We start from the raw sequence: 55,019 nt of genomic DNA, 5'->3' as shown, positions 1-55,019 counted from the left end.
AGCTTCCAGCTCTTGGCAAGCTGGCCCTTGTACTCGTTGGTGTTCGGGTCGCGGTAGACCAGCGTATCCCAGACATTCGCGCCGATGATCACGCCGATGCGGACATTGTTGAAGAACGGGTCGACGTTCTCGGGCGCCTGGTCATAGGCGAAGCGGACCGTGTTGGCGGCCTTCTGGGCGGAGGCCGGCATGCTGGTCAGGGCCGCCATTGCGGTACCCGCCAGCGCGACGGCCAGCGTCTTCATCGAGATTCGCATTCTTATCCCCTCACGGCTTCATCGAGCGTGCTGACAAAGCTCCGCCACGGCTGGACTGCCGCAGTTTTGCTTTATTCGAAATCTGCCCAAGGATTGAGCTTGCCGCCATAAGAATGAATCGAAGGGATCGTTGCCGAACCGGCAAAGCTTCTCTAAAGCCGCGCGATGCAGACAGCGGCCCTCCGATATTTCCTGGCGGTGGCGCGGACCGGCTCGGTCAGCGCCGCGGCGCAGCGCCTGCGGGTGGCGGCCTCCGCCGTCAGCCGCCAGATCGCCAATCTCGAAAAGGAACTCGACGCGGACCTGTTCGAGCGGCGCTCGCACGGCATGATCGTGACCCAGGCCGGCCAGACGCTGGCGGCCTATGCGCAGCGGCTCGAGCTCGAGGCCGAGCAGGTCGTCAACGAGATCCGCGAACTGCACGGCGCCGGGCGCGGGCTGATCCGCATGGGCGTCACCGAGGGTTTCGCCGTCTCCTTCATTCCCGAGACGATCCATGCCTTCCGCCAGCGACATCCCGATGTCTCCTTCGACATGAAGGTGATGTCGCCGCAGGTCGTGACCGAGCAGGTCCGCACCGGCGCGATCGATCTCGGGCTGACCTTCGTGCTGCAGCAGGAGCGCGGCGTCACCATCAACTGGCAATGCGCGACACGGACCTACGCGTTCGTTGCGCCGCATCATCCGCTGGCGCAGCAGGAAACCGTGCGCATCGAGGACATCTTCGCCCATCCGGTCGCGGTGCTCGACAGCGAGGCGACCGTGCGCAAGATCGTCGACATCTATTTCTCGGCGCGCGGACTGACCGTCGATCCCGTGCTGACCTCGACCAATGTCGCGAGCCTGCGCCATTTCTGCAAACTCGGCGGCGCCGTGATGTTCGCCAGCTCGATTTCCTTCGGGGCCTCGATCCGCGACGGCTCGGTGGTTGCGCTGCCGCTGAAGGACGGCGAATTGCCGCCGCGCAGCCTGCAGATTCAGACCATGTCCGGTCGCGCGTTGCCCAAGGTGGTGACGAATTTCATCAGCACGCTGATCGAGGAGTTGCAGCAGGCAGACGTGCTCGCGGCGATGGCAACCGAGCCACCCGCGAAAGCCGAGGGCTACCGCGCATGACGGCTGCGGGGCAGGGCGCTGCGTCCGACATCATGGTGCCGCACCCGCACCAGCTCGTGGCGTGCGACGCCATCCTTGCCGCGCGGGCGGCAGGCAAGCCGGGCTTCCTGCTCGGTGACCTGACGGGTCTTGGCAAGACGCTCTCGGCCTGGCTCGCCATCTCCGCGATGCCGGAGCAGGAGGTGCTGGTGATCTGCCCGAAGGGCGCGATCCCGCAATGGCGGCGCACCATCGCCCGTTCCGGCCTGCCGGCGAAGAAGCTCACCCTGATGAATTTCGAGCGGACGAAGTCGCTGCTCGCGCCGCCGCCGGCCTCGAACAAGCGCTCGACCCGGGCGAAAAACAATGAGCTCGCCAAGCACGGCACGCCGAAGCGGACCTGGCCGCTGGTCGTGATCGACGAGGCGCACCGCATCCGCAATCCGAACTCGCAGCAGGGGCTGGTTTGCCGGCAGATGGCGGCAGCCGCTGAGTTCGCGATCTATATGAGTGCGACGGCCGGGCAGGCACCGCACGAGCTCTCCTATCTGGCGCGGCTTCTGAGCGGGGCGGCCGGCATGGCTGATGCCGATCTCGACGGCTTCAGGCAATTGATGAAGAAGCTGAAGATCGGCCGGGCCAAGGGGCGCTGGAAGAACTGGAGCTGGGAGCCGAACGAGGCCGACCGCAAGGTGATGGCCGAGCTGCTCTATCGCGGCCGGAACGCCATCGGCCTGCGACGCCGGCCCGAGGAGATCGCCGGCTGGCCCGAAGTGCAGCGCGAGCTTGCCCCCGTCGCGCTCGATGCCGCCGAGCGCAAGCTCTACGACGCGACCTGGCGGGAATTCCGGCGCGAGCTCGGCCTTGCCGGTGGCTCGACCCGCAAGCCCGCCGGTTGGGCCGCCGATCTGCGCTTCCGCCAGAAGGCGAGCCTGCTCAGGACCGCCGGCACGGCGGACTTCTGCCAGGACCTGCTGGAAAACGACGAGCAGGTCGCGATCTCCGTCGCCTTCCTCGAAACCGGCGCCATGCTGGCGGAGAAGCTCGCGGGACGGGGCTGGCGCGTCGGCTCGATCACCGGCGAGCATTCGGGCGAGGCGAATGAGGCGACGCGGATCGCCTTCCAGACCGGCAAGCTCGACGCGGTCGTCTTCACCGTGACCGAGTCGATCTCGCTGCATCGGGCCGAGATGCCGGGCGGGGAGCGCGAGCGGGCGCTGGTCGTCCATGATCTGCGCCACAGCGCGATCCAGCTCCAGCAGATCGAGGGGCGCTGCCATCGCGACGGCCAGCACGCGACGATCTTCTATGCCTACGCCGAGGACACGGTGGAGGAGAAGGTCGCCGCGACCGTGCTTCAGCGCATGGCGGCGATGGAGGGGCTTGCCGGCGACGAGACGGCGCTGATCGAAGCGATCGCCGGCGCGATCGAGCAGGCGGCGCTGGCGCGGGAGGCGGCTTAGACGCTGCCTCCACCTTTAACGAGTCATCCCGGGCGACCGTAGGGAGACCCGGGATCCATTCCGGAACCTCATTCGGAAATGCTCCGGAATGGATCCCGGATCTCCGCTTCGCTGCGTCCGGGATGACAATGGAAGGCTAGGCGCTAGTTCATCTGCGCGCGCGGCGGCTCGTCCGGCGCGCGCTCGCCGACACGCTTGGCTTCGTCGACGGCCCGCTCGGTCACGCCGACGGCCTTGTACCAGAGGTCGCGGGTATAGGCGCCCTGATGGACCACGGCGTCATAGCCGATCGCGATGACCGCGATCACCAGCAGAATGCGAAACATGGGTTCCCCCGTCCAAATCTATCCTCGCAAGGGAACGCGGTGGCCCAAGCCCGGTTCCGATCCGTCGAGCCGTGTCCGGTGCGACGATCATGCAGGCTGGAACCTCTGGCGGGTGGCGGGCGTTTGATTCAATATAGAACATACAGTGAACATGGAGGCGCGCTTGGCGCAGCTCACCACGCTTCAGAAGCTCGAAATTCTCAGCGACGCCGCGAAATACGACGCCTCCTGCGCCTCATCGGGCACGGTCGAGCGCAATTCGGTCGGCGGCAAGGGCGTCGGCTCGACCACGGGCTCGGGCATCTGCCATTCCTATGCGCCCGACGGGCGCTGCATCTCGCTGCTTAAGATCCTGCTGACCAATTTCTGCTCTTACGACTGCGTCTTCTGCATCAACCGCAGTTCGAGCAATGTCCGGCGGGCCCGCTTCTCGGTCGAGGAGGTCGTGGCGCTGACCCTGAATTTCTACAAGCGCAACTATATCGAGGGCCTGTTCCTCTCCTCCGGCATCATCCGCTCGCCGGACTACACCATGGGCGAGCTGGTGCGCGTCGCCGAGAGCCTGCGGCTGGAGCACGATTTTCGCGGCTATATCCATCTCAAGTTGATCCCGAGCGCGAGCCAGGAGTTGATCGACCGCGCTGCATTGTTCGCCGACCGGGTCTCGATCAATGTCGAATTGCCGAGCGAGACCTCGCTCAAGCGCTTCGCGCCGGAAAAGCAGCCGCTCGACATCCGCAGCGCCATGGGTGGTCTCAAGCTCAGGATCGACGAGGCCGCGGCCGAGCGCGAGCGCTCGAAGCGGGCGCCCGCTTTCTCGCCGGCGGGGCAGAGCACGCAGATGATTGTCGGCGCCGATGATGCCAGCGATGCCACGATCCTGCAGCGCAGCGCCCAGCTCTACGGTTCTTACGGCCTGCGCCGGGTCTATTATTCCGCCTTCAGCCCGATCCCCGACTCATCCAAGCAATTGCCTCTGTCGGAGCCGCCGCTGATGCGCGAGCACCGGCTCTACCAGGCCGACTGGCTGACGCGCTTCTACGGTTTCGAGGTCGACGAGATCATGGATGCGGCGCCGGGTGGCATGCTCGACCTTACCGTCGATCCCAAGCTCGCCTGGGCTTTGCGTCATCGCGGCCGCTTTCCGGTCGACGTCAACCTCGCCGATCGCGAATTGCTGCTGCGCATTCCCGGGCTCGGCACGCGCAGCGTCGATCGCATCCTCGCCATGCGCCGCTTCCGGGGGCTGCGGCTGGAGGATGTCGGGCGGCTGGTGCGCTCCTTGCGCGTGCTTCGCCAGTTCATCGTCACGGCCGACTGGCGACCGGGGGCGATGCTCGACGGCGAGAGGCTGAAGGCGCAGCTGGCGCCGAAGCCGCAACAACTGGCGCTGCTCTAATGTTCGTCGCGCGTCTTGCTCATTTCACTGATTTCGAGGGCTGGCGCAGCTTCGCCCGGCGCTTCGCGCAAGCGCTGATAGCGCCATCGGCGATCGACTGGCGCGTCGGCGAACACGATACCGGCCTGTTCGGCGAGGACGTGGTCGAAGGCGACGAGGGCAGGGGCTTGAGCGTACCGCGGGCCTTCATCACGCTGGCGCAGGAGGTGATCTGCCACTGCGATCCCGCGCGCTTTGACCTGCTCTATCGCCTGCTTTGGCGCCTGCAGGAGGAGCGCGAGCTGCTCCAGATCGCTTCCGACCATGACGTCCATCGCACCGAAGCGCTGGCCCGCTCGGTCCGGCGCGACATGCACAAGATGACCGCCTTCGTGCGCTTCCGGGAAGTGGATGACGGGGAGGGCGGCGAGGCTTTCGTCGCCTGGTTCGAACCCGAGCACCACATTCTTCAGAAGGTCGCGCCCTTCTTCGTCGAACGCTTCACCACCATGCGCTGGACGATCCTGACGCCGCGCGGGACGCTGCTCTGGGACGGGCGCGAGCTCAAGCTCGGCGAGGCGGCGACGCGGGCGCAAGCCCCGGCCAGCGACGTGATGGAGGATTGGTGGCGGACCTATTACGCCAGCATCTTCAACCCGGCCCGGCTGAAGCCGAAGGCGATGAGGGCGGAGATGCCGGTGAAGTACTGGCGGAACCTGCCGGAGGCCGAACTGATTTCTCCTTTGATCGCCGACGCTGCCCGGCGAACGCAGGAGATGATCATGAGCGCTCCGACCTCACCGCAGAAGCGGCGGCCCGCCACTACCCCCGAGGCGACCGCTTCCGACCTTTCGGCCCTGGAAAGCTGGGAGCACGCCGCGGCCGCCGCGCGCTCCTGCCGGCGCTGCGATCTCTGGTGCGATGCGACCCAAACGGTGTTCGGCGAAGGCCCGCGCAACGCGCCGGTGATCTTCGTCGGCGAACAGCCCGGCGACCAGGAGGACCTTGCCGGCAAGCCTTTCGTCGGCCCCGCCGGCAAGGTCTTCGACCGCGCCATGGCCGATGCCGGGCTCGACCGCACCCAAGCCTATGTCACCAATGCGGTGAAGCATTTCAAATTCCAGCTGCGCGGCAAGCGGCGCATCCACGAGAAGCCGAATGCCGGCGAGATGAAGGCCTGCCGCTTCTGGCTCGACCTCGAGCTCGGCTTCGTCAGGCCGCAGCTGGTGGTGGCGCTGGGCGCAACCGCGCTCAAGGCGCTGACCGGCGAGACGGGCTCGCTTGCCGAGGCGCGGGGGCGCAAGCTGGCCTTGCCTGACGGAACGCCGCTGCTGGTCACCGTCCATCCCTCCTATCTGCTGCGGCTGCCGGACGAGGCGGTGAGGGCGCGCGAGACCGCCCGCTTCGTTGCCGATCTCGCGAGCATCCTCGAAAGGGTTCCTGCGCTCGGCCAGCCGCGGGCTGCCTGAACCGGGCTTGACCGGCATGGCGCGGCATTGTCCCCTCCGGCGGCTTGTTGCGACGGGGGGTGGCGGTGTTCGAGGATCTCAAGGGAAAGCGCGTGTTGGTGACCGGCGCCTCGTCCGGACTGGGAGCGCATTTCGCCCGGCTGCTGGCGGAACGCGGCGCCCATGTCGCTGCCGCGGCGCGGCGCACCGACCGGCTCGCGGCACTGGCGCAGGCTGCGGCCGGCCTGCCCGGCAAGATCGTGCCGGTTTCGCTCGATGTCGGCTCGGTCGCGGCGATCGAGAGCGGTATTGCTGAGGCTGCCGGCCTGCTCGGCGGGCTCGATGTGCTCGTCAACAATGCCGGCGTCGGCGAGACCGAGCAGGCGCTTTCGGTGAGCGAGGCGCAATGGGACGCCCAGCTCGACGTCAACCTGAAAGGCTGCTTCTTCGCGGCGCAGGCGGCGGCGAAGATCATGGTGGATCAGGGGGTTGGCGGCGCCATAGTCAATATAGCCTCGATCCTCGGTGAGCGTGTCGCCGGCAGGGTCGCGCCCTATGCGATTTCGAAGGCCGGGCTGATCCAGATGACCAAGGCGCTGGCGCTGGAATGGGCGCGCCATGCGATCAGGGTCAATGCGCTGGCGCCCGGCTACATCGTCACCGACATCAACCGTGAGTTTTTCTCAAGCGAGGCCGGCGAGGCGCTGAAGAAGCGCATCCCGATGCGCCGGGCGGGCGAGCTGGAGGATCTGGACGGGCCGTTCCTGCTGCTCTGCTCGGATGCCGCCCGCTACATGACCGGGGCGGTCGCCGCCGCCGATGGCGGGCATCTGGTCAGCGGGCTGTAGCGGTTTCGCCTCGCCGTCATTCCGGCTGCAGCGAAGCGGAGTGCCGGAAGCCATGCCACGACGCTGCTCCAGCTCGTCATGATCGCCCTTGCGGCGAGCATTCACGCCTTGAACACTGGTCTCGACCAGCGAAGGCGTGGATGGTCGGGACAAGCCCGACCATGACGGAAAGGGCGGTGTTCATGGGGGCCGGGCTCAGACCTGTGACCTGCCCCGGAAAGACCGCAGCGCGTTCTAGCTGGCCGGCAGCAGCTCCTTCAGCCTGAGCAAGGCGATCTTCTCGACCTGGGCGAGGGCCGTCTCGAACTCATGCTCCGGCGTGCTCTTCAGGCGCGCCTCGAAGGCGGCGAGGATGTCCGCCTTGGTCAGGCCCTTCACGGCGAGGATGAAGGGGATACCGAAGCGTGCCTTGTAGGCTTCGTTCAGCGCGGTGAAGCGGGCGCGCTCATCCGAGGTCAGCCGGTCGAGCCCGGCCGAGCCCTGTTCCCCGGCCGATTCCGGCGTCAGCTCGCCCGCTGCCGCGATCTTGCCGGCGAGGTCGGGATGAGCGAGCAGCAGCGCCTTCTGCCGCTCGCGCGGGGCAGCGCGCATCACCGCGACCATCGCCCGGTGCAGCGCCTCGGCGCCGTCATGTTGCTGCCCGAGCCCGGCATCATGGGTTGCCTCGGCGATCCAGGGCGAATGCTCCCAGATGCGGCCGAAGACCTCGACGAACAGCGCCTTGGGCACCGCGGAAGGCCGGTAGCCGCCCGCGGGCGGATGCTGCCTCACCCAATGGCGCGCGATGTCGAGCCTCGTCGCGACCCAGACCCTGTCATGGCTCTGGACATAATCGAGGAAGCGGGCGAGCGCGGCAGCGCGGCCGGGCCGGCCGACGAGGCGGCAATGCAGGCCGACCGACATCATCTTCGGAGCGGTCTCGCCCTCGGCATAGAGCGTGTCGAACGAATCCTTGAGATAGGCGAAAAACTGGTCGCCGCTGTTGAAGCCCTGCGGCGTCGCAAAGCGCATGTCGTTGGCGTCGAGCGTGTAGGGCACGGCGAGCTGCGGGCCATGCGGGCCTTGCAGCCAGTAGGGCAGCTCGTCGGCATAGACGTCGGCGGTGTAGAGGAAGCCGCCTTCCTCCATCGTCAGGGGAATGGTGTTGACCGAGGTGCGGCCCTGATAGCAGCCGAGCGGGCGTGTCCCGGCGAGCTCGGTCTGGATACGGATCGCTTCCTCGATATGGGCGCGCTCGGTCTCGGCGGGCGCATCGCGATAGTCGATCCATTTCAAGCCATGCGTCGCGATCTCCCAGCCGGCCTCCTGCATCGAGGCGACGATCTCGGGATAGCGCTGCAGCGCCGAGGCGACGGCGAAGACGGTGACCGGCATCTTCCGCTCAGTGAACATCCGCCAGAGCCGCCAGTAGCCGGCGCGCGAGCCGTATTCGTAGATCGACTCCATGTTCATGTGGCGCTGGCCGGGCCAGGGCGCCGCGCCGACGATCTCGGAGAGGAAGGCCTCGGAAGCGGCATCGCCGTGCAGTGTGCAGTTCTCGCCGCCCTCCTCGTAGTTGATCACGAACTGTACCGCGATCCGCGCCTCGCCCGGCCAATGCGGATGCGGCGGGGTGCGGCCATAGCCGACAAGGTCGCGCGGATAGAGGGAAGGGCTCATAGGATGATTCAAGTCCGTGCGGCGGTGATTCAGGAGCGGCGCGTAAGGCTTTGAAAACCGGTTGGTTTCGCTTCAGCTGCCGCGATAGGTCGAGTAGCTCCAGGGCGAGGCGAGAAGCGGCACATGGTAGTGCCCCTCGGGCTCGGCGATGGAAAAGCGGATCGGCACATGGTCGAGGAAAGCCGGCTCGGGGAGCGTCGTGCCGAGGCCTCGGAAATAGTCGCCGATGCGGAAGGTCAGCTCGTAGCTGCCGGCGGTCAGCGTGCCGGTCAGCAGCGGCGCGTCGGTGCGGCCGTCGGCATTGGTCTGCGTTTCCAGGACGCGGTTGCGCGAGCCGTCCGGCGCGATCCAGTCCAGCGTGATGCGCACCCCTGCCGCCGGCCTGCCATTGACCGTGTCGAGCACATGCGTCGACAGCCGCCCCATGCCTTGTCCTTTCGCCGGTGGAGCCGCGCTGGCGCGGCCGGAATGATGCTTGCGTTCCGGAAAAGGCCGAACCTAGTCTGGAAGCCGCATGCAAGTTCCATCCCCGAATCTGCCCTGTCAATTCGCGCGCCGAGGCGCCTTCGCGGAGACGCCGCATGCTTGAGGCCTATCTCATGGAATGGGGCGGCATGCTGCTGCGCTGGCTGCATGCCATCGCGGCCATCGCCTGGATCGGCTCGTCCTTCTTCTTCATCCATCTCGATGCTTCGCTCAGGGCGGCGCCCGATGCGCCGGTGAACGCGGCCGGCCAGCCGACGCAGTTCCTGGCCTGGCAGGTGCATGGCGGCGGCTTCTACGCGATGCGCAAATATCTGGTCGCGCCGGAGGTGCTGCCGAAGGAGCTCACCTGGCACAAATGGCAGGCCTACTGGACCTGGATCTCCGGCTTCTTCCTGCTGGTCTGGGTCTATTACGCCCAGTCGGAACTCTATCTGATCGACCCGGCGGTGATGGCGCTCTCCCCCTTCGCGGCGGGTGCGATCGGCATCGCGGCCCTGGCCGGCGGCTGGCTGTTCTACGACCTGCTCTGCAGGTCGCCGCTGGGCAGGAACGACGTCGTGCTCGGGCTGCTGGGGTTCGGCTATGTCATCGCTGCGAGCTGGGCCTTCTCCAGTGTCTTCTCAGGGAGGGGGGCGCTGATCCACACCGGCGCGCTGATGGCGACGATCATGTCGGCCAACGTCTTCTTCGTGATCATGCCGAACCAGCGCAAGACCATCGCCGCGATGGTGGCCGGCGAGACCCCCGATCCGAAATACGGCAAGCAGGCCAAGCAGCGCTCGCTGCACAACAACTACATCACTTTGCCGGTGCTGTTCCTGATGCTGGCGAACCACTACCCGGTGACCTACGCCAATTCGGCGGTGATCCCGGTCCTGGTTGCGCTGGTGATCGTCGCCGGCGCGCTGATCCGGCACTTCTACAATGTCCGCCATGCCGACCACGCGAAATCGCCCTGGTGGACCTGGGCGGTGGCGGCACTGGCGCTCTGGCTCGCCTTCTGGGTGGCGATGGCCTCCTCGCCCGGCGGGCGCGAGCGGCTCGGCCTGAAGCCGTTGCCGGCAGCCAAGCCGATCATGCTGGCGGGGCTGGCGCCGCCGCCGGCCGAGGTCGCCAACATCGTCACCGGGCGCTGCGCCATGTGCCATGCGCCGGAGCCGTCCTGGCCCGGCATCCAGATCGCTCCGAAGGGCGTCTATCTGCACGAGCCGGAGCTGATCGCTCGCCAGCGCCATGCGATCGGCGTGCAGGCGGTGATGACCCACGCCATGCCGCCGAACAATCTCTCGGGCATGACGGTGGACGAGCGGCGCCAACTCGCCGGCTGGGTAGCGCAGAAGCGCTGAGCGCCGTCCCGGTTGTCGCGCGAGTAGGCACGGGTCGTCCCGGGCGACCGAAGGGAGACCCGGGACCCATGCCTGAACCTCTAGCGGCAAGGCTCCGGAATGGATCCCGGATCTCCGCTTCGCTGCGTCCGGGATGACCAAGCTCGAATGTCCTGAAGCCCTCATCCTGAGGAGCGCCGCTGGCGCGTCTCGAAGGATGGTCCGACGGTCTCCGGAGCCTCCTGGACCATCCTTCGAGACGCCATTCCTCACGGAATGGCTCCTCAGGATGAGGGCTTTGGGACTTTTCGGTCGGACACGCCTGGCAAGGTCGCAGGCGAGATTCCGCGGCCTCGGTAGCGGCGCGTTGACGCTGCCGTACGAATCTGAACGGCGCACCGGTTTCATTCAGTTTCGGTTCACGTCGCGGGCCGCATTTTGGCTGCCTGATCAAATCGGCGTGAACAACCCCCGGCAAACGGGAGGTGGGCACGCCCTGGGACCGGGGGGTCCGCTTGGACCACGCATCGACGAAGGGCGTCAGCTACAGGCTGGCGGCCGTGCTGTTCCTTTGCGCCTGGGCGCTGCTGTGCTGGCCCTGGCTGTCGGGGGCGGTGACGATTCCGTTCGACGCCAAGGCGCATTTCCAGGCGCAGATCCAGTTCCTCGCCCAGGCCCTGCATTCCGGCCAGTCACCGTTCTGGACGCATAACGTCTTCGGCGGTTCGCCGCAGATCGCCGATCCGCAATCGCTGATCTTCTCACCGGCGATCCTGCTGGCGCTGATCAACCCTTCGCCGAGCTTCCGCGCGGTCGACGCCTATGTGCTGGCGCATCTTCTGGTCGGCGGGCTCGCCCTGCTGATGTTCTTCCGCGATCGCGGCTGGCATCCGGCGGCTGGCGTGCTCGCGGCGCTGGTCTTCGCCTTCGGCGCCTCGGCGGCCTGGCGCGTCCAGCATGTCGGGCAGATCTCGAGCCTCGCCTTCTTCGCGCTCGCCTTCTGGCTGACGGCGCGCATGCTGCAGCGTTCCTCGCTGCTCTACGGTTTCCTCGCGGGGCTGGCTTCCGGGATGATGGTGCTCGACCCCGACCAGGTCGCACTGCTCGGCGCCTATGTCCTCGTCGGCATGGTGGTTTCCTACTGGATCGCCGAGGGTAAGGCCGGTTTCCGCGCCAGCCTCGGGCCGATCGCCGCGGCTTCCGTGGCAGGCGTCGCGACCATTGCCGTGCCGCTGCTCTGGACCTGGCTGTTCGCCGAGGCGACGACGCGCCCGGCCGTCGATTTCGTCGAGGCGGGCAGGGGCTCGCTGCACCCGGCCTCGCTGCTGACCGCCTTCATCGGCGACCTGTTCGGCGCCAGCGACCCGGCCGTCGACTTCTGGGGACCCTACAGCCCGCAATGGGACGCCAAGGAGCTGTTCCTGTCGCAGAACATGGGGCAGGTCTATGCGGGGGCGCTGCCCTTCCTGCTGCTGATCGCGCCCGGAATCAGCCGCGGCTGGCTCTGGGACAGGGCGATCCGGCCTTTCACCATCCTGTTCGTGATGATGGTGCTGTTCTCGCTCGGGCGCTACACGCCGTTCTTCCACCTCGCCTATGAGTATCTGCCCGGCGTCAAGGCGTTCCGGCGGCCGGCGGATGCGACCTTCCTGATCGGTGCTCTCGGCGCCGTGCTCTCGGGCTACCTCCTGCATCGCCTGCTGACCGAGGAGAAGGCGACGGCCCCCTGGCGCGATCTCGGCATCGCGGCGCTGGTGCTTGCCGGCCTGATCGGCGGCGCGCTGCTGGTCGCGCAGCGCGAGGGGCATCTCGGCGATGCCTGGTGGCCGAGCGCCGTCGCTGGCCTCTGGTTCGCGCTCGCGGCGGCGATCGTCTTTTCGCTGACGAGATGGCGCGCGGCGATCGGCCCGCTGGCAGCGTGCCTGATCGTCACGGCTGCGGTGGGCGCCGATCTTGCCTTCAACAACGGCCCGAACGAGTCGACGGCGCTGGCGCCCGAACTCTACGACGTGCTGCGGCCGGACACGAAGAACGAGACGGTCGCCGTGCTCAAGCGGCTGACCGCGCAGCCCGCCGACTCGCCGCGGCGCGACCGGGTCGAGCTGCTCGGCCTCGGCTTCGAATGGCCCAATGCCGGAATGATCCACGGCTTCGACCATACGCTGGGCTACAACCCGCTGCGGCTGGCCGATTTCTCGGACGCGGTCGGGACGCGCGATTCGATCGCCGGGCCGGACCAGCGCGTGTTCACGCCGCTGTTTCCGTCCTATCGCTGCCGCCTCGCCGATTTCCTCGGCCTGCGCTACATCGCCACGCGCGTGCCGATCGGCCAGGTCGACCGGACGCTGCTGCCGGGCGATCTCAAGCTCGTCGCCTATACCAAGGACGGCTTCATCTACGAGAACCCGCGCGCCTTGCCGCGCGTGCAGTTCGTCGGCGGCTGGCAGCTTGCCGATTTCGAGGGGATGAAGACCGCCGGCAAATGGCCGGAGGCCGATCCGCAGCGGGTCGTCCTGCTCGACAGCGAGCCCGGCGAGGGCGTGACGGAGGGGCCGAGCCGCGCCCAGGGCGAGGTCAAGCTCAAGCGCTATGGCAATACCGAGGTCGAGATCGAGGTCGAGAGCGCGCAGGCAGGCTTCGTCGTCCTCAACGATATCTGGCACCCGTGGTGGCGGGCCGAGCTCGACGGTACCGAAGTCGAGATCCTCAAGGCCAATGTCCTGTTCCGAGCGGTCAAGGTTCCGGCCGGCAAGCACAAGGTCCGCTTCGTCTTCAGGCCGCTGGAGGGCGCGATCGCCGAATTGCGCGACCGTGTCAGCGAGCCGGAGGAAGAGAGTGCGGTGGCCGAGCAGGCGCCGGAAACCGTGCCCGTGACGCCCGCGAGCGTGCCGACGCCGCCGCGCAAGCCGGTTCGTCCGTCGCCCGATCTCACCGCCTCGTCATCGGCGCACTAGGCGCACCATCCGGCCGCCCGCGCGGCAGCGGCCGGAAACTGGCCTTCCTCCTCGCCTGCCGCTAAGAACCGCCATGCGACAGGCGCTCCTGATCATCGACGTGCAGCCTGGTTTCGACCCGCCGCAATGGCTGGTCGAGGGGATCGGCAGGCTGATCGGGACCATGCCTTCGGTCGCCACGGTCGAACGCCATGACGAGTCCGTCACGCCGTTCCGGCGCCAGCTCGGCTGGGTCCCGGCGCCTGACGATGACAGCCTGATCGCGGCCGACCAGGTTCATGTGAAGCACGGCTATGGACCGCCGCCCGAGACGCTCGCTTATCTGAAGGGAGTAAAGCCGGAGCGCGTCTTGGTCTGCGGCATCCAGACCGATACCTGCGTGCTCGCCGCAGGCTTCGCGCTGTTCGATGCCGGGCTTATGCCGACGCTGATCAGCGATCTGACCGTCGGCTCCTCGCTTGATCGCTCGGGCGAACTCGGCGTCCGGCTCTGGCGCCACCATTTCAGGCACGTGGTCACCAGCCGCGAACTCGGGCTGGCCGGTCCTCGGACGGCGTGAAGCCGGCGCTGCCGGCTCCGCCGCCAAGCGGTCCTCAGGCGACGCCGAGCTTCTTCTGCAGCGAGCTCGACGAGGTCGTGTACTGGAAGGTCAGCCGCTTCTCCGGATAGACGTAGCGGTGGACCTTCTGGGCGGCGAGCGCCGCCTCGTGGAAGCCGGACAGGATCAGCTTCAGCTTGCCCGGATAGCTGTTGATGTCGCCGACGGCGAAGATGCCGGGGACGTTGGTCTCGAACTTCTCGGTGTCGACCGGGATCAGGTTCTCGTGGAGGTTCAGGCCCCAATCGGCGATCGGCCCGAGCTTCATGGTCAGGCCGAAGAAGGGCAGGAGCGTATCGCAGGAAACCTCGAAGCTGGCATTGGCATTGTCGCGGCAGATCGCGGCCTCGAGGTTCGCGCCTTCGCCGCGCAGGCCGGTGATCTGGCCGATCTTCAGGTCCATGGCACCCGACGCGACGAGGGAGCGCATCTGCTCGACCGAATGCGGCGCGGCGCGGAAATCGTCGCGGCGGTGCATCAGCGTGACGCGCTTGGCGAGCGGCTGCAGGTTCAGCGTCCAGTCGAGGGCCGAATCGCCGCCGCCGACGATCAGGATCTCGCGGTCGCGGAACATCTCCATCTTGCGCACCGCGTAGTACACGCCGCTGCCGTCGCTGCGGTTCTCATAGGCCTCGATGCCGGGGATCGGCGGCTTCTTCGGCAGGAAGGAGCCGCCGCCGGCGGCGATCAGCACGGTCCTGGCGTCGAAGACCGTGCCGGCGTCGGTGCGCAGCCGGAAGCGCGGGGCTTCCGGCGTGCCCAGCACCTCGACCGCCTCGATCATCTGGTTGAGATGGAAGGTCGGCCCGAACGGCCGGATCTGCTCCATCAGATTGTCGACCAGCTGCTGGCCGGTGACGAGCGGGAAGCCGGGAATGTCGTAGATCGGCTTCTCGGGGTAGAGCTCCGCGCACTGCCCGCCGACCTTCGGCAGGATGTCGACGAGATGTGCCTTGATGTCGAGCAGGCCGAGCTCGAACACGGTGAACAGGCCGCAGGGGCCGGCGCCGATGATCAGCGCATCGGTCTCGATGATCTCGCTGGCGGGCAGGTTCTCGTTGGCGGTCGCGGCGGTCATGATGCAATCCTGTAGAGGCTGAGGAGGCGCGCCCTCGCCTCGGGCGCCTTCCGTTGCCGCAAAATCCGCCGCAACGCAATGCGACACGCCGTAGCCGGGCCGCCGCATTGCTGCATGGCTCACCGCCGCGGGGGCGGCGCGGCTCAGGCCCCGGTGTCGCCGAGCAGCCCGGCTGCTGCGATGCCGGCCAGCGCCGCGGCCTCGTCATTATCGGAGGTGTCGCCGGAGATGCCGATGACGCCGAGCAGGATGCCGTCCGTATCGCGGATCAGGGCGCCGCCGGGGACCGGGACGAGCGAGCCGCCGATGGCGAGCGAGGCACCGTTGATGAAGTGCGGACGCTCCAGCGCCATCTTGTTGAGGGTGCGCGGCCCGACGCCGAGCGCTATCGCGCCATTGGCCTTGCCGAGCGCGATCTCGCCGCGCTTCAGGCTGGTGCCATCCTGGGCGACGAAGAGCTTCTGGGCGCCGCGGGCGTCGAGCACGGCGATGGCGAGCGGCTTGAAGCCTTGCTCGCGCGCATGCTTCAGCGCGCCGTCGACGATCGTGCGGGCCTGATCGAGAGTGAGCATGGTCATAACGATATCCCCATTGGACGGAGAGCCCGCAACGGCGAGCGCGCTCCGCGGCCGGTCTGTCGGCCCTGATGCTTCTGCCAGTCTTCGGCGCCGTGCGGAAGCGCTTGCCCGGCCGGATCGGGGTGTCGCGAGTTCCGTCTTGAACTTGTGACGCTGAGGAGGCTTGATGGGCATCCAGCCACAGGAGGACGCCCCATGGGTCTGTTCAGTTTCATCAAGGAAGCCGGATCGAAGATTTTTGGGTCTAGCCCTGCCAAGGCGGCGACCTCCGAGGAGCTGCAGAAGGAGCTCGCGAGCCATGGCCTGCCGGCCGGCGTCGAGGTCAAGGTCGAGGGCGACAAGGTCAAGGTCAGCGGCAACGCCGTCTCGACCGAGGAGGCCGAGAAGATCATCCTGGCGCTCGGCAACACGACAGGCGTCGCCTCGGTCGAATCCGAGCTGATCGTCAACAAGGAGGCGCCCGCCGCCGTGTTCTACACGGTCAAGAAGGGCGACACGCTCTGGAAAATCGCCGAGGTGCACTACGGCAAGGGCCAGGGCGCGAAGTACACCGAGATCGTCAAGGCCAATACGCCGCCGGTCAAGGATCCCGACCTGATCATGCCGGGTTGGGTGCTGCGCATCCCGCCGCAGGCTTGAGCAGCGGTATAGCCAATTCGTCGGGCAAGCCCGGTTCCTGGTGGAACCGGGCTTGCTTCGTCTTGGCTTTGGCCGTCATGTGACAGGACGAGACGGGGCACGCGGCCGGCATGGGCGCGGAAAAGCCCCGCGAGGGGCAGACGAAACGAGCGCGATCCCGGGGAGGGGACCGATGAATTTTGACCGTCGCAAGTTCTTGACGCTGGCCGGTTCGGCCGTGGCCGCGCCGGCCGTGCTGCGCGCCACCAGGGCGAACGCCCAGGAAGTGACGCTGCGCATGCACCACTTCCTGCCACCGGTTTCGAACGGGCATGCCAAATTCCTCAAGCCCTGGGCCGACAAGGTCGGGGCCGATTCGAACGGCCGCATCAAGATCGACATCTTTCCGTCCATGCAGCTTGGCGGCACGCCGCCGCAGCTCTTCGACCAGGCGCGCGACGGCGTCGTCGACATCGTCTGGACCCTGCCCGGCAACACGCCCGGCCGCTTCACCGGCATCGAGGCGTTCGAGCTGCCCTTCGTCGCGAACAAGCGCGCCTTGGTGAACTCGCTGGCGCTGACCGACTATGCCGAGCAGAACCTCAAGGACGAGTTCAAGGACATCAAGCCGATCTGCTTCTGGGCGCATGATCACGGGCTGATCCATGCCAACAAGCCGGTGAAGACGATGGAGGACCTGAAGGGTCTGAAACTGCGCTTTCCGACCCGTCTCGCCGGCGAGGCGCTGCGCGCGCTCGGCGCCAATGCCATCGGCATGCCGATCCCGCAGGTGCCGGAATCGCTCGCCCAGCGCGTCATCGACGGCTGCGTCGTGCCCTGGGAGGTGGTGCCCTCGATCAAGGTGCAGGAGCTGGTCAAGAACCACACCGAGATCCCGGGCTCGCCGACCTTCTATGTCGCGACCTTCGTGCTCGCGATGAACCGCGCCAAGTACGACGGGCTCGCCCCCGATCTGAAGGCGATCATCGACAAGAACGCCGGCGCCGCCGCAGCCGCCATGGCCGGCAAGGTCTGGGACGAGCAGGCCGTCGTCGTCGCCGAGATGGTGAAGAAGCGCGGCAACAACATCATCACGCTCGAGGAGGCGGAGGCGGCGCGCTGGCGCAAGACCACCGAGCCGGTGATCGAGGGCTGGCTGAAGACCGCGAAGGACAAGGGGCTCGACGGCGACAAGCTGCTCGCCGCCGCCCGCGCCGCGCTCGCCAAGCATCAGAACGCGGCCTGACCTGACGCATGGCGGACGGGGTGGGCGATAGGCCGCCATCGCGGATCGACGCGGTGGCGGAGGCCGTGGCGCTCATCGGTGGGGCGCTTCTGGTCGCGCTGGCGACCATGGTCGTGGTCAGCGTCACCTTGCGCAGCGATCTCGTCGGCGGGGCCGGCGTCCCCGGCGATTTTGAGCTGGTGCAGATGGCGACGGCGGTCGCCGCCTTCTGCTTCCTGCCGCTGTGTCAGCTCAAACGCGGCAACATCTTCGTCGACACGTTCACGCTGAAACTGCCGCAGCGTTGGCGCGATGGGCTCGATGCGCTCTGGGACGTGGTCTACGGGCTCGCCATGGCGCTGATCGCCTGGCGGCTCGGCGTCGGCGCGCGCTCGGCTTTCGCCAGCGGCGAGAACACCATGGTGCTGCAGCTGCCGAGCTATCTGCCGATCGCGGTCTGCGCCGTGCTCGCGGGCTTCGTCGCTGTCGCCGCCTTCGTCAGTGCGAGCCGGCTCCTGAGGCAGCCGCGATGAGCGGCTTTTCTCTCGCTCTCACCGGCTTCGGCGTGATGCTGGCGCTGATGGCGCTGCGCCTGCCGATCGGGCTTGCCATGCTGGTCGTCGGCAGCGCCGGCTATGTCCAGCTCAACGGGCTCGACCCGTTCCTGAACTATATCCGCACGACGCCCTACCAGATCTTCGCCAATTATACGCTGTCGGTGATCCCGCTCTTCGTGCTGATGGGCGCCTTCGCCGAGCGCTCGGGGCTGGCCGGCGACCTGTTCAAGGCGGCCTCGGCCTTCATCGGGCATCGCCGCGGGGGCCTCGGCATGGCCATGATCGGCGCCTGCACCGGCTTCGGCGCAATCTGCGGCTCCTCGGTCGCGACCACCGCGACCTTCGCCCGCGCGGCGCTGCCGCAATTGCGCGGCTATCGCTACGATCCCGGCTTCGCCTGCGGCGTCACCGCGGTCGGCGGCACATTGGGCATTTTGATCCCGCCCTCGGTCATCCTCGTCGTTTATGCGATCTCGACCGAGCAGAACATCGCCAAGCTTTTCCAGGCGGCGCTGATCCCCGGGCTCATGGCGACGGCGTTCTACTGCCTGACCATCTGGATCATGACGCGGCGCGACGGCACGCTCGGCCCGGCGCATGAGCGCACGCCCTGGCGCGAACGCTGGCCGCTGCTTGTCGGCGTCATCCCGGCGCTGACGGTCGCGGTGATCGTGGTCGGCGGCATCTATGGCGGCGTCTTCACCCCTACCGAGGGCGCTTCGGTCGGAGCCTTCATCATGCTGGCGATCGGCCTGTTCCGCCGCACGCTCGGCCTCGAGGGCATCAAGCAGGCGATCATCCAGACCGCCGAGACCTCGGCGATGATCTTCGCGATCCTGCTCGGCGCCGAGGTCTTCAACGCCTTCCTTGCCCTGACGCAGGTGCCGACCGCGGCGGCCGAGATGATCGCGGCCTCGGGCTGGCAGCCCTATACGGTGCTGGTCGGGCTCTTGCTGTTCTACATCGTGCTCGGCGGCGTCATGGACGAGCTCGCCATGATCCTGCTCACGCTGCCGGTCTTCTTCCCGATCGTCACGGCGCTCGATTTCGGCATGCCGACCGACGACATTGCGATCTGGTTCGGCATCCTCGTCCTGATCGTCGTCGGCATCGGCATGACCTGCCCGCCGATCGGCCTCAACGTCTTCGTCGTCGCTTCGCTGGCGCGCGACGTGCCGATCACCCGAATCTATCGCGGCGTCTTACCCTTTGTCGCTTCCGACATTATTCGCCTTGGCATCTGCGTGGCATTTCCGGCCCTGAGCCTCTATCTGGTGAAGCTCCTGAACTAGGCTGCCGGAGCGACGGGCATGATCGTGAACGACCTCGACATCGACGACATCAAGGCGGGTCTCGCCGCGGGTTCGATCCTGATCGTTGACGTGCGCGAGCCGCATGAATTCGCGGCCGGCCACATTCCGGGCTCGGTGTCGCGCCCGCTCTCGCAGTTCAACCCGGCCGACCTGCCGAACGAGCCCGGCAAACGCCTCGTCCTCTCCTGCGCGGCCGGGGTGCGCTCGCTGCGCGCCATGGAGTTCGCCCAATCGGCTGGCCTCGACGTCGACAGCCATTATATTGGCGGCTTCAAGGACTGGGTCATGCATGGCGAGCCGGTCGAGCGCTGAGCCGCCCTCTGGACCAGAGTGAGTTCAATCTCCGCCGGCTGCGATGCCGGCCGGCACGATCAGGAACGCAGAATGCCGCCTAAAGCCTACCTTCGCTCCGCCGCCCTGGCGCTCGCATTGACGACGCCCGGGTTGATGGCCCTTGCGCCCGCATCCGCCCTGGCCCAGGGCGCCGCCGCTCCGGCCGCGACCCCGGCGGGCGATGCCGGTCTCCAGGCCGCGATCTCGAAATCCAATGCCTACACGGCCCTGATGAACCGGACGCTGCGCGCCAACCAGTCCTGGGAGCGCTATGCGAGCTGGGTCGACATGAAGAAGGGCCCGACCGGCAAGGAACGCTACATCACCTATGGGCTCTACAGCCTCTACGACGTCAACAGCGAGATCGCCGCAGCCGAGCAGGCGACGGTGCGCGAGCCGGCGCTGCCCGAGATCGACCAGACGATCCGGCGCTATATCGCGGCCTACCAGGCGCTGGCGCCGCTGATCACCCGGGCCGAGCGCTATTACGAACGCAAGGACTATCGCGACGACGGCGCCGCGGAAGGCCGCAAGCTGCACGAGCAGATGGTTCCCGCGGCCAAGGCCTTCCTGCAGGAGCGGGCGACGCTCGATGCGCAGATGCGCGTCTTCAAGCGCGATCTCGACGCCAAGGAGCTGGCGGCGGTCGAGGCGCGCGAAGGCAAGTCGGCGCGCTGGCAGGTGCGCAACATCATGATCAACGCCCGCGCCATCGTCGACCTGATGCCGAGCAACGAAAGCCCGATCGTCGATCTCAAGGCGTTCGACGTGGCGGTAGCCGGCTATGCGGCGGCGGTGCGCGAGATGGACAATTTCAAGGAGCGCGAGCCCAAGGGCGTGCCCTTCATCGAATCGCAGGCGAGCTCCTGGCTCGGCAAGGTCAGGGACTTCCGCGAGAAGCTCGGCAAGTCCAAGGGCGATGTCCGCAAGGGCGCGGCCAATGACGCCAACTGGCTGATCACCAACTATAATACGATGGTTTCGCTCGCCGATACCGCAGTGCGGATGGCACGCTGACGAGGCAGGGCCGGTCTTCCCCGCAAGGGCGCGACCGGACTGCGCTGCGTGCAATGCGGAAGGCCTCCGGCCGGGGGCTGACTGAAAGCCGGCCCTGTTCCAGACTCGACTTCGAATAATTCCGAGGACACCGCCATGCGACCCATGAAGTTCGGAGTAGGCCAGCCGGTTCGCCGGGTCGAGGATCAGCGCCTGACCACCGGTACGGGCCGCTATACCGACGACACCGCCGTCGAGGGCGCGCTGCACGCCTATGTGCTGCGCTCGCCGCATGCGCACGCGACGTTCAGGATCGTCGACAAGCAGGCGGCGCTGACGCTCAAGGGCGTCAAGCTGATCCTGACCGGCGAGGACGTCGCCCATCTCGGCGACATCCCCTGCAAGGGACTGATCAAGGAAATCTCCGGCGAGGACGTGCAGCCCAACCCGGTTCCGGTTCTGCCGGTCGACACGGTGCGCCATGTCGGCGAAGCCATCGCCTTCATCGTTGCCGACACGCTAGACCAGGCGCGGAATGCTGCCGAGGCGATCGAGATCGCGTTCGAGACGCTGCCCTCGACCACCGGCATCGCCGCATCGCTCGAGCCGGATGCGCCGCAGGTCTGGCCGGGCCGTGCCGGCAATGTCGCCTTCGAGGCCGAGCAGGGCGATCGGGCGAAGACCGAGAAGGCCTTCGCCAAGGCCGACCGCACGGTCTCGGTGACGATCGTCAACAACCGGCTCGCCTCCAACTACATGGAGACACGCGCCTGCATCGCCGAATACGACAAGGCGACGAAGCGCTGGACGCTGACGCTCGGCAGCCAGGGCAGCCACGGCACGCGCGAGATCCTCGCCGACTACATCCTCAAGGTTCCCCAGTCCCGCATCCGGGTGATCACCCCCGATGTCGGCGGCGGCTTCGGCACCAAGATCTTCATGTACCGCGAATACCCGCTGACCATGGTCGCGGCCGAGAAGCTGAAGCGGCCGGTGCGCTGGGTCGCCGACCGGACCGAGCATTTCCTCGCCGACACCCATGGCCGCGCCAATCTGACGACGGCGACGATGGCGCTCGACAAGCGCGGCAAGTTCATCGGCCTCAAGGTCGATCTCGCCGCCGAGATGGGCGCCTATCTCTCGCAGTATGGGCCCTTCATCCCCTGGGTGGGCACGACGATGACGCCGGGCTGCTACAACATTCCGGCCGTGCATGTTCGCTTCCGCGGCGTCTTCACCAACACGACGCCGGTCGACGCCTATCGCGGCGCCGGGCGGCCGGAGGCGGCCTATCTGATCGAGCGGCTGGTCGATGCGATCGCCCGCGAGACCGGCAAGACGCCGGACGCGGTGCGGGCGCTCAATTTCGTCAAGCCGAGCGAGATGCCGCACAGGACCCAGACCGGCCCGGTCTACGATTCAGGCGAGTTCGAAGGCCATATGCGCCGCGCCATGGAGGTGGCGGACTGGAAAGGCTTCAAGAGCCGCCTGAAGGCCTCCCAGAAGGCCGGCAAGATCCGCGGCATCGGGCTCGCCTGCTATATCGAGGCCTGCGGCGGCGGCGGGCCGGAAAGCTCGACCGTGATCCTGGAGAAGGACGGCACCGTCACCGTGCTGATCGGCACGCAGTCGAACGGCCAGGGCCACGAGACCGCCTATTCGCAGCTCGTCGCCCAGCATCTCGACATTCCGATGGACCGCATCCGCGTCATCCAGGGCGACACCGACCGGGTCGCGACCGGCGCGGGCACAGGCGGCTCGCGCTCGATCCCGGTCGGCGGTGCGGCGCTCAACGCGGCGACGGGCATGCTCGCCGACAATCTCAAGAACCTTGCTTCCGAGGCGTTGGAGACCAGCACCGGCGATCTCGAGATCGTCGACGGGGCCGTGCGCATCGTCGGCACCGACAAGAAGCTCGACCTCAAGGCGATCGCCAACCTGCCCGGCGCCAAGGCGGATCTGCTCAGCGTCAACCAGAGCTGGACGCCGCCTGAGGCGACCTATCCGAACGGCACCCATGTGGTCGAGCTCGAGGTCGACCCGGCGACCGGCGGCACCGAGATCGTGAACTATGTCGTGGTCGACGATTTCGGCGTGACGCTGAATCCGGTCATGCTGCAGGGCCAGGTCCATGGCGGTGCGGCCCAGGGCATCGGCCAGGCGCTGATGGAGGAGATCCGCTTCGACTCGTCCGGCCAGATGCTGACCGCGACCTTCATGGACTATGCCCTGCCGCGCGCCGTCGACATCCCGAACTTCCATTTCGAGACGCGCAACGTGCCTTGCGTGACCAACGCCCTCGGCGTGAAGGGGGCGGGAGAGGCCGGCGCGATCGGCGCCTGCCCGGCGGTGATGAACGCCATGGTCGACGCGCTGAACCGGGCGGCCGGCATCAAGGCGATCGACATGCCGGCGACGCCGGTCAAGGTGTTCGGGGCGCTGCGGGCGGCCGGCTACGGAGGCTGATGCAAGATCCGATTTGCATCAGCGCAAACGACTTCACAAAAAAGGGACTTGGCGTCGTCATGATCATCGGTTGATCTGGAAGCGTTCCAAACAGCGCCGGTCCCGGCGCCAGCCTTCCAGAGGATATCGCGTATGATCCGTACCGCTCTCGTCGCCCTTGGCCTCGCCATCGGCGTCTCTGCCGTCGTCGCTCAGTCGAACCCGATCGCAGAGCGCAAGGACGCGATGAAGAGCGTCGGCGCCGCGACCCGCGAAGGTGCGGCCATCGCCAAGGGCGAGGCGCCGTTCGATGCCGCCAAGGTGCAGGGCATCTTCAAGGTCTACAGCGACGCGGCCAAGAAGGTCCCGGCCCTGTTCCCGGACAGCTCCAAGACCGGCGGCGAGACCACGGCCGCCCCCAAGGTCTGGGAAGACCAGGCCGGCTTCAAGACCGCCTTCGCCAAGTTCGAAGCCGATGCGGCCAAGGGCGCCGGCGCGACAGATCTGGCTTCCTTCCGCGCGGCCTTCGGCGACGCCACCAAGAATTGCGGCAGCTGCCACGAGGTCTACCGCATCAAGAAGTGAGCCGAACAGGCCACCAGATCCCTTCACCCGCCATTCCGGCGCGCCGCTTCGGCGAGGCCGGAATGACGGCGTTTTCGATGGGATCTGGCGGCCTCTTTGTCCCACGGGCTTTTCGGCAGCGCGTTCTTGGCCGAAACTGCCCTGGACATAATGGGCCACAGATGAGGAACCGATGCGCCGCCTGCTGATAACCCTCCTCGTCTTCGCCCTGGCGGGCATCGCCGGCTTCTTCGTTCTCACCGATCCACGGGTGGTCTCGCCGGGGCCCGAGATCGGCACGCTGCCGCAGCCGGATGTCGAGAACGGCAAGCTGCTCTTCGCCGCGGGCGGCTGTGCCTCCTGCCATGCGACGCCGGGCCAGGACGACAAGACGCGGCTCGGCGGCGGGCTCGAGCTCGGCTCGCCCTTCGGCAAGTTCCACGTCCCGAACATCTCGCCGCATACGCGCGACGGCATCGGCAACTGGGGCACGGCCGATTTCATCCAGGCGATGGCGGCCGGCGTTTCGCCGGCGGGGCAGCACCTCTATCCGTCCTTTCCCTACACCTCCTACCGGCTGATGACGCCGAAGGCGCTGGCCGATCTGCTGGCCTATATCCGCACCCTGCCGGCGGTCGAGGGCAGGGCGCCGCCGCATGAGCTGCCCTTCCCGTTCAACATCCGCCGCATGGTCGGCGGCTGGAAGCTGCTCTTCTTCGATGGCGCGCCGTTCAAGCCCGATCCCACGAAGAGCGATGAATGGAACCGCGGCGCCTATCTGGTGCAGGGACCCGGCCATTGCGCCGAGTGCCATTCCGCCCGTAACAGCCTCGGCGCGATCGTCCAGGCGACGCGTTATGCCGGCGGGCCGGACCCGGAAGGCAAGGGCTGGGTGCCGAACATCACGCAGTCCGAGGACGGGCTCGGCAAATGGTCCAAGTCCGAGATCGCGGAACTGCTGAAATCGGGCTTCACCCCGGAGTTCGACAGCGTCGGCGGCTCGATGGCGGCGGTGGTGCGCAATACCGCGCAGCTTCCGGAAGCCGACCGGCTGGCGATGGCCGAGTACCTGAAGTCGTTGCCGGCGGTGCAGGGACCGCCGCGACCGCCAAAGCCCGCGGCGGGCGGCTGAGGAACGGGGCCGAAGCGCCTTTCCCGTCAGCCCGGCGCTATTTCAGAGACGCGCCAATGGCGTCGATGTCCTTGCAGTCCCGTTCGGACGGTTTGTCGGCCGCCCGTTCGTCAACCGCCTGCATCGCCGCATGGGCCTTCCTCAGCCGTTCGATCGTCGCGGGGGATTGGTTCTTCATCAGCATGTCGGACGTCATGTCCCTGACCAGCCCGGCGCGCCGGTTAAGTTCCAGCCTGGTGCAGCCGTCTGCAGATCCTGCAACCGCCTTGTCTTCACCGGTGCTTGCAGGGGCGCCTGCCTTCGCGGGATCGAGCAATCTGACGGTTGAAACGGCCAGATCGCAGGCCGGTGCGAATTGCTCGGCCTTGTCTGCACGATAGATGCACTCGAAATTATAGGCCTTTTCGCCGATCACCGTGAAAGCATAGCGCTTGATCTGCGGACGCTCCTTGCTGAAAGGCGGACGTCCGTTGGAGAAGACCATGTCGACGGCCGGCTGGCCGAGCAGGGCCGTCATGATTGCTGACTTGAGCTCGATCGAGGGACGAACCGCGATTGCCTTAGTGAAGGCGTCGGCAATCGACTGACGCGTCCGCTCGCTCACCTCCTGGAGTTCGCCGGCATCGCGGGGTCCCAGGAAGGTGATGCGCACATCACCATTGGCCGGCGAAGAAGCCTTGACGCCCGCTACATCGCCTGTCCCATCCGCGAAGAGATGATCCAAGGAGAATTCCAGCGGGTATTCGAAGCTGTAGCTTCCGTCCTGTGCCTTGAAGGTTCTGGTTTCTGCGGCGTCGATGCGCGGCGGAGCCAGGGTCATCGGCAGGGCCAGCGCGGCGAGCAGCGTCAGGCGAGCCGAAGCGGCTGACGAGAGCATGTGAGAAAGCCTCATAACTCAACGAAATCGCTGCTTCGCTGGCCGTGATCCATCGCGTGGCGCCGCAATACGCGTCGCTCTGGCGAGGCAAGCTGGGGTCGGGCAGGTGGCCTGCTAGGGCGCGGCGGTCCGCGCTCAGTCCATCACCGCCGCCTTGAGGATGCACACCATCAGGGCGGTGCCGGGCTTGTCGCCGACGCAGCGCACGACATGCTGGCGGTCGCAGCGATAGCGCAGGGTCTCGCCGGCCTTGGCGCGCTGGGTGACGCCGCCGACCTCGACCTCGAACTCGCCTGCGCTGACCGAGAGGGATTCGATCGAGCCGCGCTGATGGCCTTCGGAATCGAGCTCGCCGCCGGGCTCGGCGCTGACCTCGTACCATTGCAGCCATTCGACGGTCTTGATCCAGCCGATGATGGCGAGCCGGAGCTTACCGTCCTCCGAGACCAGGATCGGGGTGTCCGGGCGGGCGATCTTCTCGATGAAGGCCTCTTCCTCGTTCGAGGAGAGCACCCGCTCGATCGAGACGTCGAGCGCCTGCGACAGACGCCAGATCGTCGCGAGCGTCGGATTGGTCTCGTTGCGCTCGATCTGGCTGATGATCGACTTGGCGACGCCGGACTGCTCGGCGAGTTCCGAGAGCGAGAGATTATAGGCCTTGCGCAGCCGCTGGATCGTCTTGCCGAGCTGACCGGAGATCACCTGCGCGCCGGATTCCATCTCGCGGCCGCCACGTTCTCTGGTTTCGATGCCCATGGAGTCCTTGCCTCATCGCTTCACCGCTCGTTTGGGAAAGCGAACGATCGTTTGTATTGGCGGACAATGCCTCGGATTGCTCCAAGCGGCAAGCAAAGGCTTGCGCTTCAGGTGGAGCGCGAGGGGCCGACTTCGCGGGTTTCGCGCTTCAGCAGGCCGAGCTGCTTCTCGCGCAGGATCACGTAGATCCCCGAGGCGATGACGATCAGCGAACCGGCGACGACCGCCGACGCCGGCCACTCGCCGAAGACGAACCAGCCGAGTGCGGTCGCCCAGATCATCGTCGAATACTCGAAGGGCGCGACCAGCGAGGCATCGCCATAGCGATAGGCCTGGACCAGCAGGATCTGGCCGAGCCCGCCGAGCACGCCGATGGTCACCAGGAGCAGGAATTCCTGCCAGTTCGGCATGGTCCAGCCGAGGAAAATGGTCAGCAGGCCGAGCAGCGAGGTCAGCGACATGAAGTAGAAGACGATGGCGCCGGTCTTCTCGGTGCGGGTGAGCATGCGCACCTCGACCGAGGCGAAGGCGGAGCAGAAGGCGCCGCCGAGCGCCAGCAGCGCCCCGATGGCCGGGGCTCCCGACAGGCCCTGCGCGAACGCATCCGGTTTCATATGGGGGGATAGCATCAAGAGCACGCCGAGGAAGCCGATGCAGACGGCGGTCCAGCGATAGACCCGGACCTTCTCCTTCAGGATCAGTGCTGCCAACGCCACCAGGATCAGCGGGGCGGCGTAGCCGATCGCGACAGCATCCGAGAGCGGCAGCAGGTGCAGGGCGGCGAAGCCGAGGAACATGCCGGTCGAGCCGATGATGCCGCGCTTCATATGGCCGCGCAGATTGCTCGTCTTCAGGGCGCTCGGAAACTCGCTGCGCCAGGAAAGCCAGATCACCAGCGGGATCAGGGCGAAGAAGGAGCGGAAGAACACCAGCTCGCCCGTCGGATAGCGCGCGGCGAGCAGTTTGATCGCCGCCGACATCAGCGTGAAGGACAAAGCCGAGAGCAGCTTGAAGCTGATGCCGAGGAGAGGGGACAAAGCGAAGTTCGGGGCGTGGGGGGAGGAGTCTTGTAGAGGACCACCTCCTTAGACCACGAGGCTGGAGTCGTTCAAAGCGTCGATCTTGCAGGGCCGACCGGCAGGGCGCGGGACGCGACGGCCATCGGCAAGGCGCATTTCCCCGCAGGCGGCTTCAACGAAGCGCGTATTCGAGCACCTCGTCGCCGGCCTCGTCGAAGCTGCCGGTCGAGCGCCAGCCGAGATGCCGGTAGAAGCCGTAGGAGCGGACCTCAGGATGGGCCGAGCAGCCGAGGAACAGCCGCTCGAAGCCGTGTTGCCGGAGATCCTCGACCATCAGCGAGAGCAGTTTCTTGCCAATGCCCTTGCCTTCCTGGTTCGGCAGCAGAGCGAGGACGGCGATCTCGCCGCTGTCGCTATGGCCGAAGCAGTAGCCGACGATCTTGCCGTCTTCGGTCGCAACATGGCCGGGCAGGCTGCCATCGGCGATGGCGTCGCGCCAGCTCTCCAGCGTGATGCCGCGCTCCGCCAGTTCCGCGGCCGAGAAGGCGTTCTCGCGCGTCAGGCCGCGCAGGACGATGCAGTCCTGCGTGTCGTCGGGAACGGCTTTTCGATAGGCGATGGTCATGGCGGTCCGGCAGTTTGGGTGAACGGGCCGGCGGCGAGGCGCGCGCCGGCCCGTCCTTGTCGCGTCAGAAGTTGGCCCGGAACGAACCGCCATCCATCAGGAAGTTCTGGCCGGTGATGTAGCCGGCATGGACGCTGGCGAGGAAGGCGCAGAGCTTGCCGAACTCCTCGGCCTCGCCGAAACGGCCCGCCGGGATCTCGGCGCGGCGCAGCTTCATCACTTCCTCTTCCGAAATGCCCTTCATCGCCGCGACGCGCTTGGTCGAGGTGGTCAGGCGGTCGGTGGCGAAGACGCCCGGCAGGATGTTGTTGATGGTGACGTTGGCATGGGCGACCTCGCGCGCCACGCCGGCGAGGAAGGCGGTCAGGCCGGCGCGGGCGGCGGAGGAAACGTCGAGCCCGGTCAGCGGCGTCAGCACGCTGGCCGAGGTGATGTTGACGATGCGGCCGAAGCCGCGCTCGATCATGCCGTCGACCACGCGCTGGGTCAGCTCGAGCGGCGTTGCCATGTTCTGCGCGACGCCTTCGAGCAGGGCCTCGCGCGTCACCTCGCGGAAGGGCTTCGGCGGCGGGCCGCCATTGTTGTTGACGAGGATGTCGACTTGCGGCGATGCGGCGAGCAGCGCGTCCTGGCCGGCCTTGGTCGAGACGTCGGCGACGACCGCGATGACCGTCGCGCCGGTGCTGGCGCGGATCGCGCTCGCGGTTTCTTCCAGGGTCTTGGCGTCGCGCCCGTTGACGACGACGGTGCAGCCGGCCTCGGCCAGTGCCTGAGCGCAGCCGCGGCCGAGCCCCTTGCTCGAGGCGCAGACGATGGCGGTGCGGCCGGCGATTCCCAGATCCATGGTGTTCCTCCGAATTTCCAGTGCCGCAGCCAAAGCACGGTTTTCCCGCCGCGTCATCAAAGCGTAGCGCAAATCAGGGAAACGCCGGTGAGCCCGCTCCGACCGGCTGCCAAGCAACCAGCCGGAAAAGCGGTCTCGAACTTGGGTCGAAAGACGGATTTACCGCCCAGATTGTCCCAATCCGGGCAGATCCGGCTCTCGCATTGCAACAGGATGGGCTGGCGGCACATGAGCGACGACAGCGACGCCAAGCAGGTTCGCAGCATCTTCATCTCCGACCTGCATCTGGGTACGCGCGGGGCGCAGGCGGACCTCGTTCTGGAGTTCCTGCGGGCCTATGACGCGCCGCAGATCTATCTGGTCGGCGACATCATCGACGGCTGGCGCCTGAAGAACGGCTGGTACTTCCCGCAGGCCCATAACGACGTGGTGCAGAAGCTGCTGCGCAAGGTGCGCAAGGGCTCGAAGCTGGTCTACGTCACCGGCAATCACGACGACTTCCTGCGCGACTACACCGGGCTGCAGTTCGGCGGGATTACGCTGGTCGACGAGATCATCCATGAGGCCGCCGATGGCCGGCGGATGCTGGTGATCCATGGCGACCTGTTCGACCTCGTCGTGCGCAACGCCAAATGGCTCGCGCTGCTGGGCGACTGGGCCTACACCTGCGCGCTCGTGCTGAACCACGGGATCAACAAGGTGCGCCGGACCCTGCGCCTGCCGCACTGGTCGCTCTCGGCCTGGGCCAAGCACAAGGTCAAGAACGCGGTCAACTATATCGGCGAGTTCGAGCAGTGCCTGGCCGACGAGGCGCGCCGGCACAAGGCCGACGGCGTGATCTGCGGCCATATCCACCATGCGACGCAGCGCCAGATCGACGGGCTGACCTATATCAACACCGGCGACTGGGTGGAGAGCTGCACCGCGGTCGTCGAGCATGACGACGGCCGCTTCGAGATCATCCGCTGGCCGCAGCACCGCTTCAGGGGCGAGAATCCGGGCCTGTCGGCCGTGTCCGCCCCGCAGCGGCCGGCGCCGGTGCTGGTCGGCGAGGCCGCCTGATGCGCGTCCTGATCGCCACCGACGCCTGGCGGCCGCAGATCAACGGCGTCGTGCGCTCGCTGGAGCGGATGTTCGAGGCGGCGCCCGATTTCGGTGTCACGGCGCAGATGCTGACGCCGGAAGGTTTTCGGCAGGTCGGCCTGCCGTCCTATCCGGACATCCGCATCGCGCTCGCCAGCCAGCAGCAGGTCGCAAGGCGCATAGCAGAGTTCGGCCCCGACCATATCCACATCGCGACCGAAGGGCCGATCGGCTGGCTGACCCGGGCGGTCTGCCTCGCCCAGAAGCGCACCTTCACGACGAGCTACCACACCCGCTTCCCGCAATATGTCGCCGCCCGCTGGCCGATTCCCGAAAGCTGGAGCTACCGCTTCCTGCGCCGCTTCCACGCGCCGGCGGCCGGGGTGATGGTCTCGACGGCGACGGTCGAGGCCGAGCTGCGCGACCACGGCTTCGAGCACATCCTGCGCTGGGGCCGCGGCGTCGATCTCTCCCTGTTCCATCCGCGGGCCGCGAGCGTGCTCGACCTGCCGCGGCCGATCTTCCTCAGCGTCGGCCGGGTCGCGGTCGAGAAGAACCTCGAGGCGTTCCTGTCGCTACGCCTGCCGGGCAGCAAGGTCGTGGTCGGCGACGGGCCGGCCCTCGCGGACCTGAAGCGTGCCTTTCCGGAGGCCCATTTCCTGGGCTCGCGCGAGGGCGAGGAGCTCGCGGCCATCTACGCCTCCTCGGACGTCTTCGTCTTCCCGAGCCTGACCGACACCTTCGGCATCGTCCTGCTCGAGGCGGCGGCGAGCGGCCTGCCGGTCGCAGCCTTCCCGGTGCAGGGGCCGAGCGACGTCTTCGCCGGCAGCAATGCGGCGGTGCTGCATGAGGATCTGCGTCAGGCGGCGCTCTCGGCGCTCAGGCTGTCGCGCGAGGCGGGGCCGGAGCTGGCGGCGCGCCATAGCTGGCAGAGCAGTGCCGAACAGTTCTACGGGCATATCCGCCGGGCCGCGCAGGGCACCGCAACGCGGCCGGCGCCCGTGCAGAACGTCACAGCCTTCGCGAGCGCGCGTGGCGGGGAAGCGAACGGCCGGGCGCGCTCGCCGGCTTGAGCTCGCTGCGGAAATCGTCGCGGCGCTGATGCACGGAGGCGATGACCAGGCCCATCGGCACGCCGAGGCCGACGAGCGCGGCTTCCGATAGCTGCAGGCTGGCCTCGATCGTCTCCGGCACGGCGTCGTTGACGCCGATCTCATAGAGATGGCGGGCATGCCTGGCGTCGCGGGCGCGGGCGACGATCACGAGGTCCGGCCGCATGGCGCGCGCGGCCTTGACGATCTCGTCGACGGCGCGCTGGTTGTCGATCGTCACGATCAGCGCGGTCGCCTCCTGCAGCCCGCAGAGGCGCAGGAATTCGGGCCTGGACGCGTCGCCGAAGAAGGCCGGCCGCCCGGCGCGGCGCTGGCTGGCGACGAGGGCCGGATCGGCATCGATCACCAGGAAAGGCGCCTTGTGCTGTTCCAGCATCTCGCCAACCAGGCGCCCGACGCGGCCGCAGCCGACGACGAGCGCGCGCGCGGCGTGGTCTTCGGGCGGCAGGATGCGGGCCTCCTCGGGCAGAGTGACCGTCGGGGCGAAGCGCGCCGCCAGCGTCCGCGCGAGCCGGGCGGCCAGGGGCAAGGAAATCATGGTCAGTGATACCGCCGCCAGCACGAGGCTCGAGGCTGATCGTTCGACGAGTTCGGCCGCAACCGAGGCGCTGAGCAGGACGAAGGCGAACTCGCCGCCGGGGCCGATCAGGATCGCGCTCTCCAGGGCCGTCGCACGCCCGAGCCGGAAGAAGCGCGCCAGCAGGAAGGTGATCACCGCCTTGGCGAGGAAAAGTCCGAGCGCGATCGCGATGATCGCCCATGGCTGGGCCGCGAGCGCCGCCGGGTTCACGCTCATGCCGACGGTGAGGAAGAAGACGCCGATCAGCAGAGCCTTGAACGGCTCGATCGTGACCTCGATGGCGCGGCGATACTCGGTTTCGGCGAGCAGCAGCCCGGCGATGAAGGCGCCCAGCCCCATGGACAGGCCGGCTGCGGCGGCGATCAGCCCGGTGCCGAGCGCGACCAGCAGGGTCGCCGCCAGGAAGCTCTCGGAGGAGTCGGTTGAAGCGACAAGCCGGAACAGCGGGCGCATGGCGACGCGCCCGATCACGATGATGGCGGCGATCGCCGCGACCGCCTGGAGCAGCGCCTGGGCGAGGCCGGCCAGCAGCGAGCCGTTCTCCTGCGAGCCGAGCACGCTGATCAGGAAGAGCAGCGGGATGACGGCGAGGTCCTGGCAGAGCAGGATCGCGAAACTGGCGCGGCCGGCCGAGGAGGTTATCCGGCGGTGGGCCGAGAGCAGCTCCACCACCATCGCCGTCGAGGAGAGCGCCAGCGCAGTGCCGATGATCAGCGCCGCCGTCGCCGGCTGGCCGAAGGCATAGGCGACCGCGCCGATGACGCTGGCGGAAACCGCGACCTGGCCGAGGCCGAGGCCGAAGACCAGCCGCCGCATCGTCATCAGCCGGTCATAGGACAGCTCGAGACCGATGATGAAGAGCAGGAAGGCGATGCCGAGTTCGGCCGGGCCGGCCAGGGCATCGGCATTGGAAACAGTGATGGTGCGCAGCAGCGGCACCTTGGCGACGAGCCCGCCGAGGCCGAATGGCCCGAGCAAGGCGCCGCATGCGATGAAGGCGACGACCGAGTTGACGCGGAAGCGCTTCGCGAAAGGCACGATGACGCCGGCCGTCGCCAGGACGACCACGGCGTCGCGATAGGTTGAGGGGTCGATCGTTGCGGCCACATGCCCCCCGAAGCGAACGGACGATTCAGCTGATGCCGAATTTTGCGTGCTGCGCCGCGACGACACAACAAAATCAAGCGGCTCCCGCGCGAAAACTTGCCGGGCCGGGAGCCGGCGACTAGACCTCGACGAAGGCCCGTCGCGATGCGGGCCGGGAGGCCGCGGGCCGTGGCCCCTCCGATAGCGAAGGGTTACGCATGCGCTTCACCGGCACCGCTTCTTACGTCGCCACCGAGGATCTCACCGTCGCCGTCAATGCCGCGATCCGCCTGGAGCGGCCGCTGCTGGTCAAGGGCGAGCCCGGCACCGGCAAGACCGTGCTGGCCGAGGAGATCGCCGCCGCGCTTGGGGCGCCGCTGATCACCTGGCACGTCAAGTCGACGACCAAGGCGCAGCAGGGGCTCTACGAATACGATGCGGTCAGCCGCCTGCGCGACAGCCAGCTCGGCGATGCCCGCGTCTCCGACATCGCCAACTACATCAAGCGCGGCAAGCTCTGGGAGGCCTTCGTCTCGCCGGTGCGCCCGGTGCTGCTGATCGACGAGATCGACAAGGCCGATATCGAGTTCCCCAACGACCTGCTGCTCGAGCTCGACCGCATGGAATTCCATGTCTACGAGACCGGCGAGACCATCCGCGCCGCGCAGCGCCCGGTGATGATCATCACCTCCAACAACGAGAAGGAGCTGCCGGACGCTTTCCTGCGCCGCTGCTTCTTCCACTATATCCGCTTCCCCGACGCCGAGACGATGCAGGCGATCATCGAGGTGCATTTCCCGGGCATCAAGAAGCGGCTGATGGAGGAGGCGCTGCGCCTGTTCTTCGAGGTCCGCGAGGTGCCGGGCATCAAGAAGAAACCGTCGACCTCGGAGCTGCTCGACTGGCTGAAGCTGCTCGTCGCCGAGGATATCGGCCCCGAGGTGCTGCGCGAGCGCGATCCCCGCAAGCTGATCCCGCCGCTGCACGGCGCGCTCCTGAAGAACGAGCAGGACGTCTCGCTGTTCGAGAAGCTCGCCTTCATGGTTCGGCGCGAGAGCCGCTGAGCTTCGCCGGCGGGATCTCATCGCAAGGCGGGATGGCGGCGGCGAGATCGAGCTTGGGATCGATCTCGCGGACGGCCTGCCTGAGATCGAAATCGCGCATCAGCAGGACATAGTCCTGCGTTTCCGACGTTCTGAGGTAGCCGCTCATCGCGATCGGTTTGCCTGTGAGCTCGCCCAGCCGGCAGGCCTTGTTCGCCTCAAGCGACAGGCTGCCGCGATTGCCGCTGTTCTGCGGCCCGGCGAACATCTCCTCGCGGAAGGCGCCGAGCCGGGCGGCATCGCCCGTACCCAGCTTGAACAGCGTGAAGCGCCGACCGGGCGCTGCCATGGTCGGCAGCTTGGCGAGCTCGACCGCGTCGCGGACCTCCTCCAGCGCGATCTTCCGCTCATGGCGGCCGCCATCCTTCGGCAAGGCGACGAGCGTCATGGTGACGCCGCCGGGCAATGTGCGGATGTCGGCGGGCAGGCTGATGCCGGCGCGCAGCTCGGCGAGGTTCGTCGTCTTGATATCGACCTTCGACAGTTTCGGCAGCGAGCTCAGCGGAACGTGGCCGCAACCGGCGATGAGGCTGAAAAGCAGCAGTTTGGCGGGCAGGGCGATGCGCATGGTGGTTCTCGATTGAATGGTTTTGACATTCAGAAATTCATCTCTTAGTTTAATTTTGTCAATCATGGAGCGAAGCAATATGACGCCCTCTCTAAGCTCGCCCCAAGGCCTCGCCGCGATGACGAGGCTGCGCCGCGTGAGCACGATCGCCCGTTTCGCCTGCTTCGCGGCGGCTGCCCTGATGGCCTTCGGTGCGGTTTGGCTCTGGCGCGATCCTGAGCAGCTCGCCGCCTATGCTCGCGGTACGGTCGGGGTGAGTGCGCCGATCGGCCCGCTCTCTGTGCGCGGCTACTGGATCGCGCTTGCGGTCGGCCTCGTGCCGGCTGGTCTCTTCGTCGCGGCGATGCTGCGTCTCGCCGGGCTGTTCGGCCGTTTCAGCCGCGGTCAGGTGCTGGAGGAGGCGAATGCGGAGCGCCTCACGCGGGTCGGCTGGCTGCTGACGGCGATGGGCCTGGCGACGCCGGTGACGCGCGCGTTGCAGAGCGTCGCGCTGACCTTCGACAACCCGTCAGGCCACAAGCAGCTGGCGATCACGCTCGATCCCGGTACGTTCGGCGCGCTGGCGGCCGGTGCGGCGCTGGTCGCCTTCGGGCTGGTGCTCAAGGAGGCGGTGCGGCTCGCGGACGAGAATCAGAGTTTCGTGTAGGAGCTTGGCGATGCCGATCATCGTCGAACTCGATGTCATGCTGGCGCGTCGCAAGATGCGCTCGAAGGAACTCGCCCAGCGCATCGGGTTGACCGAGCAGCAGGTCTCGCAGCTGAAATCCGGCAAGGTCCGCGGCATGCGCTTCGATACGCTCGGCCGGATCTGCGCGGTGCTCGACTGCCAGCCGGGTGACCTGCTGCGCTATGAAGCGGGCCTAGAAGATCTGACGCTCGATCCCGGTCCGGCTGAGGGTTAGCCCAGCCCGAGCAGTGGGCGTGCTTGCAGCGCTGCGACGAGCGCCGTCGCGGTGATCGCGGCATAGGCGGCCGAGACCGCCCCGAGCGCGACGAGCCCGGCTCTGCTCTGCCGCGTGGCCAGCCAGAGCAGCACGCCGATCGCCGGGATGATCTGCAAGGCGTGCAGGCCGAGGAAATGCGCGACGCGCAGGTCTCCGATTGTCAGCGACCAGCCGAAGAAGGGAAGCGTCCGGTGCGCATCGGGCACGACGCCGACATAATGCCCGCTCGCGCTGGAGCTGAGGATCGCGCCGCTGGCGAGGCCGAAGACGCAAGTCAGGGCCAGCCCGACGACCAGCGACCTCCGCACCACCTCCGGCATGGGGGCGGTGTCGCGGCGCGACAGTCCATAGGCGAGGAAGCCGGGCGCGAGCGTGAACATCACCGCGCCGATGCCCATCGCGACATAAAGCGCGATGCCGACCCAGTCATCGCGGTTATAGTGCGAGGCCTCCACCCGGGAGGCGCGCCAGGCGATGTAGAGCACTTCGAGCACGATCGGCACGGTCACCGGCCAGACCATGTAGCGCCCCGCCCATGATGCCCGGAAATGCTCGCTGGTCAGCGGCAGGAGGACCGCGAGCGTCAGCAGGTAGAAGGCGACCGAGAGCTCGAATTTCAGCGGCTTCACCCAGGTGCCGACGCCGCCGAACAGCCGGTCGTCGAGGCTCAGGGCAAGCACGGTGGGCAGCGCCAGCGCCAGCATGGCGAAGGCTGCCGCGGCGAGCCGCGGCTCGATCTCGATGTCGCGCAGCCAGCCCGGCAGCCTAGCCTGGAAGCGGGCGATGCGGTCTTCGCGGGCAAGGCGGAAACAGGCGGCGAGCAGCAGCCAGGAGAGATAGCCGGCGGGACCGAACAGGAAGGTCAGGATCAGGACCGGCACCATCAGCCAGTGCGGAATCTCTTCTTCCTGCGAGCGCCTGAGGATCCAGTTCCCGAGGAACAGGTCGAAGGCGAGATAGTGCCCCCAGCCTGCGAGCAGCAGCGGCCTCGAGCCGAACAGGCTGGAAACCGCGGCGAGCGAGCTGAAGCCGCCTTCGGCGCCGTGCCAGTAGACGGCGATCAGCACGAGGTAGCCGAGCGAGAGCAGGGCCGGAATGATCCAGCCGGCGAGTGCCGCCGAGACGCCGCGCCAGCGCGGCAGCAGGATCAGCGAAAGCCAGCCGATGATGGCGAGGCGGCCGGCGACAGCGAAGGCGTCGTCGAAAAAGCTCGGCATCGCAAACTCCGATCTTGACGCTGTTAAGTTGTCGACTTTGCCTATTGAGCTATCTTGACGGCGTCAAGTTCAATTTTGACGTTGTAAAGATATGGAGTTGTCGGACATGGCGATGGGGGTGGCGGGGCGCGGCGGCTATCATCATGGCGATCTGCGCCAGGCGATGATCGACGCGGCCGAGGCAGTCCTGGCCGAAAAGGGCGTCGACGGCTTCACCTTGCGCGAATGCGCGCGGCGCGCCGGGGTCTCGCCCGCGGCGCCGGCGCATCATTTCGGCAATCTCGTGGGCCTGCTGACCGCGGTGGCGACGCTCGGCTTCGACGAGCTGTCCAATGCGATGGAGACGGCGGTGGCGGAGGCCGTCTCCAGCGGCGGCGACCGGCTCGCGGCGATCGCGGACGCCTATCTCGCGACCGCCCTGGCGCGGCCCGGCCGCTTCCGGGTCGTCTTCGGGCGCCTCGGCCTGAAGCGCGGCGACGACGCGCTGATGCGCGCTGGCCTGCGGGCCTTCGGCATCCTGGTGCGCGAAACCAAGCTGGCCCTCGGGCGGCACATGACGGACGATCCGCTGACGCGGTTGCCGTCGAGCTATTCCGAGGATGCCGATCTCGGCGCGATCCTCTTCGTCTGGTCGCTGACGCACGGATTTTCGACCATGCTGATCGATGGCCAGCTTGGCTCATTCGAGACCCTGCCCGGCGGCCGCGAGCGCCTGCTCAAGCTCTATTCGCAGCAACTCGTGCAGTTGCTGGTCAGCGCGGTGCGCCAGAGCCGGAGCGATATCGGCGCATAGCCCTCGCAAATCCCGGCGGGCGTGGTTAGATGGCGACCATGCGCCGCCTGATGCTTCTGCGCCATGCCAAGTCGAGCTGGCCCGCCAATACTGCCGACCGCGACCGGCCGCTCGCCGTGCGCGGACGCGAGGCCGCCCCGGTGATGGGCCGCTATCTCGCCGAGGAGCTGCTGTTTCCCGACCTTGTCCTGATCTCGCCGGCCAAGCGCACGGTCGAGACCTGGGAGCTGGTGCGGCCGATGCTGCCGGAAAAGCCGCCGACGCAGTTCGAGCCGCGGATCTACGAATCGCCGCCCGAGCGGCTGCTGAAGGTGGTGCAGGAGGTCGAGCCGTCGGTGCGGACCCTGCTGATGATCGGCCATAATCCCGGCTTCGAGGAGCTTGCTTCCAAGCTCACCAGTCATGGCGACCGCTATGCGGCGGCACGCATGGCCCAGAAGTATCCGACGGCCGGGCTCGCGGTGATCGATTTCGACATCGAGGACTGGCGCGATCTCGCGCCCCGTTCCGGCCGGCTCGACCGCTTCGTCACGCCCGCCTCGCTGGGCGAGGGGCCGGACGAGTGAGGCGCCCGGCCTGATGGCGTCGGCCTCCTATCTCGACGAGGCCCGCGATGCGGCGCTGGCTTTCGGCGACAGCCTGCTCGGCCTGGCGCGACCGCGGCTGCGCATCGGGGTCACCGGCCTGTCGCGCTCGGGCAAGACCGTCTTCACCACGGCGCTGATCCAGAATCTGGTCGAAGGCGCCAGGCTGCCGGTGCTGAAGGCTTCGGCGGAAGGGCGGATCGCCCGTGTGCGGCTGGTGCCGCAGCCCGATCCCGATATTCCGCGCTTTCCCTATGAGGCGCATCGCGCCGCCCTGTCGGGGCCGGACCGGCGCTGGCCGGAATCGACAAGACGGATCTCCGAGCTGCGGCTGGAGATCGACTATGAGCGGGCACAGGGCTGGTTCAAGGGGCCGGCGACGCTGACGCTCGACATCGTCGACTATCCCGGCGAGTGGCTGCTCGACCTTGCTCTGATCAATCAGGACTATGCCGGCTGGTCGGCCCAGGCCGTCGCCGATGCGCGCAAGCCGCATCGCCTGCCCGTTGCGGCGCCCTGGCTCGACGACCTGAAGGCACGCGATCCTGCCGGCCCCGTCGACGAAATGGCAGCGGAGGCGGCGAGCGAGCGTTTCAAGGCCTATCTCGCGGCATTACGGGCCGACCCCGAGGCCGTCGCGGTGACGCCGCCCGGGCGCTTCCTGATGCCGGGCGATCTCGACGGCTCGCCGGCGCTGACCTTCGCGCCGCTCGACCTTCCGCCCGGTGTCCAGCCTGCGCCGGGCACGCTCGCCGGGCTGATGGCGGAGCGCTTCGAGGCCTATAAGCGGGTCGTGGTGGTGCCGTTCTTCCGCGAGCATTTCGCCAGGCTCGACCGGCAGATCGTGCTGGTCGACGCGCTGGCGGCGCTCGATGCCGGTCCGGCAGCGCTCGCCGATCTCGAGACGGCGCTCGGCCAGGCGCTCTCGGCCTTCTCGGTCGGTCGCAATTCCTGGCTCACCAGCCTGTTCGCGCCGCGGATCGAAAAAGTGCTCTTCGCCGCGACCAAGGCCGACCATATCCACCACACCAGCCATGACCGGCTCGCCAATGTGATGTCGCATCTGGTGGCGCGTGCCGCGGGCAAGGCGCAGGGCGCCGGCGCCAAGGTCGAGGCGATGGCCTTCGCCGCGATCCGCGCCACGCGCGAGGTCCGGATCCGCGACGGGCGCGAGGAGCTGCCGGCGATCGCCGGCGTGCCCGAGGCCGGCGAGATCGTCGACGGCGAGGTCTTCGACGGCCAGACCGAGGCCGCGATCTTCCCCGGCGAGTTGCCGCAGCGGCCGGAGGCGATCTTCGACCCTGCGACGCCGCGCTGGCAGGTGCGCGCGCCGCGCTTCCGCCCGCCGCTGGTCAAGCCCGATGCCGGCGGCCGTCTTGCGCCGCCGCCGCAGATCCGCCTCGACCGTGCGCTCGAATTCCTGATCGGCGACCGGCTGTCATGAGGGGAGGGCAAGGGTGAGCAAGGCGCCACGAGCCATCCGTCTCGATCCGGCTAGGCCGGAGGACGAGCTGTCCGAGCGGCTGGCTGCCGGCGGCGACGTTGCGATCGTACCCGAGCATGAGCCGATCGAGCCGGAGGCGGCGCTTGCCGCGCCGGTTCCGCGTCGGCGTCCCTTGAGCTGGGGCAGCCTGTTCGTCGCGGCGCTTTCGGGGCTGCTGGCGCTTTCCGCCGCGATCTGGACCGAGCAGACGATCAGGTGGCTGCTGGCGCTCAACCCCGCAGTCGGGATTGCGGCGCTGGTCTGTGCCGGCCTCGCCGCGCTGGCGCTTATCGTCATGCTTGGACGGGTGCTGCGCGACATCCTGCGCGAGCGCAGGGTCGAAGCCTTGCGCGAGCGTGCCGTCGCGGCGCTCGCCGAAAGCGACCTCGCCAAGGCGCGGGCGGTCACGGCCGATCTCGAACGGCTCTATTCAGGCCGGGCGGAGACGGCGAAGGGCCGGGCAGAGCTTGCCGCCCATGCGCCGCAATTGCTGGCTGCGCGCGATCTCCTCACCGTCGCCGAACGCAGCCTGATGACCCCGCTCGATGCGCTCGCCCAGGCGCAGGTGGCGCAGGCAGCGCGGCGGGTCTCGCTGGTCACCGCGGTCAGCCCGCGCGCGCTGGTCGACGTCGTCTTCGTGCTCGTCGCCTGCGCGCGGCTGCTGCGGGCGGTCGCCGGCGTCTATGCCGGCCGGCCGGGGACGCTCGGCCTGCTTCGGCTGGCACGGCAGGTGCTCGGCCATCTCGTCGTCACCGGCGGCATCGCGGCCGGCGATGCGGTGATCCAGCAGGTGCTCGGCCAGGGCCTGGCCGCGAGGCTCTCGGCCAAGCTCGGCGAGGGCGTGCTGAACGGGCTCCTGACCGCGCGCATCGGCCTTGCCGCGATCGCTGTCTGCCGGCCGCTGCCTTTCGTCGAGGCGCAGCCGCCGGGATTGTCCGACGTGGCGGGCGACCTGTCGGGCTGGGGCGGCAAGGACGGTTGAGCCTCATCGTCGTTCCGGGCCGGCGCTGCGATTCGCGCCGGAAACGACGATCGCGCTCGGCAGAATTTGCCGGTGCCGGATGAATCTGCCCGGTCGGAAGCGCCGGGAAAGATTCTGAAAACCATCCAAGCTCTTGAAATATCTCAGCCCTCGCGGTGGCACGGGCTGTGCAAACTCACCTGCGGTTCGACATGCCGCCCATGGGGGCGCTGTCCGGGTCTGCTGACCAGGTGAGGTTGCGATGGGTGTTTTCAGTGCGCTGACGACGGCGGTGACGGGCATGCAGGCCCAGTCCTATGCCCTCGAGAATATCTCCGGCAACATTGCGAACTCGCGTACCGCCGGCTTCAAGCGGGTCGACACCAGCTTCTCGGACCTGGTGCCGGATTCAGCGCTGAACCGGCAGATCGCCGGCTCGGTCGCTTCCTATAGCCGTGCGACCAACACGATCCAGGGCGACCTCAACGCGACCCGCATCGACACCAATGCGGCCATCAATGGCGACGGCTTCTTCGTGGTCGACCAGCGCCAGAGCGGCGTCGGCGCCTCGACCCAGTTCGCCAACACCAATCTCTACACCCGCCGCGGCGACTTCGATTTCGATGCCGACGGCTATCTCGTCAACGGCGCCGGCTACTATCTCAAGGGCCAGAAGATCGACCCCGTCACCGGCCAGGTGATCGGCAGCCAGCCCGATGTGCTGCGCATCACCAAGGACCAGTTCCCGGCCAAGGCGACGACGCAGATCGAATACAGCGCCAACATCCCGGCCTATCCGAAGACCAACAGCGCCGTTTCCACGACACTTGGATCCGAGCTGCTCAATGCCGGCACGGGCTTCGGAACCAACCCCAGCATCACGCCGGGCGGTACCGGCACCGTGGTCGGCAGCGACCTCACCACTTTCCTCAACCGCTCGATCCCAGGCGGTTCGGTCACGGTCTACGACACGCTCGGCAAGGCGACGAGCGTCGAGCTGCGCTGGGCCAAGATTTCCAACGCGACGGCAGGCCCGCCGGCGGTCGCCGACACCTGGAACCTGTTCGTCGCCGAGAATACCGGCGCGACCGGCGCGGCGGTCGCCTACCGGAACATCAATCAGAACATCACCTTCGACTCGACCGGCAAGATGACGCTGCCGGCGAACGGCAACATCGTCATCCCGCCGATGACGATCGGTGGCACTGCGATCTCGCCCGCCGCCGCTCCCATCACGATCGTCACCAACGGCACCAGCCTGACCCAGAACGGCGACACCAGCGGCCAGATCGACGCCCGCAGCATTCGTCAGAACGGCTACACCGCCGGCACACTCGACCGGGTCTCGATCTCGAACGAGGGTCAGGTGATCGGCACCTTCAGCAACGGCCAGGTCGTGGCGCTGGCGCAGATCGCGGTTGCCCGCTTCAACGCCGGCAACGCGCTGAAGCGCCTCGACGGCGGCGCTTTCGAAGAGACGATCGAATCCGGCGCGCCGATCGTCGGCCTCGGCACCGCGGCGCTGATCGGCGGCAATGTCGAGCAGTCCAACACCGACATCGCCGATGAGTTCTCGAAGATGATCGTCACCCAGCAGGCCTATTCGGCCAACACCAAGGTGATCTCGACGGCGCAGGAGATGCTGCGCGACGTCTTCAACATCATCCGCTGAGCACGACCGGGCAGCCGGAGCCTGACGGTCCAGGAGGGCCGGGGCGAGACGACAGGAGTTGACGATGGGGCTCGGAACCGCTCTCGACACCGCCATTTCCGGCCTGCGCGGCACGCAGGCCGGCATCGGCGTCATCTCGCAGAACGTCGCCAATGTCGGCACCGCCGGCTATGTCCGGCGCTCGGTCTCGAATGTCGACACCAATGCCGGGCGCAATGTCGGCGTCGGCAATCCGAACGTCCAGCGCCTGCTCGACCGGATCGTCCAGCACCAGCTCTGGCAGGAGACCTCGGGCGCGGCCTACACCGCGACGCGGGCCGAGGCCTTTGCCGGGCTCGACCAGCTCTATGGCGCGCCCGGCAGCGCGACCGCGCTCGACTCGATGTTCAGCACCTTCACCAGTTCGCTGCAGGCGCTGCGGAACGATCCGTCCTCCTATACCAACCGCACCGCCGTCCTTAACTCCGCAAGCCAGCTCGCGAACCGGCTGCGCACGGTCTCCGAGGGTGTGCAGACGCTGCGCAACCAGGCCGAGGCGGGCATCGGCAATGCAGTCGGCCGGGTCAACGAGCTGCTGGACTCGCTGACCAACGTCAACGCCCGCATCGTCAATGGCGAGGCGAGCTCGGGCAACGCCGATCTGCGCGACCAGCGCGACCGGATCGTCTCGGAACTCTCGCAGTATCTCGAGATCCGGACCCAGGAGCAGCCGAGCGGCGCGATCACCATTACCGCCGCCTCCGGCACGCAGCTCTTCGATGGCCGCCCGACCGTCCGCTTCGAGTTCGACCAGCGCAGCGCGCTCGGCCCGAACGCGCAATGGAGCACGGACCCGGCGCAGCGCGGCGTCGGCACGATCGTCGCGAGGGATCTCTCCGGCAACGGCTTCGACGCCATCGCCAACAACACCTTCCGCTCCGGTGAGATCGGTGCGCTGCTCGAGCTGCGCGACAAGACGCTGGTGCAGGCGCAGGCGCAACTCGACGAGATCGCCGCCCAGCTTGCGAGCGCGCTGTCTGATCGCGAAGTCGCGGGAACGGCAGCCACCGCGGGTGCCGCGACTGGCTTCGATGTCGACCTCAACGGCCTGAAGGCCGGCAATACGGTGACGCTCGACTACAAGGTCACGCCCGGTGGGCAGACCCAGCGCTACACCTTCGTGCGCGTCGATTCCGCCGCGTCGCTGCCACTGCCTGCCTCGGCCCAGGGCGATGCCAACAACCGCGTCATCGGCATCGACTTCTCCGGCGGCCCGGCCTCGGTCGCGGCGCAGATGCAGGCGGCGGTCGGTCCCGGCTTCACCATTTCGAACACGGGCTCGGTGCTGCGCATCGTCGACGACGGAGCCGCCGGCACGCGCGACGTCGTTGGCCTGATCGCGCGCCCGACGCAGGACTCGCTGACTGGCGGCACGGCGGAGCTTCCCTTCTTCGTCGATTCCGGCCGCGCCAATGGCGCCTATACCGGGTCCTACGAGGGGGGGGCGCAGTCGGTCGGTTTCGCCTCGCGGATCGTGGTGAACCCTAATCTCGTCAGCGACCCCAAGTCCCTGGTGCTCCTCACCCCCACGACACCGCAGGGCGACACGACCCGCCCGCAGTTCCTGCTCGACCGGCTGACCTCGAGCCAGCGCAGCTTCACCAACGCCACCGGCTTCGACGGTTCGGGCGCGACCTCCTCGATGACGATGGCGAACTTCGTCCAGCGCGTCGTGGCCGGGCAGGGGCAGGCGAGCGCCGCCGCCCAGCGGCTCGACGAGGGGCAGCAGGTCGCGCTCGCGGCCGTGCAGAGCCGCTTCCTCGAGGATGCACAGGTCAATGTCGATCAGGAAATGTCGACCCTGATCGAGCTCCAGTCGGCTTACGCCGCCAATGCGCGGGTGATCTCGACCGTCAAGGAGCTGCTCGACGTGCTGTTGAGACTGTAAGGAAACCGCGCCATGACCATCACCGCCACCGGCACCGGCGCCTATCGCTCGGCCAAGCCGAACCAGTTCGTCTCCAGCCGCGCGCAGTTCGACGACCTGCAACGCCAGCTCGCCACCAAGAAGAAGAGCGATACCTTCGCCGGCCTTGGGATGGACCGGAGCCGGAGCCTCGACCTCAACAACAAGCTCTCGACGCTCGAAGGCTACCTGACCGGGATCCAGCGCTCGGAAGTCAATCTGAAGCTCGCTTCCACGGCGGTCGAGAACTTCGCCAAGATGACGCGCGAGACGGTGAGCGACACGCGCACCGGCAGCTATCTGCCGAGCTCGACCGGACGCTCCGCGCCGCAGGTTCTGGCCGAGGAGAAGTTCAAGCAGACGCTCGATCTGCTCAACACCAACGTCAATGGCCGCTACCTGTTCTCCGGCCGCACGGCCGATGTCGAACCGGTCGCCAACTATTCGCTGATCATGAACGGAGACGGCGCCAACCGCGCCGGGCTGAAGCAGCTGATCTCCGAGCGCCGGCAGGCCGATCTCGGCGCCAACGGGCTCGGCCGGCTGACGACGGGCGGAGCGGGCACATCGGCAACGATCGCGAAGGAGGCGGGTGACCCGCCCTACGGCTTCGACCTGACCGGCGCCTCGACCAATTCGGCGGCGCTGACGGTGAACTACACTGCCGGACCGCCGGCCGATATCGCGGTCAACGTGGTCGGAACCCCGCTGCCCGGCGAGACGCTGACGATCAAGCTCGAACTGCCGGACGGCACGAAGGAGGAGATCACGCTGACCGCCCGCGCCGAAGGCACGGACGGCAGCGCCCATGGCAGCTTCGTGATCGGCGCGGACAACAATGCGACGGCGACGAATTTGCGCGCGACCATCGACGCGGCGTTGAAGCGCGAGGCCAGCACCACCCTCTCGGCCTCGTCGGCGCAGGTCGCGGCCAAGGATTTCTTCAATGGCAGCCCGAGCAATCCGCCGCTGCGGGTGCCAGGGCCACCCTTCGACACCGCGTCCACGGCGCCGGCGCCCGGCACCGATGCCAATACGGTGATCTGGTACAGGGGCGACGACGCGGCCGGCCCGGCGCGCGCCACCTCCAGTACCCAGGCCGACCAGAGCCAGATCGTCGCGACCGGCGCGCGCGCCAACGAGGAAGCGTTCCGGACCGGGTTGGCGCAGTTCGCGGTGCTGGCGGCCGAGACCTTCCCCGCGAGCGATCCGAATTCCGAGGCGCGCTATGAGGCGATGACCGAGCGGTCGCGCAATGCGCTGGGCTTCCCGCCCGGCGTCCAGAACCCCTCCGAGATCATCGTCGAGTTCGGCACGGCGCAGACGGCGCTGGCGCAGGCCAAGGAACGGCACACCGCGACCAAGAACTATCTGACGACGACGCTGGACGGCATCGAGAACGTCACCACCGAGGAAGTGGCGGTGCAGATCCTGGCGCTCCAGAACCAGCTTCAGGCGAGCTACCAGACGACCTCGATCCTCTCCAAGCTGAGCCTGACGAACTATCTGTAACCGGCCAGGGCGGCGCTCGGCGCCGCCTTCGCCTTGCCGGTGGTCGCCAAAAAGCGAAAACGCCGCCCGGAGTTCGGGCGGCGTTTTCGTTTTGATTCAGTCAGGAGCGAGGCGGCCCAGGAAAGGGCTCAGCGCCCGCGCAAGCCCGCCGCCAAGTCGCGATTGATGCTGACGAGGACGCCGAGATGCTCGGGCGCCGGCGCAGCCGCGATCTTGAAGGTGTGGTTGAACACGAAGTTGGCGAGGCCGAGCACGCCGCGCTTGATCTCGACCGGCAGAGGATTGTCCTCCTTGATCACCGCCGAGACCAGCAAGGTCCAGAGCTTGCGATTGTAGCTGAGGGCGCCATCGAGCTCGGTCTGCCGGATGGTCCAGTCATCGGCGACGGATTGCAGCCGCGTCGCGGCCTTGATCAGCAGCGAGGCTTCGAGTTCGCGCGGGGAGGCGGTAGTCTGGGCCGATCTGGCGGCAGCGGCATACGCATTATACGCGTTTTGCATTCTCGATGAGTTCCGCTTCGTAGGCGATCAGCTTCTTGGCTGCCTTCAGAGCTTTGTAGAGCTCGCTGCTTAAAATGCAGTTATTGATCTCGTGAATATGCGGCAGAGCGCTGGGCGCTGCCTGCAGGAAGTCGCGCACGAGCTGGAAAAAGACTTCATGCTCGTGCGTCGGATCCTGCTCCAGATACATCAGCTGGATAGCGAGATAGATCTTCTTGGCCGGGGTGTCGGCGCTGGCCGCGGTGAGAATGTCCTTCTCGCGCAGGATCGGCGCGTCGCCCTCGATGAAGAAGCGCGTGCGCTGCTCGTCGTTGCGGATGACGACCGAGCCGATGATGATGCGCTCGTTCGGCTTGAGCTCGACCTTGAGGGCCATTGTCGTTCCTGCCTTCTGGCTGGAGGGGAGGGCGGCGCCTTTCGGGATCAGCCGAAGAGGCGCAGCACGCCCTGGTCGGCCTGCGAGGCCAGCGACAGCGCCGTCTGCGAGAGCTGCTGGCGCGTGTTGAGCGCAAGCAGCTTGGCGCCTTCCTCGTTGGAGTCCGCGAGGACGAGGTTGTCGGCGCCGACGGTCAGGGTGTTGACCATGTTCTTGGTGAAGTCCTGACGGGTCTGGACGACCGAGAGCTGCGACCCCAGGGTCGAGGCGATCGAGCGCAGGTTCGTCAGCACGTTGGTCAGCGCATCGGCCGCCTTGGCGAGGTCGTTGTCATTCTGGATGTTGTAGTCGCCGACATTGGTCACGGTGCCATCGACGGCCCGGCCGATGCCGAGATTCGACGCGGTGATCTGCTGGCCCTGGACATCGAGCTTGTTCTTGTTCGCGCCGGTCTTCTCGTTGAACGTGATCGAGAGCTTGTCGCCGCCGAGCAGATTGATGCCGTTGAAGCCGGAGTCTTCGGCCATGTCGTCAAGCTGGGCGCGCAGATCGTTGAACTGCTGGACCAGGTTGGTGCGAACGACGGAGTTGGCGGTAACGGCGACGTTCTGGATGGCTGCGGCGTCGGTCGCGGTCACCGCGCCATCGCCGAACAACCTGTCGGCGTTGATGTTGCCGGCATCGCCCGCAGCCGCAGTGGGGTCGGCGGTGAATGCGCCGGCGGCGGTCTTCTCGCCGAAAGCCAGTGACAAGGCATCAGAACCGCTACCTGTGATCGTGAGCCTGCCGTCCTGCCCAACGTTTGCAGTCGCGATGCCGGAAGCATTGATGTTGTTGACGAGGTCGCGCAGCGTGTCGGTGGCTCCGATGCTGACGTCGTAAGTGGTCGCTCCTGCCTTGATCTGGAGCGTCTTGACGTTGGTGCCAGATGCGAGGGAGATGCCGACATTGCCCTGGCTGCCGGCCGCGGTGCCGGCTACGGCAGGGGCCACGGCCGCGCCGAGGATTGTCTTGTTGAGAGCGGTCTCGCGGATGCTGGAGCCGCGAGCGGTCGCTTCGGTATCAAGCGCAAGAGCACGCGCAGAGGCGATCTTGGGACGGTTGGCCGCAGCGTCGTTCTGGGCCTGCTTGATCGTCGACTGCAGCGACTTGACCATGTTGATGATCGAGTCGACGCCCTTCGAGGCGGCCTGGATGGTCTGGATGCCGTTGGAAATGCCGTCGAGCAGGTCGGTCAGCTGGCCGGCGCGGTCGTTCAGGCCGAGCGATGTGAAGTAGTTGACGGGGTTGTCGATGGCCGAATTGACCTTCCGGCCGGTGGCGAGGCGGTTCTGGATCGCGCCCTGCTCGGCGGTGGTCTGCTGCAGGGTCAGGAGGTTCTGCCTGACGCCGGCCGTGAGAATCGTGTTCGCCATCTTCGGTCCCCTGAAAGCGCGATTCGGCGCTGTTCGGTTTGGTTTCGACCGATCATCATTTGTTAAGGCTAAGAATTGGTTAAAGGCCGGCGCGGCAGTTAAAGCGAAAGCGGCGGAGCTTTCGCCCCGCCGCTTCCGTGACTTCGGCCCACATCCTGTGGGCTTGCCCGCTTCTGCGGACGAAGGATCAGAACAGACGCAGCACCGCCTGGTCGGCCTGGTTCGACAGCGACAGAGCCGTCTGCGATAGCTGCTGGCGGGTCTGCAGGGCGAGCAGCTTGGCGCCTTCCTCGTTGGTGTCGGCGAGGACCAGGTTGTCGGCGCCCTGGGTCAGGGTGTTCACCAGATCCTTGGTGAAGTCCTGGCGGGTCTGGACGACCGAGAGCTGCGATCCCAGCGTCGAGGCGATCGAGCGCAGGTTCGTCAGCACGTTGGTCAGTGTATCGGCCGCCTTGGCGAGGTCGGTATCGTTCTGGATGTTGTAGTCGCCGGCATTGGTCACGCTGCCGTCGACGGCCGAGCCGATGCCGAGATTCGACGCGGTGATCTCCTGACCCTGGACATCGAGCTTGTTCTTGGCAGCGCCGGTCTTCTCGTTGAACGTGATCGAGAGCTTGTCGCCGCCGAGCAGGTTGATGCCGTTGAAGCCGGAGTCCTTCGCCAGACCATCGAGCTGGGTACGCAGGTCGTTGAACTGCGTGACCAGATTGGTGCGGACGACGGAGTTGGCGGTAACGGCAACGTTCTTGATGGCGTTGGCATCAGTCGCAGCCACCGTGCCGTCACCGAACAGCCTATCGGCGTTGATGTTGCCGGCATCGCCCACGGCGGCGCTGGCGTCGGCGGTGAACACGCCGGCATCGGTCTGGCCGAAGGTGAGCGACAGAGCATCCGAGCCCGTGCCGGTGACGGTCAGCTTGCCGTCCTGGCCCACGCTCGCGGTTGCGATACCCGAGGCATTGATGTTGTTGACGAGGTCGCGAACCGTATCGCCGGCGGCGATGCTGACGGCAACGGTGGTCGCTCCGGCGTTGAGCTGGAGGGTCTTGGTACCGGCAGTCGCGGCGCTGATGCCGATGTTGCCTTGGCTGCCAGCCGCAGTGCCCGCCACGGCGGGATCCACGGTCGTTCCGATGACCGTCTTGTTGAGAGCGACTTCACGGATGCTCGAGTTACGGGCCGTGGCTTCGGCGTCCGTAGCGAGAGCACGCGCAGAGGCGATCTTGGGACGGTTCGCGGCAGCGTCGTTCTGAGCCTGCTTGATCGTCGACTGCAGCGACTTGACCATGCTGGTGATCGAGTCGAGGCCCTTCGACGCGGCCTGGATGGTCTGGACGCCGTTGGAGATGCCGTCGAGCAGGTCGGTCAGCTGGCCGGCGCGGCTGTTCAGGCCCGCGGCGGTGAAGAAGTTGACGGGGTTGTCGACGGCCGAGTTGACCTTCTTGCCGGTGGCGAGACGGAACTGGGCCTGCTGGGCGTCGGTCTTGGTGGAGCCGAGCGAGGAGAGGGCGCTACGCACGCCGGAAGAAAGAGAGACGGTAGCCATCGTAGAATACCCTTCTGGTATGATGCCTTCTGGCGTCCGGGCCGTTCTGGCCAGGACCCGGCGACCATCGGGGTCCATCTCGTAACAAGCGGTAAATTCACCCCGGCGAATTGCCCGGAATTTGGGCGAAACCGGCGCGTGGTTAACTGCAGGTGAAACGGCTTGGGCTGGGCCGGAGCGTCGTTGTGGCCGGGCCGAAACGCCATCGCCCGCCGGCGCGGCCTTGCGGCGAGCGACGGCGGGCGATGGAAAGCCTGGCGGTTCGTGGTCGGTTTCAGGCCGTGCGTTCGACGACGTGCGAGGAGGATGTGCTCGTCTCGCGGGCTCGCTCCATCATGTCGCGGGAGAGGGCGCGCAGTTTCAGCATGGTCTCGTCGGGCAATTGCTCGACCGTCTCGCCGGTGTCGGGATCCGTCTTCTGGAGCACGATGCTGTGGGTCTTCGCGTCGATCACCAGGCGCCGGTCGACCGCCTCGCGCCGTTCCTGCTTCTGATAGGCCGCCTCGGTGCGCTCGCGGTTGACGGCGTCGTCCTGGTTCTGGCGGTACTGCGCCTGCTCCTGGCGCTTCTCATCGGCGCGCGCGCGGATATCGAGCTGGAGGGCCTCGCCAGCCGCGGCGGACTGCACGGTCTTCTCGGCCGGAAGCTCGACCGGCGCGCTGCCGGGCTGGATTGCAATATCGGTCCGCACCGTCGCCTGCGCGGCGCCGGTGGCTATCGTTCTGGGTGCCCCGCCGAAATCCATTCTGGACTCCTCTCGCCTGAGACGGACTCAGTTCATAGTAGCGAGAATGGCCGGGAAAGTTGAATCTGCCGTTAGGGAAATTGGTAAATTGTGAAGGATTGGCTGCTAAGGGCCGCTTTTGGTTAAGGATTTTGCCGAGCGCGCGGAAGGCGCGCTCGGTCCTGTCCCGCTGAGTTGAGCAGAGCGCGGCTAGAGGCTCTTCGAGATCACCATCGGTCCCGCATTCGGCCGGGCGAAGACGCCGGCGCCTACCGTCGCCGCCGGACCATAGCCCGCCGCCTTCATCGGCCTGTTGGCATCGGCGGCGAGGTCCCGGACGATCGACTCCGACACGGCCCGCGCCGTCGCCAGCACGGCCTGATTGGTCTCGATAAGCTCCTGGAAGGCGAGATGCGCCGCCTTCAGTCGCTTGACCTTCTCCGGGACGAAGCGCGCGAGCGCGACGGCATTCAGTTTGATCTGCTCGACGCCCTTCATGTAGATGCCCGCGAGCTCGGATTTGCGCGGCTCGCGTTCCATCGCGTCCTTCAGCCTGCCGGCCTTGACCAGCGCGGTCTCCTCGCCGACCAGATGCGACAGCGCTCCGAGCGCCTCGGACACCGCCTCGATCAGACCTTCCGCCTCGATCGCGTTGCCGACACGCGGGCGCTCGTCGATGACGGGCGGCCTAGCCAGCATGGCCGCCTCCGGCGTTGGTGCCCGAGGCCTTGGCCTGGACCTGGATCAGGTCGCGCAGGATCTGGTCGGAGAGGCCGAGGCCGCCGGCCTTCTGCAGATGGCGGGCATATTCCTGGGTCAGCATCGAGCGATAGACCTCGCCGCCGGTGCCGTTCTCGCCGAGCGGTCCCTCGGTGCCGGAGGAATCCATCACGCTCTTGGTGAAGTTCTCGAGGAAGACGGTCTCGAACTCGTCGGCCGTCTTCTTGGCCTTGGCGGCCTTGCTGCCGTCGAAAGCGCTGGCGATGCCATGGGCGATGTTGGCGGCGGCGCCGAGCGCGAGCTTGGCGGCGGGGATGGCGAGGGCAGCACTCATTACATCACCTCGATTTCAGCTTGCAGCGCGCCGGCTGCCTTGATGGCTTGCAGGATGGAGATCAGGTCGCGTGGGCCGATGCCGAGCGCGTTGAGGCCGTCGACCAGCTCGCGCAGCGTGACGCTTTCCTTGACGAGGGCGAGCTTGTTGCCGCCTTCGGTGTCGACCTTGACGCTGCTGCGCGGCACGACGACCGTTCGGCCGTTGCCGAACTCGTTGGGCTGGCTGACCTGGGGCTCCTCGGAGATCGTCACGGTCAGGTTGCCCTGGGCGACGGCGACGGTGGAGACCCGCACATCCCGGCCCATCACGATGATGCCCGAGCGCTCGTCGATGATCACCCGCGCGCCCTGATCGGGCTCGACGCGAAGCTGCTCGATGTCGGTCAGCAGCCGGATCATGTTGCCCTGGAAGCGCGGCGGGATCTGCAGCACGATGGTCGAAGGGTCGGTCGGCTCGGCGGAATCGCCGCCGATGAAATCGTTGATCGCGGCCGCGACGCGCCTTGCCGTGGTGAGGTCGGGATTGCGCAGCGAGAGACGCAGCGTCTTGAGCTTGTTGAGTGCGAAGTCGATCTCGCGCTCGACGAGGCCGCCATTGGCGATGCGGCCGACGGTCGGCACGCCGCGGGTGATCTTGGCGGCCTCGGCCTCGGCCGAGAAGCCGGAGATAGCAACCGGCCCCTGCGAGACCGCATAGACCTCGCCATCGGCGCCGAGCAGCGGCGTCGCAAGAAGAGTGCCGCCCTGCAGCGACTTGGCATCGCCCAGCGCTGAGACGGTGACATCGAGACGCGTGCCCTGGGTGGCGAAGGGCGGCAGGTTGGCCGTGACCATCACGGCGGCGACGTTGGCGGTGCGCATGTTGGCGCCGCGGGTGTTGACGCCGAGCCGTTCCAGCATCGCCTGCAGCGACTGCTTGGTGAAGGGGGCGTTGTTCAGCGTGTCGCCGGTGCCGTTGAGGCCGACGACGATACCGTAGCCGAGGATCTGGTTGGAGCGGACGCCTTCGACAGAAGCGAGATCCTTGATGCGCGAGAGCGCGCCGCCGAGGCCGGGCGAGGTGCCATGGGTGCCGCCGAACGAGGCTGCGGCGACCTTCGCCGCCGATCCGGCGCGGGCCTGTCCCGGCGCCGGCCCCGGACCCTGCGCCAGATCCGCCGCCCACGCCGCGCCGACGAGCAGAAGCGTTGCGGCAGCCTGCGTCAGCAAATGGCGGATCGGGAAGAGGGCGAACATGTGGCTACCGGGTTCAAGCGTCGTCGGACGACAAACGCCTTGCGAACTGCGTGCCAGCTCCAGAAAATTCAAAAACCCTTCTTAATCATAGCTTTAACGATGCCAGGCTTTATCGACGGCAGGGCAGGTGCATGTCCAAACCTGCCGGGCGCGGCAATTCCTGCCGGGTCGTTTACCGCTCGTTAACCATGCCGCCGGCAAAACTGAGGCAGGGTCGGGCGGGGTCAAAGAGCCAGCAGTTCGAACCGACCTCGAGAGCGCCATGATCCGCATCGACCAGCGCGCAGCCATCACCTCGACCGGAGCGACGAGCCGCGGCAAGGCCGCGAGCGGCACGAGCTTCAGCCTTCCGGGGCGCGAGACGGCCGCCAGCACGCAATCTTCCGCCGTCAGCCATGCCGGCCCGCTCGATGGCCTGCTGCTGGTGCAGGAGGAGGAAGGCGGCCAGGAGCGCCGCCGCCGCCAGGCACGCCGCGGCCATGACCTGCTCGACGGGCTCGACCGGCTGAAGGCGGCGCTGCTCTCCGGCCGGGTTCAGCTCGTCGAACTGGAACGCCTCAAGGCGATGCTGTCGACGCGGCGGGAGAACACGGACGATCCGCGGCTCGACGAGGTGCTGGCGCATATCGAGCTGCGCGCCGCGGTGGAACTGGCGAAGCTCGGACGCTGACGCCGGAACGGCAATGTCCCTGCGCCGCCACGGCTAATTCGACGACGCGCAATTGTTCGGCGCCGGCTCGCCCCGGAAGCGCTGCTCCATCCAGGCGACGGCTGTCGCGGCGCTGTCGATAGCCGCGGGCAGATGGCCGATCCCTTGCAACGCATCGAACTGGACGGCGCGGCCGGCCCGGCACAGCGTCTGGGCATAGGCGCGGGTGACCTGCGGGCGCACCAGCGTGTCGCTCGTGCCCTGCGCGATATAGACCGGCACGCCGCGCGGCGTCACGCCGGGGGTGTTGCGTGCCAGCAGGGTGCGCCAGGGCTCTCGCGTGCCGAAGTTCTGATCGGTGAGGAACCGGCGCTCGAGCTGCCGCGTCGGCCACAGCCGCAGCACGACGTCCCGCAGGCTCTCGACGCAATCGGCAGCAAGATCGTTGACGATCGGCACGGCCTGCTCGTTGACGATCTGTGCCATCGGGGCGCCATAGACGCGCGACCAGGACCAGAGGGTCATCGCGGTCAGGTTGCGGCCGCCATCGGTGTCGATGTCGTCGGCCAGCAGGGTGCCGAGTTCGGTCGCCGGGGCTGCCGCCGCGACGCCGACCAGCTTCAGCTCGGGCGCGAGACTCCTGGCGAGAAGCCCCGTGAACAGCGCGGCGTGACCGCCCTGCGAATGGCCCCAGACGGCGAAGCTGCGGCTCGCTGCGGCGTCGGGAACCTGCTGGACCGCCCTCACGGAATCGACGACCGAGCGGCCCGCGCTGGCGCCGACGAGATAGGGATGAGGGCCGGGCGTGCCGAGGCCGGGATAATCCGTCGCCGTGACGATGTAGCCCCGGGCGAGCATGGCGCGCAGGCCCTGGATGGTCTCGAAGACGCCGCCGGAGAGAGAGGGCGCGCATTGCGGTTGCACCCCGGTGGTGGGGTGGGCCCAGGCCACCACCGGCCGCCCGCCTCGCGGGGCCGTGCCGGCCGGGACGATCGCGACGCCGGAGACGGCGATCGGCTTTCCATCGAGACCCAACGACCGATAGAGGATCCTGTAGGCGCGGGCGTTGCCCGGCGCCCCCGGCAGCGGCTCGCTCCGGATCAGCGAGCCCGGCTTGCCCGCAGCGATTTCGTCCGGCGGTGCGGTGTAGAAACCTGATTGCGCATGTGCGGGCCCCGCCAGAACGGCGGCCGACAGGGACAGTACGAGAGCAAAGGCAAGACGCATCGACGGTTCTCCGGCCGGCGGCGCCATGCCGCTACGACACGGGCCGTAGACTGCGCGGAAAATCGTTCAGCAATGGTGTCCGGCCGCGCCGCATCGGCGCGGCCGGAACGCGGGCGAGGACGCCCTTATCGGATGAACTGGTCGACGAAATCGGCGCCGAGGCCGTTGGCGGCGTAGTGCGCCCGGCATTTGTCGATGCGGGTGAAGACGTCGTCATAGCCGAGGCACTTGCCGTCGGGGTCGACATAGATCATCGCGCCATTGACCTGGAACATGGTGATCATCTCCTCGACATCGGGATCGACCACCAGGGTGTGGGTCTCGCCCGGCGCCTCGTAGACATAACCGCCTTCGGTCGCGACCCAGTCATGTTCGAGGTAACGCCACTTGCCCTTGAGCACGTAGCCATGCACCGGCTGGGGATGGCGATGGCGCGAGAGCACGCCGGCGCGACGGACCTTGAGCAGGTTCATCCAGTAGCCGCGCGTCGCCGAGAGGCAGAGCGGGCGGAACCAGACATTGTCGTCGACCGGCACCCAGACCCGCTCATCCTCGGGGATGACGTTGGGGATCACCAGCTCCGGCGGCGATTCCTTGGGCTGCGGATGGCGATAAGGGGTCCAGCGCTCGGCGTTCGTGGCGGCGACCGGGATCGGGCTGACCTTGTCCATGGCTCGTTTCTACCCTTGAGTTTTCGATTCAGGCCCTTCCTAGACTGAATCCGGAAAGCGGGCCATGTCATTGATCGGGCGGCGTTTCGTCGCCCGGCTGAAGAGTCTGGCGTTCAGACTGCGAGATAGCCGCCGTCCACCGGCAGGACCGTTCCGGTGACGAAGCGCGCCGCATCCGA

At 67.3% G+C, this 55,019-nt stretch carries 55 protein-coding genes (2 of these 55 only partly in view); 30 read left to right on the top strand and 25 right to left on the bottom strand.

Annotation, left to right across the window (positions count from 1 at the left end; all coding sequences use genetic code 11):
* Positions 1-257 carry the 5' portion of an ABC transporter substrate-binding protein gene (locus tag AC1REK_RS06700; RefSeq protein WP_492268613.1) on the bottom strand. It extends 1,270 nt beyond the left edge of the window, so the window shows 257 of its 1,527 coding nt (coding positions 1-257); the start codon lies at positions 255-257; its stop codon lies off the left edge, out of view.
* 165 nt (positions 258-422) lie between these two features.
* Here AC1REK_RS06700 and AC1REK_RS06695 point away from each other — a divergent pair, with 165 nt between their 5' ends.
* Positions 423-1,373, top strand: coding sequence for a LysR family transcriptional regulator (locus AC1REK_RS06695; RefSeq protein WP_327522300.1), 951 nt, complete (start codon positions 423-425; stop codon positions 1,371-1,373).
* Positions 1,370-2,815 carry an SNF2-related protein gene (locus AC1REK_RS06690; protein ID WP_492268614.1) on the top strand — a complete coding sequence of 482 codons (1,446 nt, stop codon included), beginning with the start codon at positions 1,370-1,372 and terminating at the stop codon, positions 2,813-2,815. Before AC1REK_RS06695 ends, AC1REK_RS06690 begins: the two co-directional genes overlap by 4 nt.
* Before the next feature lie 143 nt (positions 2,816-2,958).
* On the opposite strand, the gene AC1REK_RS06685 is transcribed toward AC1REK_RS06690, so the two are convergent.
* The gene (locus AC1REK_RS06685; protein ID WP_492268615.1) at positions 2,959-3,141 is read right to left on the bottom strand and encodes a hypothetical protein; all 183 of its coding nucleotides are present in this window, start codon (positions 3,139-3,141) and stop codon (positions 2,959-2,961) included.
* A 151-nt stretch (positions 3,142-3,292) separates the two neighbouring features.
* Here AC1REK_RS06685 and AC1REK_RS06680 point away from each other — a divergent pair, with 151 nt between their 5' ends.
* From AC1REK_RS06680 to AC1REK_RS06670, 3 genes are all read left to right on the top strand, one after another.
* Positions 3,293-4,540 (top strand): putative DNA modification/repair radical SAM protein, encoded by a 1,248-nt coding sequence (locus AC1REK_RS06680; RefSeq protein ID WP_492268616.1) that lies wholly within the window; start codon positions 3,293-3,295, stop codon positions 4,538-4,540.
* Complete coding sequence (locus AC1REK_RS06675; protein WP_492268617.1) at positions 4,540-5,988, top strand: UdgX family uracil-DNA binding protein; 1,449 nt, start codon at positions 4,540-4,542, stop codon at positions 5,986-5,988. The genes AC1REK_RS06680 and AC1REK_RS06675 overlap by 1 nt, the downstream gene beginning before the upstream one ends.
* Before the next feature lie 65 nt (positions 5,989-6,053).
* Positions 6,054-6,815 carry an SDR family NAD(P)-dependent oxidoreductase gene (locus AC1REK_RS06670; protein ID WP_492268618.1) on the top strand — a complete coding sequence of 254 codons (762 nt, stop codon included), beginning with the start codon at positions 6,054-6,056 and terminating at the stop codon, positions 6,813-6,815.
* Between the two features lie 234 nt (positions 6,816-7,049).
* Here the strand turns inward: AC1REK_RS06670 and puuE are convergent, their stop codons facing one another.
* Both puuE and uraH read right to left on the bottom strand, forming a co-directional pair.
* Positions 7,050-8,474 (bottom strand): allantoinase PuuE, encoded by a 1,425-nt coding sequence (gene puuE / locus AC1REK_RS06665; RefSeq protein ID WP_492268619.1) that lies wholly within the window; start codon positions 8,472-8,474, stop codon positions 7,050-7,052.
* A 72-nt stretch (positions 8,475-8,546) separates the two neighbouring features.
* The gene (gene uraH / locus AC1REK_RS06660; RefSeq protein WP_316017529.1) at positions 8,547-8,900 is read right to left on the bottom strand and encodes a hydroxyisourate hydrolase; all 354 of its coding nucleotides are present in this window, start codon (positions 8,898-8,900) and stop codon (positions 8,547-8,549) included.
* Positions 8,901-9,055: 155 nt separating this feature from the next.
* On the opposite strand from uraH, the gene AC1REK_RS06655 reads away from it, so the two are divergent.
* The 3 genes from AC1REK_RS06655 (at position 9,056) to AC1REK_RS06645 (ending at position 13,798) form a co-directional block, all read left to right on the top strand.
* On the top strand, positions 9,056-10,306 hold the full coding sequence (locus AC1REK_RS06655) for a urate hydroxylase PuuD (RefSeq protein WP_492268620.1): 1,251 nt from the start codon (positions 9,056-9,058) through the stop codon (positions 10,304-10,306).
* 494 nt (positions 10,307-10,800) lie between these two features.
* Positions 10,801-13,239: a hypothetical protein gene (locus AC1REK_RS06650; RefSeq protein WP_492268621.1), complete on the top strand. Its 2,439-nt coding sequence runs from the start codon at positions 10,801-10,803 to the stop codon at positions 13,237-13,239.
* A 73-nt stretch (positions 13,240-13,312) separates the two neighbouring features.
* Positions 13,313-13,798: an isochorismatase family protein gene (locus AC1REK_RS06645; RefSeq protein WP_492268622.1), complete on the top strand. Its 486-nt coding sequence runs from the start codon at positions 13,313-13,315 to the stop codon at positions 13,796-13,798.
* Between the two features lie 34 nt (positions 13,799-13,832).
* Here AC1REK_RS06645 and AC1REK_RS06640 read toward each other — a convergent pair whose 3' ends face one another.
* Together AC1REK_RS06640 and AC1REK_RS06635 are read right to left on the bottom strand one after the other, a co-directional pair.
* A complete protein-coding gene (locus tag AC1REK_RS06640; RefSeq protein WP_316017533.1) occupies positions 13,833-14,915 on the bottom strand; it encodes an NAD(P)/FAD-dependent oxidoreductase in 1,083 nt (360 codons plus the stop codon).
* A gap of 143 nt (positions 14,916-15,058) precedes the next feature.
* Positions 15,059-15,493: a GlcG/HbpS family heme-binding protein gene (locus AC1REK_RS06635; RefSeq protein WP_492268623.1), complete on the bottom strand. Its 435-nt coding sequence runs from the start codon at positions 15,491-15,493 to the stop codon at positions 15,059-15,061.
* A gap of 195 nt (positions 15,494-15,688) precedes the next feature.
* Between AC1REK_RS06635 and lysM the strand changes: the two genes are divergently transcribed.
* The 9 genes from lysM to AC1REK_RS06590 all read left to right on the top strand — a co-directional run bounded on the left by lysM (position 15,689) and on the right by AC1REK_RS06590 (position 24,676).
* The gene (lysM, locus tag AC1REK_RS06630) at positions 15,689-16,132 is read left to right on the top strand and encodes a peptidoglycan-binding protein LysM (RefSeq protein ID WP_066472202.1); all 444 of its coding nucleotides are present in this window, start codon (positions 15,689-15,691) and stop codon (positions 16,130-16,132) included.
* Positions 16,133-16,304: 172 nt separating this feature from the next.
* The gene (locus tag AC1REK_RS06625) at positions 16,305-17,357 is read left to right on the top strand and encodes a TRAP transporter substrate-binding protein (RefSeq protein ID WP_327520701.1); all 1,053 of its coding nucleotides are present in this window, start codon (positions 16,305-16,307) and stop codon (positions 17,355-17,357) included.
* Between the two features lie 8 nt (positions 17,358-17,365).
* Entirely contained in the window at positions 17,366-17,869 is a 504-nt protein-coding gene (locus tag AC1REK_RS06620; RefSeq protein WP_492268624.1) for a TRAP transporter small permease, read from the top strand.
* Positions 17,866-19,185, top strand: a complete 1,320-nt coding sequence (locus tag AC1REK_RS06615; protein WP_316017537.1) for a TRAP transporter large permease — start codon at positions 17,866-17,868, stop codon at positions 19,183-19,185. Before AC1REK_RS06620 ends, AC1REK_RS06615 begins: the two co-directional genes overlap by 4 nt.
* 18 nt (positions 19,186-19,203) lie before the next feature.
* On the top strand, positions 19,204-19,518 hold the full coding sequence (locus tag AC1REK_RS06610; RefSeq protein WP_316017538.1) for a rhodanese-like domain-containing protein: 315 nt from the start codon (positions 19,204-19,206) through the stop codon (positions 19,516-19,518).
* A 72-nt stretch (positions 19,519-19,590) separates the two neighbouring features.
* Positions 19,591-20,556, top strand: coding sequence for a YiiG family protein (locus AC1REK_RS06605; protein ID WP_492268625.1), 966 nt, complete (start codon positions 19,591-19,593; stop codon positions 20,554-20,556).
* A 135-nt stretch (positions 20,557-20,691) separates the two neighbouring features.
* On the top strand, positions 20,692-23,001 hold the full coding sequence (locus AC1REK_RS06600; RefSeq protein WP_492268626.1) for a xanthine dehydrogenase family protein molybdopterin-binding subunit: 2,310 nt from the start codon (positions 20,692-20,694) through the stop codon (positions 22,999-23,001).
* Between the two features lie 132 nt (positions 23,002-23,133).
* A complete protein-coding gene (locus tag AC1REK_RS06595) occupies positions 23,134-23,565 on the top strand; it encodes a c-type cytochrome (RefSeq protein WP_327520695.1) in 432 nt (143 codons plus the stop codon).
* A gap of 172 nt (positions 23,566-23,737) precedes the next feature.
* Positions 23,738-24,676 (top strand): cytochrome c, encoded by a 939-nt coding sequence (locus tag AC1REK_RS06590; protein WP_066472221.1) that lies wholly within the window; start codon positions 23,738-23,740, stop codon positions 24,674-24,676.
* Positions 24,677-24,713: 37 nt separating this feature from the next.
* On the opposite strand, the gene AC1REK_RS06585 is transcribed toward AC1REK_RS06590, so the two are convergent.
* From AC1REK_RS06585 to AC1REK_RS06565, 5 genes are all read right to left on the bottom strand, one after another.
* Positions 24,714-25,553 (bottom strand): hypothetical protein, encoded by an 840-nt coding sequence (locus AC1REK_RS06585; protein WP_492268627.1) that lies wholly within the window; start codon positions 25,551-25,553, stop codon positions 24,714-24,716.
* Between the two features lie 135 nt (positions 25,554-25,688).
* The gene (locus tag AC1REK_RS06580) at positions 25,689-26,309 is read right to left on the bottom strand and encodes a helix-turn-helix domain-containing protein (RefSeq protein WP_066472225.1); all 621 of its coding nucleotides are present in this window, start codon (positions 26,307-26,309) and stop codon (positions 25,689-25,691) included.
* Between the two features lie 107 nt (positions 26,310-26,416).
* The gene (locus AC1REK_RS06575; protein ID WP_492268628.1) at positions 26,417-27,346 is read right to left on the bottom strand and encodes a DMT family transporter; all 930 of its coding nucleotides are present in this window, start codon (positions 27,344-27,346) and stop codon (positions 26,417-26,419) included.
* Between the two features lie 154 nt (positions 27,347-27,500).
* A complete protein-coding gene (locus AC1REK_RS06570) occupies positions 27,501-27,953 on the bottom strand; it encodes a GNAT family N-acetyltransferase (protein WP_492268629.1) in 453 nt (150 codons plus the stop codon).
* A 64-nt stretch (positions 27,954-28,017) separates the two neighbouring features.
* Entirely contained in the window at positions 28,018-28,797 is a 780-nt protein-coding gene (locus AC1REK_RS06565) for an SDR family oxidoreductase (RefSeq protein ID WP_492268630.1), read from the bottom strand.
* A gap of 228 nt (positions 28,798-29,025) precedes the next feature.
* Between AC1REK_RS06565 and AC1REK_RS06560 the strand changes: the two genes are divergently transcribed.
* Together AC1REK_RS06560 and AC1REK_RS06555 are read left to right on the top strand one after the other, a co-directional pair.
* Complete coding sequence (locus AC1REK_RS06560) at positions 29,026-29,859, top strand: UDP-2,3-diacylglucosamine diphosphatase (protein ID WP_327520689.1); 834 nt, start codon at positions 29,026-29,028, stop codon at positions 29,857-29,859.
* A complete protein-coding gene (locus tag AC1REK_RS06555; RefSeq protein ID WP_492268631.1) occupies positions 29,859-30,953 on the top strand; it encodes a glycosyltransferase family 4 protein in 1,095 nt (364 codons plus the stop codon). The genes AC1REK_RS06560 and AC1REK_RS06555 overlap by 1 nt, the downstream gene beginning before the upstream one ends.
* Here the strand turns inward: AC1REK_RS06555 and AC1REK_RS06550 are convergent.
* Positions 30,892-32,679 (bottom strand): cation:proton antiporter domain-containing protein, encoded by a 1,788-nt coding sequence (locus tag AC1REK_RS06550; protein ID WP_492268632.1) that lies wholly within the window; start codon positions 32,677-32,679, stop codon positions 30,892-30,894. The genes AC1REK_RS06555 and AC1REK_RS06550 overlap by 62 nt on opposite strands.
* Positions 32,680-32,876: 197 nt before the next feature.
* On the opposite strand from AC1REK_RS06550, the gene AC1REK_RS06545 reads away from it, so the two are divergent.
* The gene (locus AC1REK_RS06545; protein WP_327520686.1) at positions 32,877-33,722 is read left to right on the top strand and encodes an AAA family ATPase; all 846 of its coding nucleotides are present in this window, start codon (positions 32,877-32,879) and stop codon (positions 33,720-33,722) included.
* On the opposite strand, the gene AC1REK_RS06540 is transcribed toward AC1REK_RS06545, so the two are convergent.
* Positions 33,697-34,473, bottom strand: a complete 777-nt coding sequence (locus AC1REK_RS06540) for a hypothetical protein (protein ID WP_492268633.1) — start codon at positions 34,471-34,473, stop codon at positions 33,697-33,699. The genes AC1REK_RS06545 and AC1REK_RS06540 overlap by 26 nt on opposite strands.
* Here AC1REK_RS06540 and AC1REK_RS06535 point away from each other — a divergent pair.
* A complete protein-coding gene (locus AC1REK_RS06535; protein WP_327520684.1) occupies positions 34,466-34,975 on the top strand; it encodes a DUF2975 domain-containing protein in 510 nt (169 codons plus the stop codon). The genes AC1REK_RS06540 and AC1REK_RS06535 overlap by 8 nt on opposite strands.
* 10 nt (positions 34,976-34,985) lie before the next feature.
* Entirely contained in the window at positions 34,986-35,231 is a 246-nt protein-coding gene (locus tag AC1REK_RS06530) for a helix-turn-helix domain-containing protein (RefSeq protein ID WP_492268634.1), read from the top strand.
* Here the strand turns inward: AC1REK_RS06530 and AC1REK_RS06525 are convergent.
* Positions 35,228-36,490 carry an ABA4-like family protein gene (locus AC1REK_RS06525; protein ID WP_492268635.1) on the bottom strand — a complete coding sequence of 421 codons (1,263 nt, stop codon included), beginning with the start codon at positions 36,488-36,490 and terminating at the stop codon, positions 35,228-35,230. The genes AC1REK_RS06530 and AC1REK_RS06525 overlap by 4 nt on opposite strands.
* A 106-nt stretch (positions 36,491-36,596) precedes the next feature.
* On the opposite strand from AC1REK_RS06525, the gene AC1REK_RS06520 reads away from it, so the two are divergent.
* From AC1REK_RS06520 to AC1REK_RS06490, 7 genes are all read left to right on the top strand, one after another.
* A complete protein-coding gene (locus tag AC1REK_RS06520; RefSeq protein WP_327520682.1) occupies positions 36,597-37,283 on the top strand; it encodes a TetR/AcrR family transcriptional regulator in 687 nt (228 codons plus the stop codon).
* Positions 37,284-37,321: 38 nt separating this feature from the next.
* A complete protein-coding gene (locus AC1REK_RS06515) occupies positions 37,322-37,849 on the top strand; it encodes a SixA phosphatase family protein (RefSeq protein ID WP_492268690.1) in 528 nt (175 codons plus the stop codon).
* A gap of 13 nt (positions 37,850-37,862) precedes the next feature.
* On the top strand, positions 37,863-39,311 hold the full coding sequence (locus tag AC1REK_RS06510; protein WP_492268636.1) for a YcjX family GTP-binding protein: 1,449 nt from the start codon (positions 37,863-37,865) through the stop codon (positions 39,309-39,311).
* 13 nt (positions 39,312-39,324) lie between these two features.
* Positions 39,325-40,332, top strand: coding sequence for a YcjF family protein (locus AC1REK_RS06505; protein ID WP_492268637.1), 1,008 nt, complete (start codon positions 39,325-39,327; stop codon positions 40,330-40,332).
* A 241-nt stretch (positions 40,333-40,573) separates the two neighbouring features.
* The gene (locus tag AC1REK_RS06500) at positions 40,574-41,983 is read left to right on the top strand and encodes a flagellar hook protein FlgE (RefSeq protein WP_066472258.1); all 1,410 of its coding nucleotides are present in this window, start codon (positions 40,574-40,576) and stop codon (positions 41,981-41,983) included.
* Positions 41,984-42,047: 64 nt separating this feature from the next.
* Positions 42,048-43,910 carry a flagellar hook-associated protein FlgK gene (gene flgK, locus AC1REK_RS06495; RefSeq protein ID WP_492268638.1) on the top strand — a complete coding sequence of 621 codons (1,863 nt, stop codon included), beginning with the start codon at positions 42,048-42,050 and terminating at the stop codon, positions 43,908-43,910.
* A 12-nt stretch (positions 43,911-43,922) separates the two neighbouring features.
* Positions 43,923-45,440 (top strand): flagellar biosynthesis protein FlgL, encoded by a 1,518-nt coding sequence (locus AC1REK_RS06490; protein WP_327520677.1) that lies wholly within the window; start codon positions 43,923-43,925, stop codon positions 45,438-45,440.
* A 128-nt stretch (positions 45,441-45,568) separates the two neighbouring features.
* On the opposite strand, the gene flaF is transcribed toward AC1REK_RS06490, so the two are convergent.
* The 8 genes from flaF to AC1REK_RS06450 all read right to left on the bottom strand — a co-directional run bounded on the left by flaF (position 45,569) and on the right by AC1REK_RS06450 (position 52,293).
* Positions 45,569-45,940, bottom strand: a complete 372-nt coding sequence (gene flaF, locus AC1REK_RS06485; RefSeq protein WP_492268639.1) for a flagellar biosynthesis regulator FlaF — start codon at positions 45,938-45,940, stop codon at positions 45,569-45,571.
* Positions 45,924-46,316, bottom strand: a complete 393-nt coding sequence (gene flbT, locus AC1REK_RS06480; RefSeq protein WP_492268640.1) for a flagellar biosynthesis repressor FlbT — start codon at positions 46,314-46,316, stop codon at positions 45,924-45,926. Before flbT ends, flaF begins: the two co-directional genes overlap by 17 nt.
* Positions 46,317-46,363: 47 nt before the next feature.
* Positions 46,364-47,731 (bottom strand): flagellin N-terminal helical domain-containing protein, encoded by a 1,368-nt coding sequence (locus tag AC1REK_RS06475; protein ID WP_492268641.1) that lies wholly within the window; start codon positions 47,729-47,731, stop codon positions 46,364-46,366.
* 187 nt (positions 47,732-47,918) lie between these two features.
* Positions 47,919-49,277 carry a flagellin N-terminal helical domain-containing protein gene (locus AC1REK_RS06470; protein ID WP_492268642.1) on the bottom strand — a complete coding sequence of 453 codons (1,359 nt, stop codon included), beginning with the start codon at positions 49,275-49,277 and terminating at the stop codon, positions 47,919-47,921.
* Positions 49,278-49,551: 274 nt separating this feature from the next.
* Positions 49,552-50,022 carry a flagellar protein FlaG gene (locus AC1REK_RS06465; RefSeq protein ID WP_492268643.1) on the bottom strand — a complete coding sequence of 157 codons (471 nt, stop codon included), beginning with the start codon at positions 50,020-50,022 and terminating at the stop codon, positions 49,552-49,554.
* Positions 50,023-50,211: 189 nt separating this feature from the next.
* Positions 50,212-50,700: a hypothetical protein gene (locus AC1REK_RS06460; RefSeq protein WP_316017566.1), complete on the bottom strand. Its 489-nt coding sequence runs from the start codon at positions 50,698-50,700 to the stop codon at positions 50,212-50,214.
* Positions 50,690-51,055 (bottom strand): rod-binding protein, encoded by a 366-nt coding sequence (locus AC1REK_RS06455; protein WP_316017567.1) that lies wholly within the window; start codon positions 51,053-51,055, stop codon positions 50,690-50,692. Before AC1REK_RS06455 ends, AC1REK_RS06460 begins: the two co-directional genes overlap by 11 nt.
* Positions 51,055-52,293, bottom strand: coding sequence for a flagellar basal body P-ring protein FlgI (locus AC1REK_RS06450; protein ID WP_492268644.1), 1,239 nt, complete (start codon positions 52,291-52,293; stop codon positions 51,055-51,057). The genes AC1REK_RS06455 and AC1REK_RS06450 overlap by 1 nt, the downstream gene beginning before the upstream one ends.
* A gap of 262 nt (positions 52,294-52,555) precedes the next feature.
* Here AC1REK_RS06450 and AC1REK_RS06445 point away from each other — a divergent pair, with 262 nt between their 5' ends.
* On the top strand, positions 52,556-52,963 hold the full coding sequence (locus tag AC1REK_RS06445; RefSeq protein WP_492268645.1) for a flagellar assembly protein FliX: 408 nt from the start codon (positions 52,556-52,558) through the stop codon (positions 52,961-52,963).
* A 33-nt stretch (positions 52,964-52,996) separates the two neighbouring features.
* On the opposite strand, the gene AC1REK_RS06440 is transcribed toward AC1REK_RS06445, so the two are convergent.
* The 3 genes from AC1REK_RS06440 to AC1REK_RS06430 form a co-directional block, all read right to left on the bottom strand.
* Positions 52,997-54,169 (bottom strand): alpha/beta fold hydrolase, encoded by a 1,173-nt coding sequence (locus tag AC1REK_RS06440; protein WP_492268646.1) that lies wholly within the window; start codon positions 54,167-54,169, stop codon positions 52,997-52,999.
* Positions 54,170-54,294: 125 nt separating this feature from the next.
* Positions 54,295-54,840, bottom strand: a complete 546-nt coding sequence (locus tag AC1REK_RS06435; RefSeq protein WP_492268647.1) for a 2,4'-dihydroxyacetophenone dioxygenase family protein — start codon at positions 54,838-54,840, stop codon at positions 54,295-54,297.
* Between the two features lie 113 nt (positions 54,841-54,953).
* On the bottom strand, positions 54,954-55,019 hold the 3' portion of the coding sequence (locus tag AC1REK_RS06430; RefSeq protein WP_492268648.1) for an SDR family NAD(P)-dependent oxidoreductase. Its footprint extends 651 nt past the window's final position; the window shows 66 of its 717 coding nt (coding positions 652-717); its start codon lies off the right edge, out of view; the stop codon is at positions 54,954-54,956.

It is taken from the genome of Allobosea sp. GW823-FHT02B03, assembly GCF_058797755.1.
Note: the sequence above shows the minus strand (reverse complement) of the source record. Positions and strands in the feature narration are given on the sequence as shown.

Bases quoted from the DNA above. Each gene is read 5' to 3' on its own strand.
- AC1REK_RS06640 (WP_316017533.1), bottom strand. From the start codon at position 14,915: ATGACCGCCGCGACCGCCAACGAGAACCTGCCCGCCAGCGAGATCATC.
- flbT (WP_492268640.1), bottom strand. From the start codon at position 46,316: ATGGCCCTCAAGGTCGAGCTCAAGCCGAACGAGCGCATCATCATCGGC.
- AC1REK_RS06525 (WP_492268635.1), bottom strand. From the start codon at position 36,490: ATGCCGAGCTTTTTCGACGACGCCTTCGCTGTCGCCGGCCGCCTCGCC.
- AC1REK_RS06605 (WP_492268625.1), top strand. From the start codon at position 19,591: ATGCCGCCTAAAGCCTACCTTCGCTCCGCCGCCCTGGCGCTCGCATTG.
- AC1REK_RS06435 (WP_492268647.1), bottom strand. From the start codon at position 54,840: ATGGACAAGGTCAGCCCGATCCCGGTCGCCGCCACGAACGCCGAGCGC.
- AC1REK_RS06685 (WP_492268615.1), bottom strand. From the start codon at position 3,141: ATGTTTCGCATTCTGCTGGTGATCGCGGTCATCGCGATCGGCTATGAC.
- AC1REK_RS06520 (WP_327520682.1), top strand. From the start codon at position 36,597: ATGGCGATGGGGGTGGCGGGGCGCGGCGGCTATCATCATGGCGATCTG.
- AC1REK_RS06645 (WP_492268622.1), top strand. From the start codon at position 13,313: ATGCGACAGGCGCTCCTGATCATCGACGTGCAGCCTGGTTTCGACCCG.
- AC1REK_RS06490 (WP_327520677.1), top strand. From the start codon at position 43,923: ATGACCATCACCGCCACCGGCACCGGCGCCTATCGCTCGGCCAAGCCG.
- AC1REK_RS06530 (WP_492268634.1), top strand. From the start codon at position 34,986: ATGCCGATCATCGTCGAACTCGATGTCATGCTGGCGCGTCGCAAGATG.
- AC1REK_RS06680 (WP_492268616.1), top strand. From the start codon at position 3,293: ATGGAGGCGCGCTTGGCGCAGCTCACCACGCTTCAGAAGCTCGAAATT.
- AC1REK_RS06635 (WP_492268623.1), bottom strand. From the start codon at position 15,493: ATGACCATGCTCACTCTCGATCAGGCCCGCACGATCGTCGACGGCGCG.
- AC1REK_RS06545 (WP_327520686.1), top strand. From the start codon at position 32,877: ATGCGCTTCACCGGCACCGCTTCTTACGTCGCCACCGAGGATCTCACC.
- AC1REK_RS06565 (WP_492268630.1), bottom strand. From the start codon at position 28,797: ATGGATCTGGGAATCGCCGGCCGCACCGCCATCGTCTGCGCCTCGAGC.
- AC1REK_RS06655 (WP_492268620.1), top strand. From the start codon at position 9,056: ATGCTTGAGGCCTATCTCATGGAATGGGGCGGCATGCTGCTGCGCTGG.
- AC1REK_RS06475 (WP_492268641.1), bottom strand. From the start codon at position 47,731: ATGGCGAACACGATTCTCACGGCCGGCGTCAGGCAGAACCTCCTGACC.
- AC1REK_RS06590 (WP_066472221.1), top strand. From the start codon at position 23,738: ATGCGCCGCCTGCTGATAACCCTCCTCGTCTTCGCCCTGGCGGGCATC.
- AC1REK_RS06625 (WP_327520701.1), top strand. From the start codon at position 16,305: ATGAATTTTGACCGTCGCAAGTTCTTGACGCTGGCCGGTTCGGCCGTG.
- AC1REK_RS06500 (WP_066472258.1), top strand. From the start codon at position 40,574: ATGGGTGTTTTCAGTGCGCTGACGACGGCGGTGACGGGCATGCAGGCC.
- AC1REK_RS06695 (WP_327522300.1), top strand. From the start codon at position 423: ATGCAGACAGCGGCCCTCCGATATTTCCTGGCGGTGGCGCGGACCGGC.
- AC1REK_RS06600 (WP_492268626.1), top strand. From the start codon at position 20,692: ATGCGACCCATGAAGTTCGGAGTAGGCCAGCCGGTTCGCCGGGTCGAG.
- AC1REK_RS06595 (WP_327520695.1), top strand. From the start codon at position 23,134: ATGATCCGTACCGCTCTCGTCGCCCTTGGCCTCGCCATCGGCGTCTCT.
- AC1REK_RS06560 (WP_327520689.1), top strand. From the start codon at position 29,026: ATGAGCGACGACAGCGACGCCAAGCAGGTTCGCAGCATCTTCATCTCC.
- flgK (WP_492268638.1), top strand. From the start codon at position 42,048: ATGGGGCTCGGAACCGCTCTCGACACCGCCATTTCCGGCCTGCGCGGC.
- AC1REK_RS06515 (WP_492268690.1), top strand. From the start codon at position 37,322: ATGCGCCGCCTGATGCTTCTGCGCCATGCCAAGTCGAGCTGGCCCGCC.
- AC1REK_RS06585 (WP_492268627.1), bottom strand. From the start codon at position 25,553: ATGCTCTCGTCAGCCGCTTCGGCTCGCCTGACGCTGCTCGCCGCGCTG.
- AC1REK_RS06610 (WP_316017538.1), top strand. From the start codon at position 19,204: ATGATCGTGAACGACCTCGACATCGACGACATCAAGGCGGGTCTCGCC.
- AC1REK_RS06615 (WP_316017537.1), top strand. From the start codon at position 17,866: ATGAGCGGCTTTTCTCTCGCTCTCACCGGCTTCGGCGTGATGCTGGCG.
- lysM (WP_066472202.1), top strand. From the start codon at position 15,689: ATGGGTCTGTTCAGTTTCATCAAGGAAGCCGGATCGAAGATTTTTGGG.
- AC1REK_RS06690 (WP_492268614.1), top strand. From the start codon at position 1,370: ATGACGGCTGCGGGGCAGGGCGCTGCGTCCGACATCATGGTGCCGCAC.
- AC1REK_RS06460 (WP_316017566.1), bottom strand. From the start codon at position 50,700: ATGCTGGCTAGGCCGCCCGTCATCGACGAGCGCCCGCGTGTCGGCAAC.
- uraH (WP_316017529.1), bottom strand. From the start codon at position 8,900: ATGGGGCGGCTGTCGACGCATGTGCTCGACACGGTCAATGGCAGGCCG.
- AC1REK_RS06555 (WP_492268631.1), top strand. From the start codon at position 29,859: ATGCGCGTCCTGATCGCCACCGACGCCTGGCGGCCGCAGATCAACGGC.
- AC1REK_RS06510 (WP_492268636.1), top strand. From the start codon at position 37,863: ATGGCGTCGGCCTCCTATCTCGACGAGGCCCGCGATGCGGCGCTGGCT.
- AC1REK_RS06455 (WP_316017567.1), bottom strand. From the start codon at position 51,055: ATGAGTGCTGCCCTCGCCATCCCCGCCGCCAAGCTCGCGCTCGGCGCC.
- flaF (WP_492268639.1), bottom strand. From the start codon at position 45,940: ATGCAAAACGCGTATAATGCGTATGCCGCTGCCGCCAGATCGGCCCAG.
- AC1REK_RS06620 (WP_492268624.1), top strand. From the start codon at position 17,366: ATGGCGGACGGGGTGGGCGATAGGCCGCCATCGCGGATCGACGCGGTG.
- AC1REK_RS06570 (WP_492268629.1), bottom strand. From the start codon at position 27,953: ATGACCATCGCCTATCGAAAAGCCGTTCCCGACGACACGCAGGACTGC.
- AC1REK_RS06675 (WP_492268617.1), top strand. From the start codon at position 4,540: ATGTTCGTCGCGCGTCTTGCTCATTTCACTGATTTCGAGGGCTGGCGC.
- AC1REK_RS06440 (WP_492268646.1), bottom strand. From the start codon at position 54,169: ATGCGTCTTGCCTTTGCTCTCGTACTGTCCCTGTCGGCCGCCGTTCTG.
- AC1REK_RS06470 (WP_492268642.1), bottom strand. From the start codon at position 49,277: ATGGCTACCGTCTCTCTTTCTTCCGGCGTGCGTAGCGCCCTCTCCTCG.
- puuE (WP_492268619.1), bottom strand. From the start codon at position 8,474: ATGAGCCCTTCCCTCTATCCGCGCGACCTTGTCGGCTATGGCCGCACC.
- AC1REK_RS06450 (WP_492268644.1), bottom strand. From the start codon at position 52,293: ATGTTCGCCCTCTTCCCGATCCGCCATTTGCTGACGCAGGCTGCCGCA.
- AC1REK_RS06580 (WP_066472225.1), bottom strand. From the start codon at position 26,309: ATGGGCATCGAAACCAGAGAACGTGGCGGCCGCGAGATGGAATCCGGC.
- AC1REK_RS06465 (WP_492268643.1), bottom strand. From the start codon at position 50,022: ATGGATTTCGGCGGGGCACCCAGAACGATAGCCACCGGCGCCGCGCAG.
- AC1REK_RS06445 (WP_492268645.1), top strand. From the start codon at position 52,556: ATGATCCGCATCGACCAGCGCGCAGCCATCACCTCGACCGGAGCGACG.